Annotated in this window: 59 protein-coding genes and 1 tRNA gene (2 of these 60 only partly in view); 21 read left to right on the plus strand and 39 right to left on the minus strand. The window is 59.5% G+C overall.

Annotation, left to right across the window (positions count from 1 at the left end):
• Both sctT and sctU read left to right on the plus strand, forming a co-directional pair.
• Positions 1-483, plus strand: partial view of a type III secretion system export apparatus subunit SctT gene (sctT, locus tag ACTD9P_RS01130; protein ID WP_438866362.1) — the 3' portion only. It extends 306 nt beyond the left edge of the window; 483 of the gene's 789 nt are visible here — the last part of the coding sequence; its start codon lies beyond the left edge, outside the window; its stop codon occupies positions 481-483.
• Complete coding sequence (gene sctU, locus ACTD9P_RS01135) at positions 480-1,577, plus strand: type III secretion system export apparatus subunit SctU (protein ID WP_438866363.1); 1,098 nt, start codon at positions 480-482, stop codon at positions 1,575-1,577. The genes sctT and sctU overlap by 4 nt, the downstream gene beginning before the upstream one ends.
• On the opposite strand, the gene ACTD9P_RS01140 is transcribed toward sctU, so the two are convergent.
• The 19 genes from ACTD9P_RS01140 to ACTD9P_RS01230 form a co-directional block, all read right to left on the minus strand.
• Entirely contained in the window at positions 1,578-1,949 is a 372-nt protein-coding gene (locus ACTD9P_RS01140; RefSeq protein WP_438866364.1) for a transcriptional regulator, read from the minus strand.
• Complete coding sequence (gene hrpT, locus ACTD9P_RS01145) at positions 1,946-2,149, minus strand: HrpT family type III secretion system protein (RefSeq protein WP_438866365.1); 204 nt, start codon at positions 2,147-2,149, stop codon at positions 1,946-1,948. Before hrpT ends, ACTD9P_RS01140 begins: the two co-directional genes overlap by 4 nt.
• Positions 2,146-4,287 (minus strand): type III secretion system outer membrane ring subunit SctC, encoded by a 2,142-nt coding sequence (gene sctC, locus ACTD9P_RS01150; RefSeq protein ID WP_438866366.1) that lies wholly within the window; start codon positions 4,285-4,287, stop codon positions 2,146-2,148. Before sctC ends, hrpT begins: the two co-directional genes overlap by 4 nt.
• A 14-nt stretch (positions 4,288-4,301) precedes the next feature.
• A complete protein-coding gene (locus ACTD9P_RS01155; protein ID WP_438866367.1) occupies positions 4,302-4,712 on the minus strand; it encodes a type III secretion protein in 411 nt (136 codons plus the stop codon).
• A complete protein-coding gene (locus ACTD9P_RS01160) occupies positions 4,702-4,935 on the minus strand; it encodes a hypothetical protein (protein WP_438866368.1) in 234 nt (77 codons plus the stop codon). The genes ACTD9P_RS01155 and ACTD9P_RS01160 overlap by 11 nt, the downstream gene beginning before the upstream one ends.
• A 105-nt stretch (positions 4,936-5,040) precedes the next feature.
• Positions 5,041-5,634, minus strand: a complete 594-nt coding sequence (gene sctL, locus ACTD9P_RS01165; RefSeq protein WP_438866369.1) for a type III secretion system stator protein SctL — start codon at positions 5,632-5,634, stop codon at positions 5,041-5,043.
• Positions 5,612-6,199 carry a type III secretion protein gene (locus ACTD9P_RS01170; RefSeq protein WP_438866371.1) on the minus strand — a complete coding sequence of 196 codons (588 nt, stop codon included), beginning with the start codon at positions 6,197-6,199 and terminating at the stop codon, positions 5,612-5,614. Before ACTD9P_RS01170 ends, sctL begins: the two co-directional genes overlap by 23 nt.
• Positions 6,189-6,968, minus strand: a complete 780-nt coding sequence (gene sctJ / locus ACTD9P_RS01175; RefSeq protein ID WP_438866372.1) for a type III secretion system inner membrane ring lipoprotein SctJ — start codon at positions 6,966-6,968, stop codon at positions 6,189-6,191. Before sctJ ends, ACTD9P_RS01170 begins: the two co-directional genes overlap by 11 nt.
• A gap of 7 nt (positions 6,969-6,975) precedes the next feature.
• Complete coding sequence (locus ACTD9P_RS01180; protein WP_438866373.1) at positions 6,976-7,341, minus strand: hypothetical protein; 366 nt, start codon at positions 7,339-7,341, stop codon at positions 6,976-6,978.
• 66 nt (positions 7,342-7,407) lie between these two features.
• Positions 7,408-7,575, minus strand: a complete 168-nt coding sequence (locus ACTD9P_RS01185; RefSeq protein WP_438866374.1) for a hypothetical protein — start codon at positions 7,573-7,575, stop codon at positions 7,408-7,410.
• A 161-nt stretch (positions 7,576-7,736) separates the two neighbouring features.
• Positions 7,737-8,681: a sigma 54-interacting transcriptional regulator gene (locus tag ACTD9P_RS01190; protein ID WP_438866375.1), complete on the minus strand. Its 945-nt coding sequence runs from the start codon at positions 8,679-8,681 to the stop codon at positions 7,737-7,739.
• Positions 8,682-8,997: 316 nt separating this feature from the next.
• The gene (ychF, locus tag ACTD9P_RS01195) at positions 8,998-10,098 is read right to left on the minus strand and encodes a redox-regulated ATPase YchF (RefSeq protein ID WP_138816938.1); all 1,101 of its coding nucleotides are present in this window, start codon (positions 10,096-10,098) and stop codon (positions 8,998-9,000) included.
• 21 nt (positions 10,099-10,119) lie between these two features.
• Positions 10,120-10,704 carry an aminoacyl-tRNA hydrolase gene (pth, locus tag ACTD9P_RS01200; RefSeq protein ID WP_010213318.1) on the minus strand — a complete coding sequence of 195 codons (585 nt, stop codon included), beginning with the start codon at positions 10,702-10,704 and terminating at the stop codon, positions 10,120-10,122.
• Positions 10,705-10,872: 168 nt separating this feature from the next.
• Complete coding sequence (locus ACTD9P_RS01205; protein ID WP_058419246.1) at positions 10,873-11,472, minus strand: 50S ribosomal protein L25/general stress protein Ctc; 600 nt, start codon at positions 11,470-11,472, stop codon at positions 10,873-10,875.
• A 139-nt stretch (positions 11,473-11,611) separates the two neighbouring features.
• Positions 11,612-12,553, minus strand: a complete 942-nt coding sequence (locus ACTD9P_RS01210; RefSeq protein ID WP_003208392.1) for a ribose-phosphate pyrophosphokinase — start codon at positions 12,551-12,553, stop codon at positions 11,612-11,614.
• 46 nt (positions 12,554-12,599) lie between these two features.
• Positions 12,600-12,674, minus strand: a tRNA-Gln gene (locus ACTD9P_RS01215).
• A gap of 37 nt (positions 12,675-12,711) precedes the next feature.
• On the minus strand, positions 12,712-13,515 hold the full coding sequence (ispE, locus tag ACTD9P_RS01220; RefSeq protein ID WP_178110933.1) for a 4-(cytidine 5'-diphospho)-2-C-methyl-D-erythritol kinase: 804 nt from the start codon (positions 13,513-13,515) through the stop codon (positions 12,712-12,714).
• A 49-nt stretch (positions 13,516-13,564) separates the two neighbouring features.
• Positions 13,565-14,182, minus strand: a complete 618-nt coding sequence (gene lolB, locus ACTD9P_RS01225) for a lipoprotein insertase outer membrane protein LolB (protein WP_438866376.1) — start codon at positions 14,180-14,182, stop codon at positions 13,565-13,567.
• A 4-nt stretch (positions 14,183-14,186) separates the two neighbouring features.
• On the minus strand, positions 14,187-15,911 hold the full coding sequence (locus tag ACTD9P_RS01230) for a tetratricopeptide repeat protein (protein ID WP_138816935.1): 1,725 nt from the start codon (positions 15,909-15,911) through the stop codon (positions 14,187-14,189).
• 182 nt (positions 15,912-16,093) lie between these two features.
• Between ACTD9P_RS01230 and hemA the strand changes: the two genes are divergently transcribed.
• The 6 genes from hemA to ACTD9P_RS01260 all read left to right on the plus strand — a co-directional run bounded on the left by hemA (position 16,094) and on the right by ACTD9P_RS01260 (position 21,457).
• Complete coding sequence (gene hemA / locus ACTD9P_RS01235) at positions 16,094-17,383, plus strand: glutamyl-tRNA reductase (protein ID WP_438866377.1); 1,290 nt, start codon at positions 16,094-16,096, stop codon at positions 17,381-17,383.
• Positions 17,380-18,462 (plus strand): peptide chain release factor 1, encoded by a 1,083-nt coding sequence (prfA, locus tag ACTD9P_RS01240; protein ID WP_200432598.1) that lies wholly within the window; start codon positions 17,380-17,382, stop codon positions 18,460-18,462. Before hemA ends, prfA begins: the two co-directional genes overlap by 4 nt.
• Positions 18,463-19,293: a peptide chain release factor N(5)-glutamine methyltransferase gene (gene prmC / locus ACTD9P_RS01245; RefSeq protein ID WP_438866378.1), complete on the plus strand. Its 831-nt coding sequence runs from the start codon at positions 18,463-18,465 to the stop codon at positions 19,291-19,293. It begins immediately after the preceding gene.
• Positions 19,287-20,042, plus strand: coding sequence for a molybdopterin-synthase adenylyltransferase MoeB (locus tag ACTD9P_RS01250; RefSeq protein ID WP_438866379.1), 756 nt, complete (start codon positions 19,287-19,289; stop codon positions 20,040-20,042). Before prmC ends, ACTD9P_RS01250 begins: the two co-directional genes overlap by 7 nt.
• Positions 20,035-20,829, plus strand: a complete 795-nt coding sequence (gene murI / locus ACTD9P_RS01255; protein ID WP_438866380.1) for a glutamate racemase — start codon at positions 20,035-20,037, stop codon at positions 20,827-20,829. The genes ACTD9P_RS01250 and murI overlap by 8 nt, the downstream gene beginning before the upstream one ends.
• Before the next feature lie 109 nt (positions 20,830-20,938).
• Positions 20,939-21,457 (plus strand): acyloxyacyl hydrolase, encoded by a 519-nt coding sequence (locus ACTD9P_RS01260; RefSeq protein WP_438866381.1) that lies wholly within the window; start codon positions 20,939-20,941, stop codon positions 21,455-21,457.
• A gap of 121 nt (positions 21,458-21,578) precedes the next feature.
• On the opposite strand, the gene ACTD9P_RS01265 is transcribed toward ACTD9P_RS01260, so the two are convergent.
• The 12 genes from ACTD9P_RS01265 to ACTD9P_RS01320 all read right to left on the minus strand — a co-directional run bounded on the left by ACTD9P_RS01265 (position 21,579) and on the right by ACTD9P_RS01320 (position 31,572).
• Complete coding sequence (locus tag ACTD9P_RS01265; protein WP_219266869.1) at positions 21,579-21,884, minus strand: YkgJ family cysteine cluster protein; 306 nt, start codon at positions 21,882-21,884, stop codon at positions 21,579-21,581.
• 54 nt (positions 21,885-21,938) lie between these two features.
• Positions 21,939-22,430, minus strand: coding sequence for a DUF2878 domain-containing protein (locus tag ACTD9P_RS01270; RefSeq protein ID WP_438866382.1), 492 nt, complete (start codon positions 22,428-22,430; stop codon positions 21,939-21,941).
• Positions 22,423-23,694, minus strand: a complete 1,272-nt coding sequence (locus ACTD9P_RS01275) for a class I SAM-dependent methyltransferase (RefSeq protein ID WP_438866383.1) — start codon at positions 23,692-23,694, stop codon at positions 22,423-22,425. Before ACTD9P_RS01275 ends, ACTD9P_RS01270 begins: the two co-directional genes overlap by 8 nt.
• A complete protein-coding gene (locus ACTD9P_RS01280; protein ID WP_438866384.1) occupies positions 23,681-24,490 on the minus strand; it encodes a DUF1365 domain-containing protein in 810 nt (269 codons plus the stop codon). The genes ACTD9P_RS01275 and ACTD9P_RS01280 overlap by 14 nt, the downstream gene beginning before the upstream one ends.
• A complete protein-coding gene (locus ACTD9P_RS01285; protein ID WP_438866385.1) occupies positions 24,487-25,734 on the minus strand; it encodes an NAD(P)/FAD-dependent oxidoreductase in 1,248 nt (415 codons plus the stop codon). The genes ACTD9P_RS01280 and ACTD9P_RS01285 overlap by 4 nt, the downstream gene beginning before the upstream one ends.
• Positions 25,731-26,513: an SDR family NAD(P)-dependent oxidoreductase gene (locus ACTD9P_RS01290; protein WP_438866386.1), complete on the minus strand. Its 783-nt coding sequence runs from the start codon at positions 26,511-26,513 to the stop codon at positions 25,731-25,733. The genes ACTD9P_RS01285 and ACTD9P_RS01290 overlap by 4 nt, the downstream gene beginning before the upstream one ends.
• The gene (locus ACTD9P_RS01295) at positions 26,510-26,932 is read right to left on the minus strand and encodes a nuclear transport factor 2 family protein (RefSeq protein ID WP_438866387.1); all 423 of its coding nucleotides are present in this window, start codon (positions 26,930-26,932) and stop codon (positions 26,510-26,512) included. The genes ACTD9P_RS01290 and ACTD9P_RS01295 overlap by 4 nt, the downstream gene beginning before the upstream one ends.
• A complete protein-coding gene (gene phrB, locus ACTD9P_RS01300) occupies positions 26,925-28,367 on the minus strand; it encodes a deoxyribodipyrimidine photo-lyase (protein ID WP_438866388.1) in 1,443 nt (480 codons plus the stop codon). The genes ACTD9P_RS01295 and phrB overlap by 8 nt, the downstream gene beginning before the upstream one ends.
• A complete protein-coding gene (locus ACTD9P_RS01305; RefSeq protein WP_438866389.1) occupies positions 28,368-29,297 on the minus strand; it encodes a MerR family transcriptional regulator in 930 nt (309 codons plus the stop codon).
• A 3-nt stretch (positions 29,298-29,300) separates the two neighbouring features.
• Positions 29,301-30,260 carry a YbgA family protein gene (locus tag ACTD9P_RS01310; RefSeq protein WP_138816919.1) on the minus strand — a complete coding sequence of 320 codons (960 nt, stop codon included), beginning with the start codon at positions 30,258-30,260 and terminating at the stop codon, positions 29,301-29,303.
• Between the two features lie 113 nt (positions 30,261-30,373).
• Positions 30,374-30,589: a TIGR02450 family Trp-rich protein gene (locus ACTD9P_RS01315; protein ID WP_438866390.1), complete on the minus strand. Its 216-nt coding sequence runs from the start codon at positions 30,587-30,589 to the stop codon at positions 30,374-30,376.
• Complete coding sequence (locus ACTD9P_RS01320; protein WP_438866391.1) at positions 30,586-31,572, minus strand: NAD(P)/FAD-dependent oxidoreductase; 987 nt, start codon at positions 31,570-31,572, stop codon at positions 30,586-30,588. Before ACTD9P_RS01320 ends, ACTD9P_RS01315 begins: the two co-directional genes overlap by 4 nt.
• A gap of 237 nt (positions 31,573-31,809) precedes the next feature.
• Between ACTD9P_RS01320 and ACTD9P_RS01325 the strand changes: the two genes are divergently transcribed.
• Positions 31,810-32,709: a TIGR01777 family oxidoreductase gene (locus ACTD9P_RS01325; RefSeq protein WP_438866392.1), complete on the plus strand. Its 900-nt coding sequence runs from the start codon at positions 31,810-31,812 to the stop codon at positions 32,707-32,709.
• Positions 32,710-32,723: 14 nt separating this feature from the next.
• Positions 32,724-33,749: a ferrochelatase gene (gene hemH, locus ACTD9P_RS01330; protein ID WP_438866393.1), complete on the plus strand. Its 1,026-nt coding sequence runs from the start codon at positions 32,724-32,726 to the stop codon at positions 33,747-33,749.
• Between the two features lie 141 nt (positions 33,750-33,890).
• On the opposite strand, the gene ACTD9P_RS01335 is transcribed toward hemH, so the two are convergent.
• The 3 genes from ACTD9P_RS01335 to algW form a co-directional block, all read right to left on the minus strand.
• Entirely contained in the window at positions 33,891-34,610 is a 720-nt protein-coding gene (locus ACTD9P_RS01335) for a DUF4198 domain-containing protein (RefSeq protein WP_438866394.1), read from the minus strand.
• A 12-nt stretch (positions 34,611-34,622) separates the two neighbouring features.
• Positions 34,623-36,719 (minus strand): TonB-dependent siderophore receptor, encoded by a 2,097-nt coding sequence (locus ACTD9P_RS01340; protein WP_438866395.1) that lies wholly within the window; start codon positions 36,717-36,719, stop codon positions 34,623-34,625.
• Positions 36,720-36,827: 108 nt separating this feature from the next.
• Positions 36,828-37,982 carry a Do family serine endopeptidase AlgW gene (gene algW / locus ACTD9P_RS01345; protein ID WP_438866396.1) on the minus strand — a complete coding sequence of 385 codons (1,155 nt, stop codon included), beginning with the start codon at positions 37,980-37,982 and terminating at the stop codon, positions 36,828-36,830.
• Between the two features lie 102 nt (positions 37,983-38,084).
• Here algW and ACTD9P_RS01350 point away from each other — a divergent pair, with 102 nt between their 5' ends.
• The 4 genes from ACTD9P_RS01350 to cysN all read left to right on the plus strand — a co-directional run bounded on the left by ACTD9P_RS01350 (position 38,085) and on the right by cysN (position 42,321).
• A complete protein-coding gene (locus ACTD9P_RS01350) occupies positions 38,085-38,843 on the plus strand; it encodes a Nif3-like dinuclear metal center hexameric protein (protein WP_200432619.1) in 759 nt (252 codons plus the stop codon).
• Between the two features lie 162 nt (positions 38,844-39,005).
• The gene (gene cysD / locus ACTD9P_RS01355; RefSeq protein WP_003171640.1) at positions 39,006-39,923 is read left to right on the plus strand and encodes a sulfate adenylyltransferase subunit CysD; all 918 of its coding nucleotides are present in this window, start codon (positions 39,006-39,008) and stop codon (positions 39,921-39,923) included.
• Between the two features lie 104 nt (positions 39,924-40,027).
• The gene (locus ACTD9P_RS01360) at positions 40,028-40,369 is read left to right on the plus strand and encodes a four helix bundle protein (RefSeq protein WP_338479546.1); all 342 of its coding nucleotides are present in this window, start codon (positions 40,028-40,030) and stop codon (positions 40,367-40,369) included.
• Positions 40,370-40,422: 53 nt separating this feature from the next.
• Positions 40,423-42,321: a sulfate adenylyltransferase subunit CysN gene (gene cysN / locus ACTD9P_RS01365; protein WP_438866397.1), complete on the plus strand. Its 1,899-nt coding sequence runs from the start codon at positions 40,423-40,425 to the stop codon at positions 42,319-42,321.
• A 176-nt stretch (positions 42,322-42,497) separates the two neighbouring features.
• Here cysN and yihG read toward each other — a convergent pair whose 3' ends face one another.
• The 3 genes from yihG to ACTD9P_RS01380 all read right to left on the minus strand — a co-directional run bounded on the left by yihG (position 42,498) and on the right by ACTD9P_RS01380 (position 45,867).
• Entirely contained in the window at positions 42,498-43,397 is a 900-nt protein-coding gene (yihG, locus tag ACTD9P_RS01370; RefSeq protein WP_438866398.1) for a 1-acylglycerol-3-phosphate O-acyltransferase, YihG family, read from the minus strand.
• Positions 43,398-45,497: a phosphate acetyltransferase gene (pta, locus tag ACTD9P_RS01375; RefSeq protein ID WP_056859109.1), complete on the minus strand. Its 2,100-nt coding sequence runs from the start codon at positions 45,495-45,497 to the stop codon at positions 43,398-43,400.
• Positions 45,498-45,576: 79 nt separating this feature from the next.
• Complete coding sequence (locus tag ACTD9P_RS01380) at positions 45,577-45,867, minus strand: DUF3565 domain-containing protein (protein WP_438866442.1); 291 nt, start codon at positions 45,865-45,867, stop codon at positions 45,577-45,579.
• Here ACTD9P_RS01380 and ACTD9P_RS01385 point away from each other — a divergent pair.
• On the plus strand, positions 45,866-46,351 hold the full coding sequence (locus ACTD9P_RS01385; protein ID WP_003188398.1) for an FKBP-type peptidyl-prolyl cis-trans isomerase: 486 nt from the start codon (positions 45,866-45,868) through the stop codon (positions 46,349-46,351). The two genes, ACTD9P_RS01380 and ACTD9P_RS01385, sit on opposite strands and share 2 nt — an antisense overlap.
• Positions 46,352-46,661: 310 nt before the next feature.
• On the opposite strand, the gene rpsT is transcribed toward ACTD9P_RS01385, so the two are convergent.
• Positions 46,662-46,940 (minus strand): 30S ribosomal protein S20, encoded by a 279-nt coding sequence (gene rpsT, locus ACTD9P_RS01390; protein ID WP_003171647.1) that lies wholly within the window; start codon positions 46,938-46,940, stop codon positions 46,662-46,664.
• Between the two features lie 253 nt (positions 46,941-47,193).
• Here rpsT and murJ point away from each other — a divergent pair, with 253 nt between their 5' ends.
• The 6 genes from murJ (at position 47,194) to ispH (ending at position 54,738) form a co-directional block, all read left to right on the plus strand.
• Positions 47,194-48,732, plus strand: a complete 1,539-nt coding sequence (gene murJ / locus ACTD9P_RS01395) for a murein biosynthesis integral membrane protein MurJ (protein ID WP_438866399.1) — start codon at positions 47,194-47,196, stop codon at positions 48,730-48,732.
• Positions 48,733-48,851: 119 nt separating this feature from the next.
• Positions 48,852-49,790, plus strand: a complete 939-nt coding sequence (ribF, locus tag ACTD9P_RS01400) for a bifunctional riboflavin kinase/FAD synthetase (RefSeq protein ID WP_016971190.1) — start codon at positions 48,852-48,854, stop codon at positions 49,788-49,790.
• A 14-nt stretch (positions 49,791-49,804) separates the two neighbouring features.
• The gene (gene ileS / locus ACTD9P_RS01405; RefSeq protein WP_438866400.1) at positions 49,805-52,636 is read left to right on the plus strand and encodes an isoleucine--tRNA ligase; all 2,832 of its coding nucleotides are present in this window, start codon (positions 49,805-49,807) and stop codon (positions 52,634-52,636) included.
• Positions 52,629-53,141, plus strand: coding sequence for a signal peptidase II (gene lspA, locus ACTD9P_RS01410; protein WP_138816904.1), 513 nt, complete (start codon positions 52,629-52,631; stop codon positions 53,139-53,141). The genes ileS and lspA overlap by 8 nt, the downstream gene beginning before the upstream one ends.
• A 7-nt stretch (positions 53,142-53,148) precedes the next feature.
• Positions 53,149-53,586, plus strand: coding sequence for an FKBP-type peptidyl-prolyl cis-trans isomerase (gene fkpB / locus ACTD9P_RS01415; RefSeq protein ID WP_010213263.1), 438 nt, complete (start codon positions 53,149-53,151; stop codon positions 53,584-53,586).
• 204 nt (positions 53,587-53,790) lie between these two features.
• Positions 53,791-54,738 carry a 4-hydroxy-3-methylbut-2-enyl diphosphate reductase gene (gene ispH / locus ACTD9P_RS01420; protein ID WP_138816903.1) on the plus strand — a complete coding sequence of 316 codons (948 nt, stop codon included), beginning with the start codon at positions 53,791-53,793 and terminating at the stop codon, positions 54,736-54,738.
• On the opposite strand, the gene ACTD9P_RS01425 is transcribed toward ispH, so the two are convergent.
• On the minus strand, positions 54,692-54,818 hold the 3' end of the coding sequence (locus ACTD9P_RS01425; RefSeq protein WP_438866443.1) for a GspH/FimT family pseudopilin. The gene runs 455 nt beyond the window's last position; the window shows 127 of its 582 coding nt (coding positions 456-582); the start codon falls outside the window, past its right edge — the gene reads right to left on this strand; it ends in the stop codon at positions 54,692-54,694. The genes ispH and ACTD9P_RS01425 overlap by 47 nt on opposite strands.

Raw genomic sequence — 54,818 nt, forward strand, 5'->3', positions numbered from 1 at the left:
CGGGGAGCCTTGGCCGGTGGCCAGCTCAACCCTTCGCTTGGCCCGGATGCGACACCCATCGGGCATCTGTTCAAGGAGCTGACGATTTTTTTGTTGATGGCCACCCTGGGGCTTGGGGCGCTGACGCAAGTGATCTGGGACAGTTACTCGATCTGGCCGCCAACCGTATGGTTTCCACTTCCGCACGCCAATGGGTTTGGCGTGTTTCTCAGCCTGCTCGGCGACACGTTCACCCACATGATGCTCTACGCCGCACCTTTTATCGCGGTGCTGCTGTTGTTGGAGTTTGGCATTGCACTGCTGGGGCTTTATAGCCCGCAGTTGCAGGTGAGCACGCTGGCCCCACCGGTCAAATGCCTGGCGGGTATTGGTATTTTGCTGTTGTATTTTGAACTGTTGCAGGACCTGATCGTCGGCCGCTTAAGCCTGCTGACTGAACTCAGGCACGCCCTTGGGCTGATGTTCAAGGTGGGAATGCCATGAGTGATTCCGGTGAGAAAAAACACCCGGCCAGTGCCAAGAAACTGCGTGATCAACGCAAGAAAGGCCAGGTTGCCCAAAGCCAGGATGTCGGCAAGCTTATGGTGCTGACAGCCATCAGCGAGATCGCGCTATGGACCGCTGACCGTAGCCTTCAGCGGTTTCAGGAAATGCTGCTGCTGCCGATATCCCGCCTCGGCCGACCCTTTGTGTCAGCCCTGGAAGAGGTGTTGCTCGACGCCATGGTGGTGTTTTTTTCCTTTGCATTGCTGATGGCTTCAGTGGCGATCGCCGTCAAGCTGCTCAGTAGCTGGATGCAGTTCGGCTTGCTGTTCGCGCCAGAAATCCTCAAGTTGGATTTCAAACGTCTCAACCCCCTTAATCAGCTCAAACAGATGTTCTCCGCGCAGTCGCTGATGAACCTGCTGATGGGGGTCGCCAAGGCCGTGCTGTTAGGTGTGGTGTTGTATGCGGTGATCGGTCCCTCCCTTGGCGCCTTGATCAATTTGGCCAACAGCGACCTGCCCTCTTATATCCTGGCGCTGATCGAGCTGTTTCGCTACCTGCTGCATGCGTGCCTGGGCCTGTTGCTGGTGCTGGCACTTATCGACCTGACGCTGCAGAAGCACTTCTTTGCCAAGCGCATGCGCATGACCCAGGTCGAAGTCGTCAAGGAGTACAAGGACATGGAGGGCGACCCCCATGTGAAGGGCCAGCGCCGTTCGCTGGCGCAGCAATTGGCTCAGGAAGAGCCGAAGGTCAAGCTGCCCAAGCTGGAAGAGTCCGACATGTTGGTCGTCAACCCAACGCACTTTGCCGTCGCGTTGTATTACCGCCCCGGCAAGACACCGCTGCCGTTGCTGGTGGACAAAGGCACGGATGCCGACGCGCGTGAACTGATCAAAAGGGCTAAAGCGGCTGACGTGCCGGTCATTCAGTGTGTATGGCTGGCCCGCACGCTCTACACCCATAAGCTTGGCGCCAGTATCCCCCGAGAAACCCTGCAGGCCGTCGCGCTGATCTACCGCACCTTGCGTGAACTGGATGATGAAGCCAAGCGTGAGACCCTGGAATTGCCTGAGCTGGAACGGCGCTGATCAACGCGTGGCGTGAGCATCCAATGCATCAAGGTTGGCCAGTGACAACAGGCGGCTGATGGCACTCTCAAGCGCATCGTGTTGAGCCGGCAGCGAGCGCCAGATGACCAAATTGCCCTGCGCGTCGAGATAGACAAAACAATCGTCATACGTCAGTGCTTGCTCAAAACGTCGTTCCAGTGCCTGTTGCACCTGCCCGGCTTGCAGCGCTTCGCGCGCAACGTGCAAGGCCAGCCCCTGGCGGGTGCCGGCTTGCAGCGTGCACAGTTGGATACCGCGCAGGAGTTGCAGGTGAGCGGCAACGCCACTGCGCACGTCGGCCAAAAAAACCTGACGATGCAGCGCATCGTCAGGCCGTGTTATGAGGCTCATCGTTCCAGGGAAATGGTCTGGTAGTCTGCCCGTTCCCCAGAGGGGCCGGCGTCTACGCGCATCTCTGGCGGCCACCAGACCACCATTTTGTCACTGCTCGATTGCGGACGCGTGCAGGAGTCGCCTTTGCAGGTTGGCGTACAGCCCGCGGCGATGATTGCTGCGCCGATCATGATAATGCTCAAGAGTGCGTGTTTCATGGCGTGGTCTTCAAGGGGGCGGTGAGGAGGGAAGGGCGGGGGGTGCCGATATGTTCATCTTTCACGACGGGCCGCATGGCGATAAACACTTCAGCTTCTTCACCTGGCTTGAGCCAGGCGCGTGGCCAGACACTCACCGCCAGCGTTTGTGAGTTGCTGCATTCTTTTTCATCGATACGCACGTTGCGTTTGATCTGGTTGCGCACGACCACCACCGCTACGTTGAATTGTGGGCCGGTGTACCACTGGCTGCGCTCGCTGTTGAGTGCCAACAGGTCGCGCGTGGCGCACAGGGTGTCCAACTGCAGGGGCATTGGCCCCGCCTTGAAACCGTCTGGCACTTCGCCGCTGACCAGGTGCGCCAGGGCGTTGGTGATATCGCTGCGATTTATAGGCGGTTGATGGGCGGCTTGCCGGCGCGCCAGGGGCTTGAGGGCTGCCTGCAACTGAGCCTGATCCTCCTGAGGCAAGTAACGCGAAGGGTCAGCCTGGTCACCGATGACCCGTGGGGTGAGGATGAACAAGCGCTCGCGTCGACTGTTCTGTCGTTCAGTGGAGGAGAACAATGCCTTGCCCAGCAACGGAATATCGCCCAGCAGCGGCACCTTGCTGTGTTTGTCCTTGTTGTCTGTGACATGGAAACCACCGACCACCAATGAACGTTTTTCCGCCATCACTGCCTGGGTGCTGACCTTGCCGCGACGAACATCAAGGTCATCCGGCTGCAGGCTGAGTTCGTCGAAATTGCCGTCTTCAATATCCACCACCAAATGGATCTGGTGGCCACCACGGCTGGTGATCACCCTTGGTACCACCTGAAAGCTGGTCCCGACGGTCACGGGTAAAACGGTTGCGTAGTCTCTGCCTGCCTTCAGGTACCGCGTGCGGTTGAAATCGATGACCGCTGGTTGGTTTTCCAGGGTGAGCACGGAAGGGTTAGAGACCAGGGTTGCCAGCCCTTGGGCTTCCAGGGCACGTATGTGAGCGTAGAAGCGCCCGGGGTTGCCAATCGACAACTGCGAGGTCGTGCCCGGTGCCACATTGACCCCGCCGCGCCAGCGGCTGTTTTGAAAGCCCCATTCAACCCCGAACTCTTGCAACTTTGTGCGTTCGATGTCGAGGATGATGGCGTCGATCTCCACCAGCTTGCGCGCAACGTCGAGTTGGGTGATCAACTCGCGGTACATCGTTTGGCGCTCAGGCAGGTCGTAGATCAGAATCGCGTTATTGCGCACGTCGGCTTCGACCCGGATTCGGCTGGTAGCGCGTGGGGCGCGAGGGCCGAGTGAGGCGCCCGTCGACAGCCCTCCCGCGTTCGTGGGGTTGGCGAGCATCTGCTCCAGCAGTGGGTTGTTCAGTCGCGGGACGTTGGGTGTAATCAAGCCCGGCGGTGAAGAAGCGCCGGAAGATTGGGTGGCGTTGGCGACTGCGGAGTTGGAGCGCGGCTCCAGCAACCCACGCAGCACGCTGGCCACACCTGCGATGGTCAGCTTCTCGCCGCGATAATCAATGGTGCGATCGGCCGCGTTGGCGTACTTGAGCGGGTAAGTCAGCACGCTCTGTTTTTCATCCGGGGATCTGCGCTGGCTGCTGAACTGTTTGATCTGCTCGATATAGCGTTTGGGACCGGAGACGAGTACCACACCATCGTCCGGCAATTCACCCCAGCCAAATCGGCTGTCGAGCAGGCCAATATCGGTCAGGGCCTTTTTAAGGTCTGCGATCGTTTCCGACGAAACCTCCAGCCGCGCAGACTCTTGCTGATCCAGCGTGCTGATGTACAGGGTGTTGTTGTACAGGTACCACTGGAAGCGGTGCTCGACCCCGAGCCTGTCGAGCATGGACTGGGGCGTGTTAGCGCGTATTTTGCCGTTGACGACGCCCTCCAGCAGGCCTTCGATTTGCAGTTGGGTGCCGAAGGTTTGGGCGAAGTCCTCGAGCACTTCGCGTACAGGCTTGTACTGGGTTTCGTAGGCATATGCCGTGTTTTTCCATTCCGAGGGAACCGCGGCAAGGGCGCTTTGCAGAGGCATCAGCAGGCACGTCAGAACCACTGGTATACGCCAGCCGGCGTGTTTCAATCGCGCACAGGGCGAGCTGATAGACAAGCGTAAACGCTTGTAAATGGGGTTACTCATATAGGGCTCTCTAGTTAATAAAACTGCGCACGCAGCGGAGTGGGCCCAAGGCTTTTGGGCGTTCTGGCCAACCGCTTGACGGTGGAGCGCCAGGTGTCGCGCTGATTGAGAAGGGATTCAAGTTGGTTAAAAAGAGCGGCCGGATTGGCTTCTTGCGAGACGCATTGAAGTAGCCAGAGTTGCCCGGTGGAGGACTCGACCGAGAGCGCTCCCTGAAAATACGCCAGGCTTGCCCCACCCAGTCGTAGCCATGTTTCCATGGCTGTTTGTGTGGGCGGTGGCTGATGGGTAAGTTGGACGCTGAGCAAAAAACACTGCGGGTAGCGACGCAGTTTTATGGCGTCGCTGCCCTCGTACAGCGTGATTTCTTGCTCTGTCCCCACCCGCCACTGAGTGAGCCGTTCGCTGAAACTCTCAGGTCCCATTGAAGATGATTTTTCCCATCTCGGCCCGATGGCTGAGAACTGCGCCGGCGGCAGTCGTCTGTAGCATCAAGTCTTGTTTGAGCCTGAGGTGTTCACCCATCAGTGATGAAAACTCTCTCGAAGATATTTCGTCAGGGACGCCCTGGCCGAGCTGTTCGAACTGCCGGTTGTTTTTGCTTAAATCCCTGAAGATTTGCCCGCCCTCGCGTGCGTCGAGTTTCATATGCTGATCTCCGTTGAACGTGTATTTTTTATGTGGTTTGCGTTTGGGATCCGTTCCACGATTTTTTAAATATCCGGTAAAAAAAGCAGCAGGTCGGTTGAGAGGTTATTCCTCTGAAACAAAGTCTGAGTGAGGCACCAACAGCGCATTGATCGAAGAGGCCCAGTCGATACGAAAGCTGCCTTCCTCCGCCTCCAGGATCAGCACTTGTGGCTCAACGGACTCGTCACACTGCAGGCGCCAGGGCGCTTCGGTATGTTGATTCAACCAGTGCTCTACATCCGCTTGATCCTGTGGGTTGCAGACCAACTTTGCGCGGATCGCAGGAGCCTGGGCTACGAGCATTTGCTTGAGCATGGCCGACACCCGCTGAGTCGTCGTTGTGTCCTCGAGCAAGCTGCGAATCGCGTTGTGGGTGACCGATGTGGCGATGCGTTCGATGTTGTCGAGGATCGCCTGCTGTTGCGTGTGCCACAGGTGCAATTGGCGATTGGCGCGTTGCCAGAACTCATGCTGTGCCTGCAGCAGCAACTGATCGCGTTGCACATGGGCCTGGCGCAGAATTTCATCGGCCTGATCCTGGGCACTGTTTAACAATTCGGTGTCGCGAGCGCAGTCCGCCAACGTTTCCAAAGGAATCAACGAGCCCGTGCGTGAAGGAAGCGGCTTGCTAAGCTCAATCGTGCGTTTGCACAGCATCGTCCTGAGACTCCTCGGCGAAGGAAAACACCGGCTCGTTGTTTGACGCACCGGTGCGCCATATAGCGGCCTTCCAAATTGTTTCGAGCTTGTCGTGGGGTTCACTCAGTCGAGGGGTCTGCTCAAGTGCGAGCACCCGGTGGCGGTCAAAGCTCAACCGCAGCCGCTGCCATACAGAGGGTTCTACCCAGGCGCGTAAATAGTGCAGGGGGTCTTCAGTGCTGATTTTCAGGGTGTTGGGCATCAGTGCCTTGGAAAGGCGTACGCACCAGAGTTGCAGTTCCTGGCTCAACGGTGTGTGAGTCTTGATCTGGTAAACACCACCGACCAGCGCGAGGATGAGGTCTCTGCGTTGCGCAGGTTCAAGGACCAACTGCAGCAGGGCTGGCGACGGTTCGACAGGCAGGCATGGGACAATTCCCAACGCCGTTGCCATTGCCGCGTGCTGGCTCTGGCAGAGTGTTTTCGAATAGGGCAATGAAGGGGTGAAAGGCGGCCAGTCGTGGGGTGAATCGAGCCAGGGGCAGGCCCACCACTTGGCCCAGGTGAGGTTGTCATGCGTCATTCGCGTTCGGCTCGGCTTGTTGAGCGCCGCGCGCCTTTTTCAGCCAGAACCCCGCTGCTGCGCAACCGGCTACCAGGACGACAAAGAACAATGTAAGCATGGTCTGCCAAAAAGTGAGGTCACCCGGCTTAATCAGAAACGGCCCGAAGTAGGCGAGTTGCTGCTTTTGTTTGTAGGCGGTAGCCGGTACGAAGATCACGGTCAGTTTTTGCGGGTTCGCAACGGCCGTGGTCATGCCCGGTATGCTACTGGCCACCATCCGCCGAATGCGCGGCAGCAGGCTGTCAGGTTCCAGCCGTGGATCATGCTTGATGAAGACCGATGCCGAGGCCGGTTGTACCGGCTCTCCCGGTGCGACTCGCTCGGGCAGTACCACATGCACCCTGGCGACTAGAACCCCATCGATATTGGACAAGGTCGCTTCCAGCTCCTGAGACAACGCATAGATATAGCGGGCACGTTCCTCAAGCGGTGTAGAAATCACACCTTCCTTGCGAAAGACGTCGCCCAGCGTGGACCGCGCAGTCTTTGGCAACCCGGCGGCGGCAAGCGTGTGGACGGCGGCAGCAATATCGTCTGTACGCACGCGAACGACCACGCCGTCTTTTTCCAGCTGTTTTTGTGCCCGAATCTGCTTGTCTGCCAATTCAGCGATCACCTCATTGGCTTCCTGCTCGGATAACTTTCGGTGCAGTTCGACGCTTTCACCGCATCCGCTGAGCACCGATAAGAGGGTCAGCCACAAGAGAATAAAGCGGCAGCGGCGCATGGTTCACCTATTGCAGGTTAGTGGCTTTCTCAACGAACGAAGCGCAGTGTTTTATGACCTTGACGCCGATGTTGAGGATTTCTTTTGATTCAATAATGGTCTGTGTGGCGTCCGCCATTTTCAGCTCGTTGTGGGTCTTGGAGTATTCACGCAGCAGCTTGGGGATTTTTTCGTTGTTGGATTTCAACCGCTCGGATTGGTCCATCAGCGACCGGCTGTTTCCTGGGGCAGGGGGCGCCTGCGGGTAAATGTTGTGCTGCTCCAGTGCCGCACTGAAGAAATGCGCGTCGTGGGTGCTATCGCTGCTTTTTTCAACGGAAAACCCAGGTGCACCTGAATAGGTTTCCCGCTGTTTATCAAGTGTTGTGCGCATATATATTTCCCTCAGGAAAATAGTGAGGCTTTCTCTATTTATTAAACTAGAGAAAGCCTGTGCTACTTATTGTACTTTGTTAATTATTTGACCCCATTTACTGGCAATCGAAGCATCTTTGTCCAGCTTTGCCATTTCGAGAGTTTCTTTGTTTTTTTCCTCAGTCAGCGCTTTCATTTGTTCAAAAAGCTGTTTGCTGGTAAGGCTGTCGCCGCCGCCGATTGGAGAGCTCATGATTTCACCTGTGGTTTGATTGGTTTGTAGGTTTTTTCTATAAGCCTTCGATTAATCGCGCTACATCGTTATTCGATAATCGACGCTCGTACAGTGAGTGGCGAAGCCTCTGGAAACAGTTCCATCGGCTGATGGTTACTTGTTTCTATGTATTTCATAGCTTATTGCGTGCCGGCAAACGGTGCGCAGGCGTTAAGTGCAACACCCAGCTGCTTCATTCGATAATAGAGGGTGCGCTTGGCGACACCCAGTTCCAACGCCACACAATCCACGCTGTAAGTGTGACGCTGTAGAGACTCTTCGATGAGTGTTTTCTCAATACGCTGCAGACGGTCTTTCAGGCCCAGTTCCAAAGGTTCAGCAGTGGATACCGATAAGGGCGGCAGCCCAAGGACAAAACGCTTGGCCGTGGAGCGTAGTTCGCGGACATTGCCCGGCCACGGATGACACAGCAACTGCTGGAGCAGTTCGGTTGTGGGGTGAGGGGCTGTGCAGTTGAAGTGCTCTGCCTCGTGTTTAATCATCTCCAGAAACAACGGTACGATACGCTCACGTCGGTCACGCAGCGGCGGCAGCTTGATATTAATGACGTTCAGGCGAAAATACAGGTCCCGCCTGAAGCTGCCTTGCTCGACCATGTCATGCAGTGATTGTTGAGCGGACGCAATGACGCGCATGTCGACCGGGATGAAACGTGTTGAGCCGAGCCGTTCAACACCGCGTGATTCGAGCATTCGCAATAGCTTGGCTTGAAGCGAAAGCGGCATGCTATCGATTTCATCCAAATACAACGTACCCAGGTGAGCCGCTTCGATAAACCCTGCGCGTGACTGCACAGCCCCGGTATAAGCACCACTGTTGACACCGAACAATTGGCTTTCGGCGAGGCTCTCCGGAATGGCTGCGCAATTGACCGCAACAAAGTTGCCTCGTCGGCCTGACAGGCGGTGTACTCGTTGTGCCAAGGTATCTTTACCCGTACCGGTTTCCCCCAGCAACAAGATGTCAACATTAAGTGTCGCAGTGCTATTGATCGTACTCTCAATATCCGAGCCATCAATGAGTGGCGTATCGGTTTCGCGTTCTTTTTGATCGGCGGCCGACATCGGATGGGTGCTCCACTCTCGTGATTGTTTGCGATTAAAAGGCTGTTATTCAAAACGTGCTTGGACTGCGCGTAAAGTATAAGATTTCTCGTCGAGTATGCAGGTAAGAGTAAGCCAGGCTTGCGTAGGAAAAGTCATTAACTTGTCGCTTAACATCATTAAAAGTGATTGAGCTGTTGTTTGCGTAATAAATAGGAAATATCTTAAGCTTTCAAATAAACAACAAGATGGCGATTACCGATAGACAAACAATCGCCCACAAAAAAGCCGATGCAGTGCATCGGCTTTTTGTTTGCGGCAAAGCCGCTGGTGGCGCTTATACGTTGAAACGGAAGTGCATCACGTCGCCATCCTTGACGATGTACTCTTTGCCTTCCAGGCGCCATTTACCGGCTTCCTTGGTACCGGCTTCACCCTTGTACTGGATAAAGTCGTTGTAGGCGATGACTTCGGCGCGAATAAAGCCTTTTTCGAAGTCGGTGTGGATCACGCCGGCGGCCTGTGGTGCGGTGGCACCGACCTTCACGGTCCAGGCGCGGACTTCTTCGACACCGGCGGTGAAGTAGGTCTGCAGGTTAAGCATTTCGTAACCGGCGCGGATCACGCGGTTCAGGCCAGGCTCTTCCAGGCCCAGGGCCTCGAGGAACATGTCCTTTTCTTCGCCGTCATCGAGCTCGGCGATTTCTGCTTCGATCTTGTTGCACACCGGAACCACGATAGCGCCTTCTTCGTCGGCGATGGCCTTGACCACATCCAGCAAAGGGTTGTTCTCGAAGCCGTCTTCGGCGACGTTGGCGATGTACATCACAGGCTTGGTGGTCAGCAGGTGGAAGCCTTTGATCACAGCTTTCTCGTCGACGCCCATGGACTTCATCAGGCTGCGTGCCGGCTTGCCTTCGGTGAAGTGTGCGATCAGCTGCTCCAGCAGGCCTTTCTGGACCACTGCGTCCTTGTCACCGCCCTTGGCATTACGCGCGACTTTCTGCAGTTGCTTCTCGCAGCTGTCGAGGTCGGCGAAGATCAGCTCCAGGTCGATGATCTCGATGTCGCGTTTCGGGTCGACGCTGTTGGAGACGTGAATCACGTTCTCGTCTTCAAAGCAGCGGACCACGTGGGCGATGGCATCGGTTTCACGGATGTTGGCCAAAAACTTGTTACCCAGGCCTTCACCTTTCGACGCACCAGCCACCAGGCCTGCGATGTCGACGAACTCCATGGTAGTCGGCAGGATACGCTTGGGATTGACGATAGCTGCCAACGCGTCCAGGCGCGGGTCTGGCATCGGCACGATACCGCTGTTGGGTTCGATGGTGCAGAAGGGGAAGTTCTCCGCCGCAATACCGGACTTGGTCAGGGCGTTGAACAGGGTGGATTTGCCGACGTTGGGCAGGCCGACGATGCCGCAATTGAATCCCATGGTGTTTCCCCTCGGTAAGAGTCAGGCCTTCTGGCTGTGCAGGTTTTTCATCGCGCGGTTCCATTCACCGGCGAAGATATCCGGCAGCACGCCGAGGGCAAAGTCGATGCTGGCATCGAGTTTTTCCTGTTCGGCGCGTGGCGCACGACCCAGGACGAAATTTGAAACCATACTGGCAACGCCTGGGTGGCCAATGCCGAGCCGCAGACGGTAAAAATTATTCTGATTACCCAACTGCGCAATGATGTCGCGCAGGCCATTGTGGCCGCCATGCCCGCCGCCTAACTTGAGTTTGGCAACGCCGGGTGGCAGGTCCAGTTCGTCATGGGCCACCAGGATTTCTTCGGGTTTGATCCGGAAGAAGCCCGCAAGCGCCGCGACAGCCTGGCCGCTGCGGTTCATGTAGGTGGTGGGAATCAGCAGACGAACATCCTGACCCTGATGCGAGAAGCGCCCGGTCAGGCCAAAATACTTGCGATCGGCCACAAGGTTTACACCTTGCGCGTGGGCGATACGCTCAACAAAAAGGGCCCCCGCGTTATGCCGGGTCTGTTCGTATTCGGCGCCTGGATTTCCCAGGCCAACGATCAGTTTAATGGCAGTCACGACAGGGGCCCTTCCTTTGGAGTTGTGGATAACATCGCCGACACCTGCGTGCGGCGAAAGTGGACAACAAAAGATCATTTACTCAAGAGTAAACGCCGCGTTATCGCCCGCTTTCTCGCTACGTTCCGGTCCGCGATGTTTCCTCAAGCTCCGGCAATACAGAGTGAATTACTCTGCAGCGCCTTCTTCAGCTTCTGGTGCAACGCGTGGAGCGTGAACGTTTGCAACAGCTTTGTCATCACCGTGAGCCAGTGCAACAAACTCAACGCCTTTAGGGGCTTTGAGGTCGGACAGGTGGATGATGGCGCCGATTTCCAGAGCCGACAGGTCGACTTCGATGAACTCAGGCAGGTCTTTCGGCAGGCAGGTCACTTCGATTTCGTTCAGGACGTGCGAGATTTCGCCGCCTTTCTTGACCGGAGCTTCTTCGCCAACGAAGTGAACTGGAACGATAGCGGTCAGTTTCTGACCGGCAATAACGCGTACAAAGTCAGCGTGCAGCACGTGGCCTTTGGCCGGGTGACGTTGCAGGGCCTTGATGATTACGTTTTGCTTTTTGCCGCCAACGTTCAGTTCGATAACGTGGCTGTAAGCAGCATCGTTTTCGAGCAGTTTGGCGATTTCTTTGGCCAGCATGCTGATGGATTCAGGGGCTTTGTCGCCACCGTAAACTACAGCTGGAACCAGGCTTGCGAGACGACGCAGGCGGCGGCTCGCACCTTTCCCCAGGTCGGAACGCGCTTCAGCATTCAGAGTAAAATCGTTCATGTTGTATCTCCAAAATAACCACATTCGCCCCAGCGTTTGCGACCAGCGCTAAAGGCGATATGGGCAAAAAAGCCCCGCCCCAACAGAATGCTGGGGCGGGGCGCTTTTCGTCAGTGGGATGTTTCGTAAGGTTTGACCCTTATCGGAACATCGCGCTGATCGATTCTTCGTTGCTGATGCGGCGAACCGCTTCGGCAACTACCGGTGCGATATCCAGTTGACGGATACGCGAACAGGCTTGAGCTGCTGCGGACAACGGGATGGTGTTAGTCACCACCAGTTCGTCCAGCATGGAGTTCTCGATGTTCTCGATCGCTCGGCCCGACAGCACAGGGTGTGTGCAGTAGGCGAAGACTTTTGCTGCACCGTGCTCTTTCAAGGCTTTCGCCGCGTGGCACAGGGTGCCGGCGGTGTCGACCATGTCATCAACCAGAATACAGGTACGCCCTTCGACATCACCGATGATATGCATCACTTCAGAGTGATTGGCTTTCTCACGGCGTTTGTCGATGATCCCGAGGTCCACGCCCAGGGATTTGGCAACAGCCCGTGCACGCACGACGCCACCAATGTCCGGGGACACGATCATCAGGTTTTCAAAGCGCTGGTCTTCAATGTCATCCACCAATACTGGGGAGCCGTAGATGTTATCTACCGGAATATCGAAGAACCCCTGGATTTGGTCAGCGTGCAGGTCAACCGTGAGAACACGGTCGATGCCTACCACGGTCAGCATGTCAGCAACGACTTTCGCGCTGATAGCCACACGTGCGGAACGCGGACGGCGATCCTGACGGGCATAACCAAAGTAAGGGATTACAGCTGTGATTCGAGTCGCTGAGGAGCGGCGGAAGGCATCAGCCATCACGACGAGTTCCATCAGGTTATCGTTGGTCGGAGCGCAGGTCGGCTGAATAATGAAAACATCTTTACCGCGGACGTTTTCATTGATCTCGGCTGTAATTTCGCCGTCGGAGAATTTACCGACAGAGATGTCACCGAGAGGGATATGCAGCTGACGTACGACACGTCGAGCCAGATCGGGGTTGGCGTTCCCCGTAAAGACCATCATCTTGGACACGCGCAGTACCTAGAGGCTGAGGGTAACCTGGATGAGTATTAGAAAATGGCAGGGGCGGCTGGATTCGAACCAACGCATGGCAGGATCAAAACCTGCTGCCTTACCGCTTGGCGACGCCCCTGTATCTGTTGCAACGAGTACCCAGTACTCGGTTCCTTTTAGAGCAGACTTTGCAGCTTGCGATGCAACATCGAAACGTTGCTTCCCTTTGCTACAAACCCTGTAAGGGTCTCTGTAAGAAGGGCCGAGACTTTATCAGCTTCAGCTTTGCTTGGGAAGCCCCCAAACACACAACTTCCAGTTCCGGTTAATTTTGCTTCGGTAAATTTACCTAACAAATTCAAAGCGTTACGTACCTCTGGATAACGCCTTGCTACAACCGGTAAGCAGTCATTTCGACTGTTTCCCTTGGGAACGGGGCGCACTTTAATGGGAGGAGAGTTACGTGTCAACAGTGGATCTGAAAAAATTTCTGCTGTACTTACAGATACTTGCGGAACAAGCACGACATACCAAGGCTCTTCGGGGTATTCCGGGGTGAGTTTCTCCCCAACGCCTTCGGCAAAAGCCGCGTGCCCACGCACGAAAACCGGTACGTCGGCGCCCAGTGTCAGGCCCAGCGTGGCCAGCCGATCGTGGTCCCAGCCCAGTTGCCACAAGTGATTCAAACCGAGCAGCGTGGTCGCGGCATTTGAGCTGCCGCCACCGATGCCGCCGCCCATGGGCAGAATTTTATCGATCCAGATGTCGATACCGAGCGAGCAACCAGATTGCGCCTGAAGTTTTTTTGCGGCCCTGACAATCAGATTGCTGTCGTGGGGCACGCCTTCGAATTCGGTGTGCAACTGGATCACGCCATCGTCGCGCACGGCGAAAGTCAGTTCATCGCCGTAATCGAGAAATTGAAACAATGTCTGTAGCTCGTGGTAGCCGTCTTCGCGGCGACCAAGAATATGCAGCATCAGGTTGAGTTTGGCGGGAGAGGGCAGCGTCAAGCGTTCTGAGGTCACGTTATTGCCCCAGCTTGCGCGGTTGCCATTCCTTGATCACCAGCGTGACGTCAAGGTCGGTGCCATGCAACTTGATGCGCTCAGGCAGCCAGTAACCGCTCTGTTCTACATAGCTCAGATACTCGACCTGCCAGCCATCCTGCTCAAGCGTGGCCAGGCGGCTATCGCCGTTGAGGCTCAGGCGGCTCTTGCTGTCCGGCGCAGGCAAGCCGCGTACCCACCACACCAGGTGCGAAACCGGCAGCTTCCAGCCGATCTGCTGTTCCAGCAATTCTTCCGGCGTAGTTGCCTCATAGCGGCCCTGGTTGGCCACTTCCAGGCTCACTTGCCCCGGTCGGCCGGTCAGGCGTGCTGCGCCACGGCCCAGCGGTCCGGACAGACGAATATCGTAATAGTCCTGGCGTTGCAGCCAGAACAAAGTACCGCTGCCGGAATCTTTCGGTGCGCGCACCCCGACTTTGCCGTCGATCTGCCAGCCGTCAATGCTGCTGAGTTGATCCTTGTGCTGCTTCCATTGTGCCTGGTTGCCCTGGCCCTCAACGGATTCACGGCTGCCGATGCCCGCGCAACCGGCGAGCAGGGCGATAAAACTGAAAACAATAACGTGGCGCAAGAACATAAGCTTAAAGGGTCTCGGATCCGGTCAGGCGCTTGATGGTGCTGCGCAGGATGGGGCTTTCGGGTTGTTCCTTGAGGAATTTCTCCCAGATCTGGCGTGCTTCGCGCTGTTTGCCGTTGGCCCACAGCACTTCACCCAGGTGGGCTGCCACTTCCTGGTCCGGGAAGCGTTCGAGTGCCTGACGCAGCAAGCGTTCGGCCTCGTCAAGGTTGCCCAGGCGGTAATTCACCCAACCCAGGCTGTCGAGTACGGCCGGGTCTTCCGGGTTGAGCTTGTGGGCTTGTTCGATCAGCACCTTGGCTTCGGCGTAACGCGTGGTGCGGTCCGACAGGGTGTAGCCCAGGGCATTGAGCGCCATGGCGTTGTCCGGGTCGCGCTTGATGATCAGGCGCAGGTCTTTTTCCATCTGCGCCAAGTCATTGCGTTTTTCCGCCTGCATGGCACGGGTGTACAGCAGGTTCAAGTCGTCGGGGTATTGCAGCAAGGCTTGTTGCAGCAATTTCCAGGCGCGTTCGCCCTGCTTGTTGGCCGACAGCGTTTCGGCCTGGATCAGGTACAGCTGGATCGCATAGTCCGGTTCGGCATCGCGTGCCGCCGCCAGGCGTTTTTCGGCTTCGTCGGTGCGGCCGTTGCTCATCAGGATATCGGCCTGACGCAACTGGGCTGGCAGGTAGTCATTGCCAGGGCCGACCTGGGCATATTCAAGCAGTGCGGCCTGCGGGTCATTGCGTTCTTCAGCGATGCGGCCGAGGTTCAGGTGCGCCGAATCCACGTGGCTTTCGCGCTCGATCAACTCTTCGAGATATCCCTTGGCCTCGTCCCAGGCCTTGGCTTCCAGGCACACCAGCGCCAGGGAGTAACGCAACTCGTCGTCGTCAGGGTATTGCTGGACCAGGTTGGCGAACTGCACTTTGGCGTCTTCCATGCGGTCTTGCTCAACCAGCATGCGCGCATAGGTCAGCAGCAAACGCTTGTCGCCTGGGTACTTCTTGATGCTTTTTTCCAGCAGTGGAATCGCTTCCTTGCCGCGATTAAGGTTCTGCAGCAGGCGAGCGCGCAGCAGAATCGGGGCGATCTCGCCGTCTTCCGGCGGGTTCTGCTCCAGCAACTTGAGCGCAGCATCGGCTTCATCATCCTGTTGCAGCAGCAAAGCCTTGCCGAAAATCAGCTGGCTGTTCTTCGGATGCTTTTGCAGCAGGCGGTCAAAACTCTTCATCAGGCCATTGCGCGTGTCTTGGTCGGTGTCGGCCGCCGATAGCGCGAGGAAGTCGAAATGTGTGTCGCCCTTGCCCTGCAGGACTTTCTCCATATACACCATGGAGTCGTCATAACGCCCGGCGCGTGCCAGTTGCACAGCCGCCGCGCGTTGCGCTTCGAGGTCGTCCGGGGCGTTTTTCGCCCAGATCAGCGAAGTATCCAGCGCGGCCTGGTCAGCGCCCAGGTATTCGGCGATGCGAAACGCACGCTCCGAAATGCCCGGGTCCTGGGTATTGATGGCCTGGGTCACGTAATTATCCAAGGCAATATCGAAACGATTGCGCTGGCCGGCGAGTTCGGCGGTCAGCAGGCTATAGATCGTTTCTTCATTGAACGAGGAGTAAACCTTGGGCTTTTCAGGGGCTGGGGTGCTGTCTTCGACCGGCGGCGTACCGTCCGGCGACACGGGTGCCAAAGCCTGGCAGCCGCTGAGGAAGACAAAAGCAAGGAGCAACGCGGAAGATCTATTCATATAGGAAGAGGACGACTAACCTGCGGTCGGATCATCATGACACAAGCCTTCGGCCAAACATAACCGAGTCTCAGTGGGCGCCTTTATAGGCACAAGCTACTAGGACAATAGACGACGGTGGTTGTTCTGGATCTTTCGAAGTAGGACAATTGTCGGCTTCCCGACATCATCAGCGATATTGAATGGCCTTCCTCGCACTCGGTATTAACCACAAGACTGCAACCGTAGACGTGCGCGAGCGCGTGGCGTTTACGCCAGAGCAGTTGGTTGAGGCCTTGCAGCAGCTCTGCCGGCTCACCGACAGCCGCGAAGCTGCGATCCTTTCGACCTGCAATCGCAGCGAGCTTTATATAGAGCAGGAACATCTTTCGGCGGATGTGGTGCTGCGCTGGCTGGCCGATTACCACCATTTGGACCTCGACGACCTGCGCGCCAGTGCCTATGTGCACGAAGAGGATGCGGCAGTTCGTCACATGATGCGCGTCGCCGCAGGGCTCGACTCGCTGGTGTTGGGCGAGCCGCAGATCCTCGGGCAGATGAAATCCGCCTACGCCGTGGCCCGCGAGGCCGGCACCGTCGGCCCGTTGCTCGGCCGATTGTTCCAGGCTACGTTCAATTCGGCCAAGCAGGTGCGCACCGACACGGCCATCGGTGAAAACCCGGTGTCCGTCGCGTTCGCCGCCGTCAGCCTGGCCAAACAGATTTTCAGTGACTTGCAGCGCAGCCAGGCGCTGTTGATCGGCGCCGGTGAAACCATCACCCTGGTCGCCCGCCACCTGCATGACCTGGGCGTGAAGCGTATTGTGGTCGCCAACCGCACCCTGGAGCGCGCAAGCATCCTGGCCGAGCAGTTTGGCGCCCACGCCGTGTTGCTGTCGGATATCCCGGCCGAGCTGGTGCGCAGCGATATCGTCATCAGCTCCACCGCCAGCCAGTTGCCGATCCTTGGCAAAGGCGCGGTCGAGAGCGCGCTGAAGCTGCGCAAGCACAAACCGATTTTCATGGTGGATATCGCCGTTCCCCGTGATATCGAGCCTGAAGTCGGCGAGTTGGACGACGTTTACCTCTATAGCGTCGACGATCTGCACGAAGTGGTCGCCGAAAACCTCAAGAGTCGCCAGGGCGCAGCCCAGGCCGCCGAGGAAATGGTCAGCACCGGCGCCGAAGACTTTATGGTGCGCCTGCGTGAGCTGGCGGCGGTCGATGTGCTCAAGGCGTATCGTCAGCAGGGCGAACGCCTGCGTGATGAAGAATTGATCAAGGCCCAGCGTTTGTTGGCCAACGGCAGCAGTGCCGAAGACGTGCTGATGCAACTGGCACGCGGCCTGACCAACAAATTGCTCCACGCCCCCAGCGTTCAGTTGAAAAAGCTTACCGCCGAAGGCCGCCTCGATGCGCTGGCCATGGCCCAGGAACTCTTTGCCCTCGGTGAGGGCGCGTCAGATAGCTCTTCGGATAAAAAATCGCAATGAAAGCGTCACTGCTCAATAAACTGGACGTGCTCCAGGACCGTTTCGAAGAACTGACCGCCCTGCTCGGCGATGGCGAGGTCATCTCCGATCAGACCAAGTTCCGTGCCTATTCCAAGGAATACGCCGAAGTTGAGCCGATTGTGGCCACCTACAAAAGCCTGATGAAAGTGCAGGCCGACCTCGAGGGCGCCCAGGCACTGCTCAAGGACAGCGACCCGGACATGCGTGAAATGGCCGTGGAAGAAGTCCGCGAAGCCAAAGACAAGCTGGTCGAGCTCGAAGGCGACCTGCAACGCATGCTGCTGCCCAAAGACCCGAACGACGGGCGCAACGTGTTCCTCGAAATCCGCGCCGGTACCGGTGGCGACGAGGCGGCGATCTTTTCCGGCGACCTGTTCCGTATGTACTCGCGTTACGCCGAGCGACGTGGCTGGCGGGTCGAGATTTTGTCCGAGAACATCGGTGAGCACGGCGGCTATAAAGAAGTCATCGCGCGGGTCGAAGGTGACAACGTCTACGGCAAGCTCAAATTCGAGTCCGGCGCGCACCGCGTGCAGCGGGTTCCGGCAACCGAATCCCAGGGCCGTATCCACACCTCGGCGTGCACCGTGGCTGTGTTGCCTGAGCCGGACGAGCAGGAAGCCATTGAAATCAACCCGGCAGACTTGCGTGTCGACACCTACCGCTCGTCGGGCGCTGGTGGTCAGCACGTGAACAAGACCGACTCGGCGATCCGTATTACCCACTTGCCGTCGGGCATTGTGGTCGAGTGCCAGGAAGAACGTTCCCAGCACAAAAACCGTGCGCGGGCCATGTCCTGGCTGTCGGCCAAGCTCAACGACCAGCAGACCAGCGCCGCCGCCAACGCGATTGCCAGCGAGCGCAAGTTGCTGGTGGGCTCGGGCGACCGCTCCGAACGCATCCGCACCTACAACTTCGCCCAGGGCCGGGTCACCGACCATCGGGTCAACCTCACGCTTTATTCCCTCGACGAAATTCTCGCCGGTGGCGTAGACGCGGTGATTGAGCCTTTGCTGGCCGAATACCAGGCCGATCAATTGGCGGCGATAGGTGAATAAATGACCATTATTGCCAGCCTCCTGCGCGCCGCTGACCTGCCAGACTCGCCCACCGCGCGTCTGGATGTGGAACTGTTACTGGCCGCTGCCTTGGGCAAATCGCGCGGCTACCTGCACACCTGGCCGGAAAAAATCGTCAGCAGCGAACACGCGCTGACCTTTGCCGATTACCTGCAGCGTCGTCGCGCGGGTGAGCCGGTGGCCTACATCCTCGGCCAGCAGGGTTTCTGGAAGCTCGACCTGGAGGTCGCGCCGCACACGCTGATCCCGCGTCCGGAAACCGAGCTGCTTGTGGAAGCTGCCCTTGAATTGTTGCCGGCCACGCCTGCCAAGGTCCTCGACCTGGGTACCGGCAGCGGCGCGATCGCCCTGGCCCTGGCCAGCGAGCGCCCGGCCTGGCAGGTCAGCGCCGTCGACCGTGTGCTCGAAGCCGTGGCCCTGGCCGAACGCAACCGCCAGCGCCTGCACCTGAAGAACGCCACGGTGTTGAACAGCCATTGGTTCAGCGCGCTGCAAGGCCAGCGCTTTGACCTGATCATCAGCAACCCGCCTTACATTGCCGATAACGATCCACACCTGGTGGCAGGCGATGTGCGCTTTGAGCCCGCCAGCGCCTTGGTGGCGGGCCATGATGGGCTGGACGATTTACGGTTGATCATCGCCCAGGCCCCAGCCCACTTGAATGCCGGTGGCTGGCTGCTGCTCGAACACGGTTACGACCAAGCTGCGGCGGTACGTGATTTGTTGTCGGGTGAGGGCTTTGAAGAGGTCCACAGCCGCATCGACCTCGGCGGCCACGAACGCATCACGTTGGGGCACCGCCCGTGCTGACCGACCAGGAGCTGTTGCGCTATAGCCGACAGATTCTGTTGCAACATGTCGACATCGACGGCCAATTGCGCCTGAAAAACGCGCGTGCGCTGATCGTCGGCCTCGGTGGGCTCGGCGCGCCGGTGGCGCTGTACCTGGCCGCCGCCGGTGTGGGTGAGCTGCACCTGGCAGACTTCGACACCGTCGACCTGACCAACCTGCAACGCCAGATCATCCATGACACCGCCAGCGTCGGACAGGCCAAGGTCGATTCGGCCATGCGTCGCCTGGCCGCCATTAACCCGGACATTACGTTGGTCGCCCATCGCACTGCGCTGGATGCCGATTCACTCGCCGCCGCAGTGGCTGCGGTAGACGTGGTGCTCGATTGCAGCGACAACTTCTCCACCCGTGAAGCCGTCAACGCCGCTTGCGTTGCAGCTGGCAAGCCTTTGGTCAGCGGCGCGGCCATTCGCCTGGAAGGCCAATTGTCAGTGTTCGACCCGCGCCGCGACGAAAGCCCGTGCTACCACTGTTTATATGGGCACGGCAGCGACACCGAGCTGACCTGCAGCGAAGCCGGTGTGGTCGGTCCGTTGGTCGGGCTGGTCGGTAGCCTGCAAGCACTGGAAGCGCTGAAGTTGCTGGCAGGTTTTGGGGAACCCTTGGTGGGGCGCTTGCTACTGATCAATGCCTTGACCACGCGTTTTCGCGAACTGCGCGTCAAGCGCGATCCCGGCTGCAGCGTGTGCGGGACGGCCCATGGTTAAGGACGCGCCCATCGGTGTGTTCGATTCCGGCGTTGGCGGCCTGTCGGTGCTGGATGAAATCCAGCAGTTGTTGCCCCATGAGTCACTGCTGTACGTGGCTGATGGCGGGCATATCCCCTACGGTGAAAAATCCCCGGCGTTCATTCTTGAGCGTAGCCGTTTGGTCGCCCAGTTTTTCCGCGAACAAGGCGCCAAAGCCTTTGTGATTGCCTGTAACACCGCAACCGTCGCCGCCGTGGCCGATTTGCGCCAGAACTATCCTGACTGGCCTTTGGTGGGCATGGAGCCGGCGGTCAAACCAGCCGCGGCCGCCACCCGCAGTGGCGTGGTCGGCGTGCTCGCCACCACCGGCACATTGCAAAGTGCCAAGTTCGCAGCGTTACTCGACCGCTTTGCCACCGATGTGCGGGTGATTACCCAGCCGTGCCCGGGCCTGGTGGAGTTGATCGAAACCGGTGACCTCAACAGTCCGGCGCTACGCCAGCTGTTGCAGGGCTATGTCGAGCCGCTGCTCAACGCGGGTTGCGACACGATTATTCTCGGCTGTACCCATTACCCCTTCCTCAAGCCGCTTCTGGCACAGATGCTTCCCCCCAGCATCATCCTGATCGACACCGGCGCCGCCGTGGCGCGTCAGCTCAAGCGTCTGCTGGGCGAGCGTGACCTGTTGGCGCCCGGCAATCCCGAGCCGGCGCAGTTCTGGACCAGCGGCGACGTCGATCACCTAAGAAATATCCTACCGACACTCTGGAAATTTCCTGGCGTTGTGCGTAATTTTGGCTTGTGAAAAATTCGTGAAACATCGCGGTTAGAAGCTGAACTTCTGGCATCGCGCAAGCTTCTATAGCGTTAGCCTGTACAAACCATACAACTTCGATCTCAAAGGATGTGCTCTTATGAAGCGCTTGTTCTGTTTGGCTGCGATTGCGGCCGCCGTGGTGGGACACTCGGTTTCGGCTCAGGCCGCAGGCCTGGAGTTTGGGGTGGGGGGCACCAGCGATTCGACCATGACCTATCGCCTTGGGCTGACGTCGGATTGGGATAAAAGCTGGTGGCAGAGCGATACCGGGCGACTGACCGGCTACTGGAGCGGCGCTTACACCTACTGGGATGGCGACAAACGCGCGAGTGTCAGCAGCCTGTCGTTCTCGCCAGTGTTCGTTTATGAGTTTGCGGGAGAGAAGGTCAAGCCTTACATCGAAGCGGGTATCGGTGTAGCGGTGTTCTCACGCACGCGGGTTGAAGACAACAACATCGGCCAGGCTTTCCAGTTCGAAGACCGCCTGGGCTTAGGTTTGCGCTTTGCCGGCGGGCATGAAGTGGGCATTCGCGCCACGCACTATTCCAACGCCGGCATCAGCAGCAATAACGACGGGGTAGAGAGCTACTCGTTGCACTACACCTACCCGTTGTAATTCTGAAGCCTTATGCAAAACCAATGTGGAATCGGGCGGGCTCGCGAACACGGTGTGTCAGACATCTGATGCATCGCCTGACACGGCGCTTTCGCGAGCAAGCCCGCTCCCACATTTTGGATCAGCGATAAGCCGTCGCAATGCCTTGGCGCTCTTCAAGGCACTCCGGTGCACCCATCTCGAACTCCCTACAGATAAGCGGCCGCCGCTCGTAGATCGTGCACATCATCGTGTCCCGATCCAGTGCCGCGCACCAGCCGTCGTCCAGACGCAACATCACTTCACCGCCCCAGTCGTCGGTATCGATAAAGCGTTCCGGCACACCCGTGTCGGTAATCAGCATGACTTCCAGCTGGCAGCAGCAGGCCGCGCACGTCGAGCAGGTGACGGCGGGTTCGGTGATTTGAGTGTGGGGGATGTTGGTCATAGGCGCGCAGTGTAAGGCAAGCGAGTTGCGTGCGCATGAATGCTCTGACGGACGTCAGTGCCCAAGCTGCCGCGCCACCCAGTGCATGACGGGGAACAGGACCGCCCAGAGCAGCGCCAGGCCGATCAGCGTCAGCGTTGTGTCGTAGCCGAAGCGCACACCGGCCAATTGGCTACCGGCATAGTAAGACATCGGCCCGCCCACCGCGCCCAGCAGGCTGGCGCGCCACCAGGGTTGTGCACTCCAGGCCAGGCAATGGCGCAGCGTGGTGGCAAGCAGTGCCCAAAGCATGATCAGCCAGAAGGGAATCAGCGGCCCAGGAAAACCAAAGTGAAACACGCCAAAGGTGCGCAACGAGGTATCGACCACGGTGCCCAACAGGGTCACGGCCAGAATCACTTGGCCTTCTGCAGACCATGAGCTTGTCCACAGCAGGTGGATGGCCAGCACGCCAGCGCCCACCCATAACCAGCGGCTGTCACCGCCAAGCACACAGGCAAACCAGCCGCACTGGAACAGCGCGGCATTGGCCAGCGGTTTAAGCACTGAAACGCCCGAGCAACGGTGGGTTGATCGCCGCAGGCTTGGCCAGCAGCAACTGCGCGGTACCGATTGTTCGCTCCATAAACCCGCCTTCGCAGTAGCACAAGTAGAATTCCCACAGGCGCAGGAAGTACTCATCGTAGCCCAGCTCGGCAAGACGGCCATGGGCGCGACGGAAGTTCTCATGCCACAGGCGCAATGTGCGCGCGTAGTGCAAGCCGAAGTCTTCCATGTGCAGCAGGTTCATGTCGGTGTCGCGGCTGACGATTTGCAGCATGTTCTGCACAGAGGGCAGGGCACCGCCGGGGAAAATATAACGCTGGATAAAGTCGACACTGTTTTTGGCCTGCTCAAAACGCTGCTCACGAATGGTGATGGCTTGCAGCAGCATCAGGCCGTCGCTTTTGAGCAGGTGCGCGCATTGCTTGAAGTAGGTCGGCAGGAAGCGATGGCCGACCGCCTCGATCATCTCGATGGACACCAGCTTGTCGTACTGGCCGGTCAGGTCGCGGTAGTCCTGCAACAACAGCGTCACTTGGTCCTTGAGGCCCAAGCTCTCGATGCGTTTTTCGGTGTAGGCAAACTGCTCTTTGGACAAGGTCGTGGTGGTGACCTTGCAGCCATAGTGCTGCGCCGCATACAGCGCCATGCTGCCCCAACCGGTGCCGATTTCGAGCAAATGGTCGGTGGTTTTGAGTGCGAGCTTCTGGCAGATGCGTTCCAGCTTGTTCAACTGTGCCTGTTCCAGGCTGTCGTCGGGCGTCAGAAACTGCGCCGCCGAATACATCATGGTCGGGTCGAGGAATTCCTCGAACAGGTCGTTGCCCAGGTCATAGTGGGCGGCGATGTTTTTCTGCGAGCCCTTGCGGGTGTTGCGGTTAAGCCAGTGCAGGCCTTGGGTGAACGGCCGCGCCAAGCGCGCCAGGCCGCCTTCCATTGCGTCAAGCACATCAAGGTTGCTGACCATCACGCGTACCACGGCGGTAAGGTCCGGGCTGCTCCAGTAACCGTGGATAAACGCCTCGCCGGCGCCGATCGAGCCATTGGCTGCCACCAAGCCCCAGACCGCCGAATCGTGAATCTGGATTTCGCCCAACAGGTGCGCTTCGCGGGCGCCGAACACCTGGCGCTCGCCGTCCTCGATCACCACCAATTGGCCGTGGCGCAGTTGGCTGAGTTGGCGCAGCACACCTTTGCGCAACAGCGCACTGGTCACGCCGTTGATGTTCAGGCGGTTGGTCTTGACCGATAAGCTAGGGGATTTCATGGCGGCGATCCTTGGTATACCCGACTGCGGTGCGAGAGGCGCCATCGGCGGCCTGATGGGAAAAAATCGGTGTGCGTTTGAGCAACAGGCGCATGGCTTGCCAGTAAATCGCCAGGCAGGTCTTGGCGGTCATCCACGGGAAGCGCCACAGGTAGCGATGCAGGCTGGCGCGGGTCAGCGCTTCCTTTTGCAGGCTCAAGGTGGCGTCGAAGACTTTTTGCGTGCCCTGCCAATCGGCCATGTGCACACCCAGCCTGTCGGCCGGCGGGCTGAAACTCATGCGGTATTCCAGGTCGCGGGGTAAAAACGGCGACACATGGAACGCCTTGGCCACGGCGAAGTGCTGGTGTTCCTCGGCGCCGAGCGCCTGGGCCGGCAGCACATAGTGGTAGCGCTCGCGCCACGGGGTGTTGGTCACTTCACACAGGATCGCGGCCAGTTGCCCATCGGCCTCGAAGCAGTAGAAGAAACTCACCGGATTAAAAGCCAGGCCCCAACTGCGGGCCTGGGTCAGTAGGCAGATAACGCCCTGGGGCTCGCGCCCCAGTGCCTTGCCGACTTCCTGGCGCACGGCATCGCTCAAGCTGATGCCGTGACGCGTAAATTCACGCAGGTAGTCCTGCTGGCGAAAGCCGAAGGGCGCCAGGCGGCTGTTGCCGGCCAGGGGCGATAGGCCGAGCACTTCGTCTTGTTCGCTCAAGTCCAGGTACAGCAGGCCGATGCGGTAGCGAAAGGCGTGGGCCTTGGGCGCAAACCGGCGATGGGCGATCCAGCCGCTGTACAGGGCGCTGTTCATAGGGTTTCGCCAAACGCCTGGGCCACGCGCAATGCGCTGGTCACGCCGTCTTCATGAAAGCCGTTGGCCCAATAGGCGCCGCAATAAAAAGTGTTACGTGCGCCGTGCAATTCTTCCCAGCGGTTTTGTGCGGCCACTGCCGCCAGGCTGTATTGCGGATGCGCATAGGTGTAGCGCGCTAGAATCTTCAGCGGGTTGATCATCGGCGTCTGGTTGAGGCTGACGCAAAAGGTGGTGTCGCTGTGGATGCCTTGCAGGATGTTCATGTCGTAGGTGACGGCCGCCTGGGTTTGCGCGGTGCCGGTCAGACGATAATTCCAGCTGGCCCAGGCCAGTTTGCGATCGGGCAGCAGCCGCGTGTCGGTGTGCAGCACCACGTCATTGTCGGCGTAGGGCAGGGCACCAAGAATATCCTGCTCAGCCTGGCTCGGGTCGGCCAGCAACGCCAAGGCTTGGTCGCTGTGACAGGCAAACACCACGCGGTCAAAGGTCTCGCTGCCGGCGGGGCTGTGGATAACCACGCCATCGCCTGTGCGTTCGACTTTATCCACAGGGCAATTGAGGCGGATCTGCTCGCGAAAGCTGCGGGTCAGCGGTTCGATGTAACGGCTGGAGCCGCCTTCGATCACGCACCACTGCGGCCGGTTGTTCACCGACAACAAGCCGTGGTTCTTGAAAAACCGCACAAAGAACTGCAACGGGAAACCGAGCATGTCCGCCAGCGACATCGACCAGATCGCCGCGCCCATCGGCACGATGTAATGGCGAATAAAGCGTGGGCCATAACCCCCGGCTTCGAGGTAGTCGCCCAGGGTCATGTCGGCGCTGATGCGTTGCTCTTGCAGGTCCAGCGGTGCCTGGCGGTTGAAGCGCAGAATGTCGCGCAACATGCCCCAGAACCCCGGCGACAGAATGTTGCTGCGCTGGGCAAACAGGCTATTGAGGTTATTGCCGTTGTACTCGAAGCCGGCGTGCTGGTCGCACACCGAAAAGCTCATTTCGGTGGGCTTGAAGGTCACGCCGATCTGCCCGAGCAGACGGATGAAATTGGGGTAGGTCCAGTCGTTGAACACGATGAAACCGGTGTCCACGGCATAGCTTTGACCTTCGACCGTGACATTGACGGTGTGGGTATGCCCGCCAATGCGCTCGCCCGCCTCAAACAGCGTGATGTCGTGGCGGCGGCTGAGCAGGTAAGCGCTGGTCAGCCCGGCGATACCGCTGCCGATGATGGCGATCTTCACAGGTCGTCCTTCTTCGGTGGCGGGCTACGCAGCATGCGTTTGCCGATAATCAGCTGCGCGCGGTTGGGCAGCTTCGACAGTGGCCACAGGGTGGCGATAAACATCGCCGGGAAAGCGATTTCCAGCGGGCGCTTTTCCAGCTTGGCGAAGATATGCCTGGCAGCCTTTTCGGCGGACCAGCTCAGCGGCATCGGGAAATCATTGCGTTCGGTCAGTGGCGTGTCGACAAAGCCTGGGCTGATCACCGTGACGTCGATGTTCTCTGGCGACAGGCTGATGCGCAGCGATTCAAACAGGTAACGCAGCCCCGCCTTGGACGCGCCATAGGCTTCGGCGCGTGGCATAGGCAGGTAGGTCACGGCGCTGGCAACCCCGACCAGGTGTGGAGTAAGGCCTTTGCGCAACAGCGGCAATGCAGCTTCGATGCAATAGCTGCTGGCCAATAAGTTGGTACGCACCACGTGCTCGACGATGGAGGAATCGAATTGCCGGGCGTCGACATACTCACAGGTGCCGGCGTTAAGGATCACCGTATCCAATGAGCCCCAGACCGCGTCGATGTGTTCGCCGATCTCGCGCACGGTCTGGCTGTTGGTCAGGTCGCCGGCTACCACCAGCACTTGGCCTGGATAACGCAGGGCGAACGCTTCGAGCGGGCCTTTGCTGCGCGAACTGAGCGCCACGTGCGCGCCACTCTCGAGCAATTCGACGGCCAGGGCGGCACCGATACCACTGCTGGCACCGGTCAACCAATAACGGCGGGGCGGTACAAGGCTCATCCGATTCTCCTTTTCAGCCAACTGACCACACGGCCGACTACCGGTAAGTGTTCATAGAGCAACGCGCCGGCATCGAAATAATCGCGATGGCGGTAGACCTTGTCGCGCCACATCAGGTGCGAGCAACCTTCCACCCGAATCACCTTGCCACTGGCCAGGCGCGGGTGGCAAAAACTCATTTTCCAGCGCAGGTAGCCTTCACCTTCGGCGACTTGGTCGAAGCCATGGAAGTCAAAACGCAACTGGCTGACATTGCTGTACATCTCGGCGAAGTAACCGCGCAAAGCGGGCAGCCCATGCACTTCGTGCAGCGGATCGGTGAAGGCGATGTCCTGGCTGTACAAGCTGTCGAGCAGGTGCAGGTTGTGCTTGTCCAGCGTGGTAAAGGCCTGGGCGAACCGCTGCAGGAAGTCACTCATGTTCGGCGACCTCCTGGCGTGAAGGCAGGTTGCGAAAGGCGGCGAGCGCGCGCTCGCGGGATTTTTTCAGGTCGACAATCGAGCGTGGGTAATCCGCCACGCCGAACAGGCCACCGGCGGCTTCGGGGTTGTGCACTTCTTTCTTGTTCAGCGCCGCCAGCTCTGGCAGCCAGTGCTTGATGAACACCCCTTCGCTGTCGAACTTTTCCGACTGGCTCAACGGGCTGAAAATCCGGAAATACGGCGCCGAGTCGGTGCCGGTGGACGAACTCCACTGCCAGCCGCCGTTGTTGGCGGCCAGGTCGCCGTCGATCAAGTGGCGCATAAAGAAGCGCTCGCCTTCACGCCAGTCGATCAGCAGGTTCTTGGTCAAAAACATTGCCACCACCATGCGCAGGCGATTGTGCATCCAACCGGTTTCCAGCAGTTGGCGCATGGCCGCATCAATAATCGGCAGGCCAGTACGCGCTTGCTGCCAGGCGGCCAAGTCCTTGGGCGCATCACGCCAGGCCAGTGCCTCGGTTTCGGGGCGGAACGCACGGTGGCGCGAGACCCTTGGGTAACCGACCAGAATGTGCTTATAGAACTCGCGCCACAGCAATTCGTTGATCCAGGTGATGGCGCCGATATCGCCGCTTTCGAATTCGCCTTGGTTGGTTTGCAGGGCGGCGTGCAGGCACTGGCGCGGTGAAACCACTCCGGCGGCGAGGTAGGCCGAGAGCTGGCTGGTGCCGGGTTTGGCCGGGAAGTCGCGTTCGTCTTTGTAGTAGCTGATCTGTTGGTCGGCGAAGGCGTCGAGGCGACGGCGGGCTTCTTCTTCACCGGCGGGCCAGAGGGCGCGCAGGGTGTCGCTGGGTGTTGCGAAACCTTCGACCTGATCCGGGATGGTGTCGCTGTTCACCTTCAGCGGTGCCTGTTGTTGCGGCGTGGCCACCAGGCGCGGCAAGGCGCTGTGCAGGCGGCTGTAGCAGACCTTGCGGAACTGACTGAACACCTGGAAGTAAGTACCGGTTTTGGTCAGCACGCTGCCGGGTTGGAAAAGCAATTGGTCAAGGTAGCTGTGAAACGTCACGCCGTCAGCTTCCAGGGCCTTGGCCACGGCCTCATCACGACGGCTTTCATGAATGCCGTATTCCTCGTTGACGTGCACCGAGTCCACCGACAGTTCCCGGCACAGTTTGCCCAGCACGGCGGGTGCCTCGTCCCAGGTGTCGGCGGTGCGAATCCGCAAGGGAATGTTCAGTTCGCCAAGGGCCCGGCTCAAGTGCTTGAGGTTGCGCAGCCAGAAATCGACTTTGCACGGCGCGTCATCATGCGCCAGCCATTGCTGCGGGGTGATCAGGTACACGGCGACAACCGGGCCGCGCTGGCAGGCGGCGGCGAGGGCGGTGTTGTCGTGCAGGCGCAAGTCGGTGCGCAGCCAGATCAAATGCATTTAGACAATTCCACGCTGGATCAATAACTGGTGAGCCGACAACGGGTCTTCGGCCACGAACAAATCAGGAGTGTCACGGGTTAATACGGCTAACTCATCCTGGTGGATGCATACCGTTGGTCCGGCAATCAAAATTGGGCAATTGATACCACCCAACAGTTTGCTGAGTGCCGACAGGTGGAGGGCTTTGCTTGAATACAGCAGCACCGCGCGCGGTTGCAGGTGTTCCACCGCCAGAGCCAGTTCGCCGGTCGGCAAAGGCCAATCAAAAACCTCCACAGGGCAGTCGGCGCTGCTGGCCAACCAGGCGCTGAGCCACAGGTGTGGCTCCAGCGGCACGTCGGACTGGTTGACCAGCAGCAGCGGTGCGCCCTGGAGCTGGCGGTTGTTGTGGTAAATGCGCGCGCCGAACTTGCTGCGCAGCCAGGACAGAAAAAACACCCGTTCCATTTGTGCGCCGAACTGGCCTTGCCAGCGTTGTTCCAGCGCGGTGAGCAGCGGCAGCATCAATTGCTCACACAAGGTGCGCGGCGGGTACAGCGCCATGGCCTGGTTGAACAGGTCGTCGACCCGGCGTTCGGCCAATTCGCTGATTGCGGTGATCAGGTTATGGCGCAGCGCATGCCATTCATTTTCGACGCTGTCGGGGCTGGCCTGGGCCGAATCGATCAGGCCTTTGACCTGGCTGACCGGCACGCCACGGTTGAGCCAGGTCAAAATGGTCTGGATGCGTTGCACATGTTCGGCGCTGAACAGCCGATGGCCCTTGGGTGTGCGCTGGGGCACGATCAAGCCATAACGGCGCTCCCAGGCGCGCAGGGTGACGGCGTTGACGCCGGTCTGGCGCGCCACTTCGCGAATCGGCAACCAGCCGTCTTCGATGGCTTGGGCGATGTCTTCGACAGGGTCGTCTTGCAGGGCAGGTGTCATGGTCTAGATCGCATTACGCAGGCTGAGGTTTTCCGGGTGCGGCTGCAGGTAAGCCTGCTGCGCGATGTAGCGGTCCGGGTGTTGGCGAAAGTGATGTTTGAGCAAGGTCAGCGGCACCACCAGCGGCACGATGCCGGTGCGGTATTGGCCGATGACGGTTTGCATTTCCTGCTTGTCATCGGCGCTGATGGCCTGCTTGAGGTAGCCGCTGATGTGTTGCAGCACATTGGTGTGGGTGCCGCGGGTGGCGCACTTTTTCAGGCCGCTCATCAACTCGCTGAAATAGCCGGCGGCCAGTTCATCCAGGTTGATGCCCTTGCCCATGCTGCCCAGCAGGTGGCCAAGGCTTTTGTAATGCACGGGGCTGTGGGCCATCAGCAAGTATTTGTAGCGCGCGTGGAACGCCAGCAGGCGGTGACGGGTGAGGCCTTCGGCCAGCAATTGTTGCCAGCTGGCGTATACGAATACACGGGTGAGGAAGTTCTCGCGCAGCACCGGGTCATTCAATCGGCCGTCTTCTTCCACCGGCAGGTTGGGGTGGCGTGCGCAAAATGCCTGGGCATAAATGCCGCGACCGCCGCCATCGACGGGCGTGCCGTTGTCGCGATAGACCTTGACCCGCTCCAGCCCGCACGACGGCGACTTCTGCATGAAGATGTAGCCGCACAGGTCAGTGTGCTCGGCAGCCATCTGCTGGCCGTAATCATCCAATGGCTGCGTCACATTGAGTTCACGATGCACGGTGCCGACGGCCTGCGGGTGGGCAGGGTCACCTACCAGGCGAATCGGTTCGCGCGGAATGCCCAGGCCGATCGCCACTTCGGGGCACAACGGCACGAAGTCGAAATAGTCGGCGAGGGTTTGGCTGCACAGCAGGGATTGTTTGTGGCCGCCGTTGAAGCGCACGTTCTCGCCCAACAGGCAGGCGCTGATAGCGATCTTCGGTTTTGCGATGCTGGACATGGCCGAACCTCTGCAAGATTCCTGTACAACTTTTAAAGTTTGTACAACTAAACCTCATCATAGGTTTGATGCTGTACAAGTCAAATGTTTTGTACAAGTATTTGCGGCGGAAGCTATTTCCAGCCGATGCGCCAGTCTTCGGCGTTTTGCAAGGTTTGCCAGGCGAAGCGTTCGGCGCGGCGGGTCATGACCGCTTGCAGCTCGATTTCGAGCACGGTGCCTTCATCATCACGGAACAGTTCGGTGACGAGGAAGTGTTTTTCCTTGTTGCGCGGGCGTGCTGCTGTCCACTTCGACAGCAGCAATTTCGTCGGGTTGATACGGTTCATTGCAGGTGCTCTATCAGGCGGCGTGCGGCTTCCTGGCCGCTGAGCCACGCGCCTTCGACTCGCCCGGACAGGCACCAGTCACCACACACATACAAGCCCAGGTCGGCGTCGGCCAGCACGCCGAATTCATGCCGCTCCGATGGCCTGGCGTAGAGCCAACGGTGGGCAAGGCTGAAGGACGGCGCGGGCATGGCGCTGTGCAGCAGTTCGGCGAAGGCACCATGCAGGTGTTCGATCACCGCTTCTCTGGGCAGGTCCAGGTTGGCCTTGCTCCAGGCGCTGGTGGCGTGCAACACCCAGGTGTCGAGGGTGGCGTCACGCCCAGGTTTGCTGCGGTTGCGCGCCAGCCAGTCGAGCGGGCTGTCTTGCACAAAACAGCCTTGCATCGGCGTATCCAGCGGCGTGTCGAAGGCGAGTGCGACGGCCCAGGTCGGGTCCATCTTCACTCCGGCGGCGGCACTTGCCAGCTTGGGCGCGGCAGCCAGCAGGGCAGTGGCCTGGGGCGCCGGCGTGGCAATCACCACGTGGCTGAACGGGCCATGATTGCCGCCGTCGGCGTCCAGCAGGTTCCAGTGCTGTTTGCCTTGGAACACTTCGGTGATGCGGCAACCGAATTCCACCGGCAAGTCGTCAAGCAATGCGCGGGTAATGGCGCTCATGCGCGGCGTGCCGACCCAGCGTATCTGCTCGTCGGGGGAGGGCGTGAGCTGGCCGGACTTGAAGTTGTAGAGCTGCGGTTTCCACTGTTCGGCCCAGCCATTGCTCTGCCAGCGTTGTACTTCGTTGACGAAGCGCCGGTCGCGGGCTGTGAAGTATTGCGCGCCCATGTCCAGGGCGCCGGCATCGCTGCGCTTGCTGGACATGCGGCCACCACTGCCATGGCTTTTATCGAAAAGTTGTACAACGTGCCCCGCGTCTCGTAACGCTCGGGCGGCGGAGAGACCGGCGATGCCGGTGCCGATGATCGCGATGGGAACAGTCATGGGGGGCCTCGTTTTACCTTTGAGTACAGACTACGCCGACACCCATAGCTGTACAATATTGTTTTTTGGTATAAGTTTTGGCGTACCTGTTCTAACGGCGTGACCTATGGTTAAGGGTGCGGGTTAAGAAGGAGGCTTGAATTGGCCTCTGCAACCAACGTAACGCCCACTTACAAAAGATCCCTGCTTATAAAATAGACTAGCGATGGGCGGCAAACGTTACATGAGGAGAAACCCATGCATATTTTGCTGACCGGCGGTACGGGTTTGATTGGTCGTCAACTCTGCCTGCACTGGCTTGCCCAAGGGCATCGCCTGACGGTGTGGAGTCGCGAGCCGGATACTGTGGCCAAATGGTGCGGTGCCGAGGTACTCGGTGTCGGCCGTTTGCAAGACGTGATCGGCACTGTGGATGCGGTGGTCAACCTGGCTGGCGCGCCGATTGCCGATCGCCCGTGGACCAAAAAGCGCAAGGCATTGCTGTGGAGCAGCCGCATCAGCCACACCGAAACCTTGCTGGCTTGGATGGAAGGCCTGGCGCAAAAGCCGGCCGTGCTGATTTCGGGCTCTGCCGTGGGTTGGTACGGCGACGGCGGCGAGCGCGAACTGACCGAAGCCAGTGGCCCGGTGCAGGATGATTTCCCCAGCCAATTGTGCATCGCCTGGGAAGAAACCGCGTTGCGTGCCGAAGCCTTCGGCACCCGCGTGGTGCTGGTGCGCACCGGCCTGGTGTTGGCGGCCAAGGGCGGCTTTTTGTCGCGGCTGCTGCTGCCGTTCAAACTGGGGCTGGGCGGGCCTATCGGCAATGGTCGGCAGTGGATGCCGTGGGTCCATATCAAAGATCAAATTGCCCTGATTGATTTTCTTCTGCACAACGCTGACGCCAGCGGTCCTTATAATGCCTGCGCGCCACGCCCGGTACGTAACAGCGAGTTCGCCAAGACCTTGGGGCAGGTGCTGCACCGCCCAGCGTTCATGCCGATGCCGGCGTTTGCCTTGAAGGTCGGCCTGGGCGAGTTGTCCGGGTTGCTGCTGGGCGGGCAGAAGGCCGTGCCCGAACGGTTGCTGGCCGCCGGTTTCACTTTTCAGTTCACTGAGTTGCACGCGGCCCTGGAAGACTTGTCCAGCCGCCTCTAGCCATAGGATGTTGCATGACGGATCACGCGTTGTTACTGGTCAATCTGGGTTCACCGGCATCCACTTCGGTGACCGATGTGCGCAGCTACCTTAATCAGTTCCTGATGGACCCTTATGTGATCGACCTGCCGTGGCCGGTGCGGCGCTTGCTGGTGTCGCTGATCCTGATCAAGCGCCCTGAGCAGTCGGCGCATGCCTACGCCTCGATCTGGTGGGAAGAGGGTTCGCCGCTTGTGGTCCTGAGCCGTCGCTTGCAAGCGCAAATGACCCAGCAGTGGACCCACGGCCCGGTGGAATTGGCAATGCGCTACGGCGAGCCGTCGCTTGAAACCACCCTTACGCGCCTTGGGGCTCAAGGCATTCAAAAAGTCACCCTGGCGCCGCTGTATCCGCAGTTCGCTGACAGCACCGTGACCACGGTGATTGAAGAAGCCAAGCGTGTGGTCCGCGACAAGCAGCTCAACGTGCAGTTTTCTATCTTGCAGCCGTTCTACGATCAGCCGGAATACCTCGATGCCTTGGTCGCCAGCGCCCGGCCGTACGTGGCGCAGGCATTCGATCACTTGTTGCTGAGCTTCCATGGGTTGCCTGAGCGCCATCTGAAAAAACTCGACCCCACAGGCCAGCATTGCTTCAAGGATGCTGACTGCTGCAAGAACGCTTCGCCCGAGGTGCTTGCCACCTGCTACCGCGCCCAGTGCTTCAGCGTGGCGCGCGACTTTGCCGCGCGCATGGGCTTGCCGGAGGGCAAGTGGTCGGTGGCGTTCCAGTCGCGGTTGGGCCGCGCCAAGTGGATCGAACCCTACACCGAAGCTCGCCTGGAGACTTTGGCCCAGCAAGGCGTGAAAAAGCTGCTGGTGATGTGCCCGGCGTTTGTCGCCGATTGCATCGAGACCCTCGAGGAGATTGGCGATCGCGGGCTGGAACAGTTCCGCGAGGCAGGGGGCGAGGAGTTGGTGTTGGTGCCGTGCTTGAACGATGACCCGCAGTGGGCGGCGGCGCTCAATACGCTGTGCGAGCGGGCGCCGTTGTCACTCTAATCAAGCCAAACACACACTAAATGTGGGAGCGGGCTTGCTCGCGAATGCGGTGGATCAGTCAATACATCCGGTGACTGACACTCCGCCTTCGCGAGCAAGCCCGCTCCCACATTGATGGTGCCCACTTTGAGTTTTGGGTGTTTATTCGTGGTGCGGCTCACCAAGGAAGGTCAGCGAAGTGAACAGCCCACGGGTGGCCGCGTCGGCGTTGTCTTTCAGCGGCACTTCAACCTGCGCAGCAATCACATTCAGCCCTTCATTACGCACCAGCACCTGAGCGCGGCCGTCCTTGTCGGTCTCGGTGCTCACGGTGTTCGGCGCATTGCGATAATCACCCACCAGTTTGATCCCCGCCGCAGGTTTGCCGTCCAGCAACACCCGCACCGGCAGTGACTTGCCGGGCCCTACGGTCAGCGGGTCGACTTCCGGCAGAATCACGAGCTTGAGCTGATCCAGCTTGGGCAGCTTCGCCCCCGGCTGGTAAATCGCCAGGCTGTACTTGAAGGTCTGGGTCGACTCAATCGCCCCCGGCACCTTACTGCGGCCCTGGTTGATCCACTTTTTGTCCGCCGTCTGCGACCACATGCCGTTGTCCAGGGCCACCGCCAGCACGGCCGGTGATTTGAGCGGCTTCAGGCGTGCATGGTCGGGCAGGCGCTCCACGGTCACCGGGATCATCTTGCCGCCGGCGTCATACGCCCAGGCACCGCTGATTTTCTGTGCCTTGAAGGCATTGTCCTCGGCGCCGTGGCCGTAGATCACTTCGATATTGCCGCGCCGCTGTTCGGTCCACAGGCCGTGGGCCGAGACTTGGGTGGCAAACAGCAGGCCGATGACGGCCAGGGATTTGAAAGCATGCATGGTGGCGTCCTGTTACAGGTTGAGGGTCAGGCTGACGGTGAAGTTGCGCGGCTCACCGGGCATAACCCAGTAATTGCTGTAGGAGCGCTCGTAGTACTTTTCGTCGAATAAGTTATTGAGGTTCAAGCCCACGGTGACCTTGTCACTGGCCTTGTAGTGGGCCAGCAGGTCGACGGTGTGATACGCCGGCAGCTCGAAGCTACCGCCGGCCTCGCCGGAGCGATCGCCGACGTAGGTAAATGCCGCGCCCAGGTCTGAGCCGCGCAGTGCGCCGTCCTGAAACTCATACACGCCCAGCAGGCTGCCGCTGCGCTTGGCCACGCCGAGAATCCGGCTGCCGGTGGGAATGGTTTTGTCGCCTTTGGTCACTTCGGCGTCGATGTAGGCAAAGGCGCCGATCACGCGTACCGCGTCCGTCACTTGCCCGCTCAGTTGCAGGTCAAAACCCTGGCTGCGCGCCTTGCCCATGGCGCGGTTGGTGTCGGTGGCCGGGTCCAGCGCCAGCACGTTTTGTTTGTCGATATGAAAGGCGGCCAGGGTGGTGCTCAAGCGGTCGTCAAACAGCTCACTCTTGATGCCCACTTCATAGCCCACGCCTTCTTCCGGTTTGAAGGATTTACCGCCGGCGTCCAGGCCATTGTTGGGTTTGAACGAGGTGGAGGCGTTGGCAAACACGCCGACTTGCGGCGTGAGTTGGTAGAGCAAACCGGCGCGCTGGGTGAGGGCGTCGTGGGTCTGACGGCTCTTGGCGTGGTTGCGGGTGAAGTCATCGGTGCTTTGCTCGAAATGCTCAAAGCGTGCGCCGACCATGCCGCGCAGGCGGTCGGTGAAGATGATCTGGTCTTGCAGGTTCAACGCCTGGCTTTTCACCTGCTCGTAGAAGTCAGTACCGGAACGTGCGCCGTTGGGTTTGGGCTGGCCGTAGACGGGTTTGTAGATGTCGATGGGGTAGAGGCTGCCGCCGATCGCGGTGACGCGTTCCTTCTTGCGGTAGTCCTCGTATTCGGTGCCGATCAGCAACTCATGCTGCCAACTGCCGATATCGAACATGCCGCGCAATTCAAGCTGGGTGATGCTGTCGTGCCAACCCGTCGAGCGTTCGCGGTAACGACGATTGACGGTGTGGCCGCCTGCATTCAGTGCGCGGCTTTCCGAGGCGTCGCCCCACAGGCTGCCCTGTTTGTAATGGCTGGCCAGGCGCAGTTGCCAGGCGTCGTTGAGGTGATGTTCCAACGCGGCCTGGATGCGGTTGTTGTGGTTGCGGATATTGCCGTCATTGGGTTCGCCGAGGAAGGTGGAGCGCGACATGCCCTGCGGCGCGACGATGCCACGGTCGAAGGTGGAGCTGTGGCGCACAAATTCGCTTTCCACCAGCAGGCGGGTGTCCGGGTCCAATTGCCAGCTGAAAGACGGTGCGACGAACACGCGCTGGGCGTCGACGTGATCACGGAAGCTGTGGTTGTCCTCCACCGCCAGGTTGACCCGCGACAGCACGCGGCCTTCGTCATCCAGCGGGGTGTTCACATCCAGCGCAGTGCGGTAGCGGTCCCAACTGCCGGCGCTGGTTTGCAGGGTGGTGAAGGCTTCGGGCTGCGGCTTCTTGGTGACAATGTTCACCGTGCCGCCCGGATCGCCACGCCCATACAGGCTGGCGGCGGGGCCTTTGAGCACTTCGATGCGCTCGATATTGGCCGCGTCCGGTGTGCTCGGGTAGCCACGGTTGGCGCTGAAACCGTCCTGGTAAAACTCCGATGTGGTGAAGCCGCGCACGCTGTATTCGTAAAGCGTGAGGCCGCCGAAGTTGTTCTGCTTGGACACGCCGCCAGCAAATTCCAGGGCACGTTCCACGTTGGTACTGCCCAGGTCCTTGAGCACCGTGGCCGGAATTACGCTGATTGATTGTGGGATGTCACGCAGGGCCGTGTCGGTCTTGGTCGCGCTGGCGGAACGGGTGGCGCGGTAGCCTGTAACCGGGCCGGTGGCGGATTCATAGGCGTCGCTGGTGACGCTGATGGTGTCCAGTTCAACGCTGTTGTCTTCGGCGTAGACGGGGTCGAGCAACAAGCCCAGGGCCAGGCCAGCCAGGGGGGCAAATCTTCGAGACGGCATGATAGAGCGTTCCAATAGCGATATTGAAACAATATAACATGACCAATGAGAATGAATTCCTTTAGAAATATTAGGTTACAGGAGCCCGCGCACGGGCTCCCACAGCCGTTATTCCTCTTCTTTGACCGGTGCCGGCGGTGGCCGCAGGCCGATTTCCGCCACCAGCTTGATCTCTTTGCCGTTGCGCATCACCTGGATGACCACCTTGTCGGTCGGTTTGATCCGTGCGACCTGGTTCATCGACTTGCGGCCGTCGCCGGCTGGTTCGCCGTCGATGCTGAGGATCACATCACCCAATTGCAGGCCGGCTTTTTGCGCCGGGCCATCGCGGAAAATCCCGGCGACCACGATGCCTGGGCGACCGGTCAGGCCGAACGACTCGGCCAGTTCCTTGGTCAAGGGCTGAACTTCAATGCCCATCCAGCCGCGAATCACCTGGCCGTGTTCAATGATCGCCTTCATCACCTCCATCGCCAGCTTCACCGGGATCGCAAAGCCGATGCCCTGGGAGCCGCCGGACTTGGAGAAGATCGCGGTGTTGATGCCGGTCAGGTTGCCATTGGCATCCACCAGCGCGCCGCCGGAGTTGCCGGGGTTGATGGCCGCGTCGGTCTGGATAAAGTCTTCGTAGCTGTTAAGCCCCAACTGGTTGCGCCCGGTGGCGCTGATAATGCCCATGGTCACGGTCTGGCCAACCCCGAACGGGTTGCCGATGGCCAGTGCCACGTCACCCACGCGCAGCCCTTCGGAGCGGCCGATGGTGATGGAGGGCAGGCTTTTCAAATCGATCTTGAGTACGGCGAGGTCGGTTTCCGGGTCGCTGCCGACCACACGGGCCAGGGTCTCACGGCCGTCGCGCAGGGCCACCACAATCTGGTCGGCGCCGCTGGTCACGTGGTTGTTGGTGAGGATGTAGCCTTCCGGGCTCATGATCACGCCCGAACCCAGGCTCGATTCCATGCGGCGCTGCTTGGGGCCGTTGTCGCCGAAATAGCGGCGAAATTGCGGGTCTTCAAACAACGGGTGCGCCGGTTTGTTGATGACTTTGGTGGTGTACAGGTTGACCACGGCGGGCGCGGCGATAACCACGGCGTCTGCGTAGGTGACCGGGCCTTGCACCACGGAGCTGGTTTGCGGGGCCTGTTGCAGGTTCACATCCAGGCTGGGTAAGCCCACCCATTGGGGATAACGCTGAATAATCAGCATCGCGATCAGCACGCCAGCCAACAATGGCCATCCAAAAAAACGCAGTGCCTTGAGCATCAAGTAAGTCCTGACAGGTTGCAGGGGGCGGGAGAGCGCCCATAATGTTGCGCATTATACGAGGCTGCGAGCGCCTCGGAACGGGATATTTAGGAGTCTTTTATGGCTGTCCCCCTTAGCACCCTGGTCGAGGAAGCGGACCGCTACCTTGGCAGCGCAAAAATTGCCGATTATTGCCCCAATGGCCTGCAGGTCGAGGGGCGCCCGCAGGTGATGCGCATCGTCAGCGGCGTCACGGCCAGCCAGGCGTTGCTGGATGCAGCGGTTGAAGCCCAGGCCGACCTGGTGCTGGTGCACCACGGTTATTTCTGGAAAGGCGAAAACCCGTGTATCACCGGCATGAAGCAGCGCCGCCTGAAAACCCTGCTCAAGCACGACATCAGCCTGCTGGCCTACCACCTGCCGCTGGACCTGCACCCGGAAGTGGGCAACAACGTGCAACTCGCCCGTCAGTTGGACATCACCGTCGAAGGCCCGCTGGATCCGAACAACCCGAAAATCGTCGGCCTGGTCGGCTCCCTGGCCGAACCCTTGTCACCGCGTGATTTTGCCCGCCGTGTGCAGGATGTAATGGGCCGCGAGCCACTCTTGATCGAAGGCAGCGAGATGATCCGCCGTGTGGGTTGGTGCACCGGCGGCGGGCAAGGCTACATCGACGATGCGATTGCTGCCGGCGTCGACCTGTACTTGAGCGGCGAAGCGTCAGAGCAAACCTTCCACAGCGCGCGGGAAAACGACATCAGCTTTATTGCTGCGGGCCATCACGCCACTGAGCGTTATGGTGTGCAGGCATTGGGTGACTATTTGGCGCGGCGTTTCGCGCTGGAGCATTTGTTCATCGATTGCCCTAACCCAATCTAATGTGGGAGCTGGCCTGAACCAGTTCCACCCCAAACTGTGGGGCATATTCATATACCGTTTCGATCTAGCTGGCTCCCTGAATAGAAGAAGGTGCTGTGCTAGCATGCCCCGCTCGAACACGGCCCGCTGGCCGTCCATAAGATCGTTTTTCCGTGAGTAGCCATGGTCGACAAACTGACGCATCTGAAACAGCTGGAGGCGGAAAGCATCCACATCATCCGCGAGGTCGCCGCCGAGTTCGACAACCCGGTGATGCTCTACTCGATCGGTAAAGACTCCGCCGTGATGCTGCACCTGGCGCGCAAGGCCTTCTTCCCGGGCAAATTGCCGTTCCCGGTGATGCACGTCGACACCCGCTGGAAATTCCAGGAGATGTACAAGTTCCGCGACAAAATGGTCGAAGAGCTGGGCCTGGACCTGATCACCCATATCAACCCCGATGGCGTGGCGCAGAACATCAACCCGTTCACCCACGGCAGCGCCAAGCACACCGACATCATGAAGACCGAAGGACTCAAGCAGGCCTTGGACAAGCATGGTTTCGACGCAGCCTTCGGCGGTGCCCGTCGCGATGAAGAGAAGTCCCGCGCCAAAGAGCGCGTGTACTCGTTCCGCGATAGCAAACACCGTTGGGACCCGAAGAACCAGCGCCCCGAGCTGTGGAACGTCTACAACGGCAACGTCAACAAGGGTGAGTCGATCCGTGTGTTCCCGCTGTCCAACTGGACCGAGCTGGACATCTGGCAGTACATCTACCTAGAAGGCATCCCGATTGTGCCGCTGTACTTCGCCGCCGAGCGCGACGTGATCGAGAAGAACGGCACGTTGATCATGATCGACGACGACCGCATCCTCGAGCACTTGTCCGACGAAGACAAAGCCCGAATCGTCAAAAAGAAAGTACGTTTCCGTACCCTTGGCTGCTACCCGTTGACGGGCGCGGTGGAGTCCGAAGCCGAGACGCTGACGGACATCATTCAGGAAATGCTCCTGACGCGAACTTCCGAGCGCCAGGGCCGGGTCATCGACCACGATGGCGCAGGCTCCATGGAAGATAAAAAACGTCAAGGGTACTTTTAAGCTTCGAGTTACAAGCGGCAAGCTGCAAGTTAAAGGCGGTACGCGTAATTTTGCAGCTTGGTGCTTGCAGCCGGCTGTTGCGAGCCGCTATTGAGTGACTCGTAATGGATTTCGAGAAATTGGTTGTCTGGCAGAGAAGCAAGTGTTTGGCGGTGGGGATCTATAGAGCGTTTGCGCAGTGCGGGGATTTTGGCTTCAAGGATCAAATCACCCGGTCTGCACTTTCGGTGCCTTCCAATATTGCTGAAGGCATGGAACGTCGTGGCAGCAAAGAGAAAGCTCACTTTCTTTGGATTGCGAAAGCTTCTTGTGGAGAGCTACGGACTCAGATTCTCATCGGTCGTGACATCGCTTACATCGCCCGCCCGCTGGCTGAAAACTGGATTACAGAAACTCGCGAGCTCTCAAAAATGCTCTGCGGCTTGATCAACAAAATTTCTGACTAGCTGTACGCCGACAAGCTTGCCGCTTGAAGCTTACAGCTTGGAGCTTGAACGCAATGAGCCATCAATCTGATTTGATCAGCGAGGACATCCTCGCGTACCTGGGCCAGCACGAGCGCAAAGAGATGTTGCGCTTCCTGACCTGCGGCAACGTCGACGACGGCAAGAGCACCCTGATCGGGCGCCTGCTGCACGACTCCAAGATGATCTACGAAGATCACCTGGAAGCCATCACCCGTGATTCGAAAAAATCCGGCACCACCGGCGATGACATCGACCTGGCCTTGCTGGTCGACGGCCTGCAGGCCGAGCGTGAGCAGGGCATCACCATCGATGTTGCCTACCGCTACTTCTCCACCGCCAAGCGCAAATTCATCATCGCCGACACCCCCGGCCATGAGCAGTACACCCGCAACATGGCCACCGGTGCGTCCACCTGTGACCTGGCGATCATCCTGATCGACGCCCGCTATGGCGTGCAGACCCAGACCCGTCGCCACAGCTATATCGCCTCGTTGCTGGGCATCAAGCACATCGTGATTGCCGTCAACAAGATGGACATCAATGGCTTCGACCAAAGCGTGTTCGAGTCGATCAAGGCCGATTACCTGAAGTTCGCCGAAGGCATCGCCTTTAAGCCGAGCACCATGGCGTTCGTGCCGATGTCGGCGCTCAAGGGTGACAACGTGGTGAACAAGAGCGAGCGTTCGCCCTGGTACACCGGCCAGTCGCTGATGGAGATCCTTGAAACCGTCGAGATCGCCAATGACCGCAACTACACCGACCTGCGTTTCCCGGTGCAGTACGTCAACCGTCCGAACCTGAACTTCCGTGGTTTCGCCGGCACCCTGGCCAGCGGCATCGTGCACAAGGGCGACGAAGTGGTGGTGTTGCCGTCGGGCAAGAGCAGCCGCGTCAAATCCATCGTTACCTTCGAAGGTGAGTTGGAGCACGCAGGCCCAGGCCAGGCCGTGACCCTGACCATGGAAGACGAGATCGACATCTCCCGTGGCGACCTGCTGGTGCATGCCGACAACGTGCCGCAAGTCACCGACGCTTTCGACGCCATGCTGGTGTGGATGGCCGAAGAGCCGATGCTGCCGGGCAAGAAATACGACATCAAGCGCGCCACCAGCTACGTGCCGGGTTCGATCACCAGCATCGTGCACCGCGTGGACGTGAACACCCTGGCCGAAGGCCCGGCAAGTTCGCTGCAATTGAACGAGATTGGCAGGGTCAAGGTCAGCCTCGACGCCGCCATTGCGTTGGATGGCTATGACAGCAACCGCACCACCGGTGCGTTTATCGTCATCGACCGTTTGACCAACGGCACCGTGGCTGCGGGCATGATCATCGCGCCGCCGGTGGGCCATGGTGGCACTGCGCAACACGGCAACCTCGCCCATGTAGCCACCGAAGAACGCGCCCTGCGCTTCGGCCAGCAACCGGCCACCGTGTTGTTCAGCGGCCTGTCCGGCGCCGGCAAAAGCACTTTGGCTTATGCGGTTGAGCGCAAGCTGTTCGACATGGGCCGTGCGGTATTCGTACTGGATGGCCAGAACCTGCGTCACGACCTGAACAAGGGCTTGCCGCAGGACCGCGCCGGGCGTACCGAGAACTGGCGCCGTGCTGCTCACGTGGCGCGTCAGTTCAACGAAGCCGGCTTGCTGACTCTGGCGGCCTTCGTTGCTCCGGATGCCGAAGGCCGTGAACAGGCCAAGGCGCTGATCGGCAGCGACCGCTTGCTGACGGTCTACGTGCAGGCATCGCCGCTGGTGTGCGCCGAGCGTGATCCGCAAGGCCTGTACGCTGCGGGTGGGGATAACATCCCAGGCGAGTCCTTCCCGTACGACGTGCCGTTGAATGCCGACCTGGTAATCGACACCCAGGCCACGTCGCTGGAAGACAGCGTCAAGCAAGTGCTGGAGCTGTTGCGCCAGCGCGGCGCGATCTAACCCTCGCTGCCACAAAAAAGCCCGCCACCGATGACTCGGTGGCGGGCTTTTTCATGGACTCTTGAAAACAACTCGGTCAAATGTGGGAGCGGGCTTGCTCGCGAAAGCGGAGTGTCAGTCAATACATGTGTGGCTGACCCACCGTATTCGCGAGCAAGCCCGCTCCCACATTTTGATCACTTGTTATCCGGGAAGTCTGTGTGCAGTTTGGCCAGCAGTTGGTCTTTGTCTTCCCACAACTGGTTAATCCACCCCTGGAACGCCAGCCGATACTCCCCATCCTGCTCATAATTCTTGCCGATAAACCCGGCCGGAATCTGCACTTCCTCAAACTGCACCACCACGTCCTGCACATTCCCGCACAACAAATCCCAATAACCTGGGCGCCCGGCTGGGTAGTGGATGGTCACGTTCACCAATGACTTGAGCTGCTCGCCCATGGCATCCAGCACAAACGCAATTCCGCCCGCCTTGGGCTTGAGCAGGTAACGGAACGGCGACTTCTGCTGCGCATGCTTACCCGGCGTAAACCGCGTGCCTTCGGCAAAGTTGAAAATACCCACCGGGTTGTCGCGAAATTTCGCACAGGTCTTGCGCGTGGTTTCCAGGTCTTTGCCTTTCTTTTCCGGGTGTTTTTCCAGATATGCCTTGGTGTAGCGCTTCATAAACGGAAAGCCCAGCGCCCACCATGCCAGGCCAATCACCGGCACCCAGATCAGCTCTTGCTTGAGGAAGAACTTCAGTGGGCGAATCCGCCGATTGAGCACGTATTGCAACACCATGATGTCGACCCAGCTCTGGTGGTTGCTGGTCACCAGATACGAGTGCTGATAGTCCAGGCCTTCAAGGCCCGTCAGGTGCCAGCGCGTGCGCCGCACCAGGTTCATCCAGCCCTTGTTATTGGTCACCCAGGCTTCGTGCGTATGGTTCATCAGCCATTCGCTGAAGCGTTTGGCAAATGGCAGCGCCTTGAACAGCGCGACGATAAACAGGAACGAACACAGCAGGATCGTGTTCAGCGCCAACAACAAGGACGCGATAACCCCGCGCACGGCGGCAGGTAGAAAATCCAGCATTTAGATATCCATAGGTCGGTTGGCGGCTTGGATCGCCGTCAGGGCGATGGTGTACACGATGTCGTCCACTTGTGCGCCGCGCGGCAGGTCGTTCACCGGTTTGCGCAGGCCTTGCAGCATTGGCCCCAGGCTCACGCAATCGGCGCTGCGTTGCACCGCTTTATGGGTGGTGTTGCCGGTGTTCAGGTCCGGGAACACAAATACGGTGGCTTTGCCGGCGACCTGGCTATTGGGCGCCAACTGCCTTGCGACAGTTTCATTGGCGGCGGCATCGTACTGCAACGGCCCGTCGATCAGCAGCGAGCTTTGCTGTTCGTGGGCGAGCAGGGTGGCTTCGCGGACTTTTTCGACTTCTTCGCCGCTGGCGGAGTCACCGCTGGAATAGCTGATCATCGCCACCCGTGGGGTGATGCCGAAGGCGGCGGCCGAGTCGGCGCTTTGCAGGGCGATTTCCGCCAGTTCCACGGCGCTTGGGTGCGGGTTCATCACGCAGTCGCCGTACACCAGCACCTGCTCGGGGAACAGCATAAAGAACACCGACGACACCAGGGTGCAGCCCGGCGCCGTTTTGATCAATTGCAGGGCAGGGCGGATCGTGTTGGCGGTGGAGTGAATAACCCCGGAGACCAGGCCGTCCACTTCATCCAGCGCGAGCATCATGGTGGCGATCACCACCGTATCTTCCAATTGTTGCTCGGCCATCGGCGCGTTGAGGCTCTTGCTTTTGCGCAGTGCGACCATCGGCTCGACGTAGCGCTGGCGAATCAGGTCCGGGTCGAGAATCTCCAGGCCTTCGGGCAATTCGATGCCGTGGGCGCGGGCGACGGCTTCCACGTCGGCAGGTTTGGCCAGCAGCACGCAGCGCGCAATGCCCCGAGCCTGGCAGATGGCGGCGGCCTGCACGGTCAACGGCTCGCTGCCTTCGGGCAACACGATGCGTTTGTTGGCGGCCTGGGCGCGCTGGATCAACTGATAGCGGAACACCGCCGGCGACAGGCGCATTTCCCGTGGCGTGCCGCAGCGTTGGTGCAGCCAGCGTGCATCGAGGTGGCTGGCGACGAAATCGGTGATGATCTCCGCACGCTCGCGGTCATCAATCGGGATTTCTTTATTGAGGCTGTTGAGCTGGTTCGCCGTGTCGTAGGAACCGGTGCTTACCGACAACACCGGCAGCCCGGCCTGGAAAGCGCCACGGCACAGATCCATGATGCGCGGGTCGGGCAGGGTGTCGCTGGTCAACAGCAGGCCTGCCAGGGGTACGCCGTTGATCGCGGCAAGGCTGACGGCCAGGATGATGTCGTCACGGTCGCCCGGCGTTACCACCAGCACGCCCGGTTTCAGCAGCTCTACGGTGTTACGCATGGTGCGCGCGCAGATGATGATCTTGGTCATGCGCCGGGTTTCGTAGTCGCCGGCGTTGAGGATCTGCGCGCCCATCAGGTCGGCCACGTCGCGGGTGCGCGGGGCGTTGAGTTCGGGCTGGTAAGGGATGCAACCGAGCAGGCGGAAATCGCCGCTGCGCAACAGGGGCGAATGCTCCTTGAGGCGCGCCGAGAAGGCTTCCATGCTTTCGTCGGTGCGCACCTTGTTGAGGATCACACCCAGCACTTTCGGGTCTTTGGGGCCGCCAAACAGCTGGGCCTGCAATTCCACGCGGCCCGATAGCTCGGTGAGCACTTCGTTCTCCGGCGCCGACACCAGGATCACTTCGGCGTCGAGGCTCTTGGCCAAGTGCAGGTTGACCCGCGCCGCATAGCTGGCGCTGCGGGTCGGCACCATGCCTTCGACGATCAGCACGTCCTTGCCCACGGCGGCCTGCTGGTACAGGGTGATGATTTCTTCGAGCAACTCGTCGAGCTGGCCGTCGCCGAGCATGCGTTCCACATGGGCCAGGCCCAAGGGTTGTGGTGGCTTCAGGCCGTGGGTGCGCGCCACCAGTTCGGTGGAGCGCTCGGGGCCGGTGTCGCCCGGATGTGGCTGGGCAATCGGTTTAAAGAAGCCGACTTTCAGCCCGGCCCGCTCAAGGGTGCGCACCAGCCCAAGGCTGATGGAGGTCAGACCCACACCAAAATCGGTGGGCGCGATAAAAAAAGTCTGCATGCGAATTCTCTGGAGGTGCATGGCTTCGGTGGCGCTCTATGGCTGAGCGCCTACCGGGAATCAGGCACCAAGGTTATCGTTATTCAGGCGCTTGCGCACACCAGCCGCACGTAAAGGGTTGGCCTATTTTTTCAAGGCGTTGCGCAGCATCGAGTACCCAGGCGCGCGACTGCCATGGCGGCTGGTGGCGCAGGTGCTGGGTGTGGCCGCAAGACAGTTCGGCCACCCAGTGGCCGTCGCCATCCTGGTGGAAGCCAAGGATGAAGGTTGCCGTTGATCGGCTCCGTCTGTCCGGGTTCTGTTCGCTTTCGGGCAAATCCTTGTTTAGACTTGTCCGTTCTTCATTCTTATGCAAAAGGTCTCGCCCCATGACGATCGCCGCCAACAAGGCTGTCTCCATCGACTATACCCTGACCAACGACGCTGGTGAGGTCATCGACAGCTCCGCCGGCGGCGCGCCGCTGGTCTACCTGCAAGGCGCAGGTAACATCATCCCGGGCCTGGAGAAGGCTCTGGAAGGCAAGAACGTCGGTGACGAACTGACTGTCGCCGTAGAACCTGAAGATGCTTACGGCGAATACTCCGCCGAACTGGTCAGCACCCTGAGCCGCAGCATGTTCGAAGGTGTTGATGAGCTGGAAGTGGGCATGCAGTTCCACGCATCCGCCCCGGACGGCCAAATGCAGATCGTCACCATCCGCGATCTGGACGGCGACGACGTGACTGTCGACGGTAACCACCCTCTGGCTGGCCAGCGTCTGAACTTCCAAGTGAAGATCGTTGCCATCCGCGACGCTTCCCAGGAAGAAGTGGCTCACGGCCACGTCCACGGTGAAGGCGGTCATCACCATTGATTGTGGTTTGATCAATAGGTAGCAAAAACGCCCCGACTGGTTCGGGGCGTTTTTTTTTGCGCCTGAAAATGTGTCCCGCCGAATTGCCGGGTTTCCTGTGGCGAGGGAGCTTGCTCCCGTTGGACTGCGTAGCAGTCCCATGCTTTTAAAGCTAAGAGCAGGGGCCGCTACGCGACCCAGCGGGAGCAAGCTCCCTCGCCACATAAGGCTTCCATTGTGATTGGAGCACAAACAAAAATGCCCCGGACCTTTCGGTCCGGGGCATTTCTTAACTGTTACGCAACCTGAGTTACGTGGCAGTTGTTACCACTTAGGCTGCTGCAGCGACGTTCAGAGCCTTGATGTGGCCATTCAGGCGGCTCTTATGACGAGCGGCTTTGTTCTTGTGGATGATGCCTTTATCGGCCATACGGTCGATAACAGGCACAGCCAGAACGTAAGCAGCTTGAGCTTTTTCAGCGTCTTTGGTGTCGATGGCTTTAACTACATTCTTGATGTAGGTACGAACCATGGAACGCAGGCTGGCGTTGTGGCTGCGACGCTTCTCAGCCTGTTTTGCACGTTTTTTGGCGGAAGGTGTGTTGGCCACCGTCGAGCTCCTCGAAAGACTTTTTAGGAAATAGCAAACAAAATAGGCCGCGAATCATGCCGATGACTTGATGGGTTGTCAAGGGCGGCTGATGCGAACTGCTGAGTGGTCGATCTGAAGAGGCGGGTGATTTATTTCCGGCGCTTGACCTGTAAACTCGCGAGCTTTGGCTCTGTGCTGTTGCAGGCGCGCAGTATCGCATAAGTGGGCGCTTTGTTCGCCTGCTCTTTATCTAAAGGCGCAAACTCTTTCAATGAATCTGCTCAAATCGTTGGCTGCCGTCAGCTCTATCACGATGATCTCCCGGGTTTTGGGGTTTGTGCGTGACACCCTGCTGGCGCGCATTTTCGGCGCCAGCATGGCCACGGATGCGTTCTTTATTGCCTTTAAACTGCCTAACCTGCTGCGGCGGATCTTCGCCGAGGGCGCATTTTCCCAGGCGTTTGTGCCGATCCTGGCCGAATACAAAACCCAGCAGGGTGAAGAAGCGACCCGTACCTTTATTGCCTATGTCTCAGGCCTGCTGACCCTGGTCTTGATGCTGGTAACCCTCGTCGGCATGCTCGCCGCGCCCTGGGTGATCTGGGCCACGGCCCCCGGTTTTGCCAATACCCCGGAAAAATTCGCGCTGACCACTGACCTGTTGCGCGTGACCTTTCCTTATATATTGCTGATCTCGCTGTCATCCCTGGCCGGGGCGATTCTCAATACCTGGAACCGCTTCTCGGTGCCGGCCTTCGTGCCGACGTTGCTGAACGTCAGCATGATTATTTTCGCGCTGTTCCTGACGCCGTACTTCGACCCGCCGGTCATGGCCCTGGGCTGGGCCGTCCTGGCCGGCGGCCTGGCGCAGTTGCTGTATCAACTGCCGCACCTGAAAAAAATCGGCATGCTCGTGCTGCCGCGTCTTAACCTCAAGGACACCGGCGTGTGGCGTGTGATGCGCAATATGCTGCCGGCGATCCTGGGTGTGTCGGTGAGTCAGATTTCCCTGATCATCAACACCGCGTTCGCCTCCTTGCTGGTTTCCGGTTCGGTCTCCTGGATGTACTACGCCGATCGCTTGATGGAGCTGCCGTCGGGCGTACTCGGTGTGGCCTTGGGCACCATCTTGCTGCCGACGCTGTCGCGCACCTATGCCAGCAAGGACCGCCAGGAATACTCGCGCATCCTCGACTGGGGCTTGCGCCTGTGCTTTATGCTGGTATTGCCGTGTTCCCTGGCCTTGGGCATTTTGGCTGAGCCGTTGACCGTGTCGCTGTTCCAATACGGCCAATTCAGCGCGTTTGATGCGTCAATGACCCAGCGTGCGCTGGTCGCTTACTCCGTCGGCCTGCTCGGCATTATCGTGATCAAAGTGCTGGCGCCGGGCTTCTACGCCCAGCAAAACATCCGCACGCCGGTCAAGATCGCAATTTTCACCCTGATCGTCACACAGCTGCTCAACCTGGTGTTTATCGGCCCGTTAGCGCATGCCGGCCTGGCCCTGGCCATCAGCGCGGGTGCCTGCATCAACGCAGGGCTGCTGTTTTATCAACTGCGCAAGCAGCAGATGTATCAGCCGCAGCCGGGCTGGGGCCTGTTTGCCCTCAGGCTGTTGGTGGCGGTGGCGATGATGTCGGCAGTGTTGCTTGGCCTGATGCACTTCATGCCCGCCTGGGATCAAGGCCATATGCTTGAGCGCTTCATGCGCCTGGGTGTTCTGGTGGTGGCGGGTGTAGTGGTGTACTTCGGGATGTTGCTGCTGCAAGGCTTCCGTCTGCGTGATTTCAATCGAAAGTCGCTTGGCTAGAGACTTTGCCGTGATAAAACGGTTGTTTTATCGATTCGATCCATTTGGCCTGCGCTGTTGCCTGTCGTCCGGGGCCGGGTGTGGTTATAATCGACCACTTTATGAGCAAGAAGCGCGTTATGCAGCTGGTTCGAGGTCTCCACAACCTGCGCCCCGAGCATCGGGGCTGCGTCGCCACTATTGGCAACTTTGACGGTGTTCACCGTGGCCACCAGGCTATCCTGGGCCGGCTGCGTGAACGTGCGGTCGAGTTGGGCGTGCCCAGCTGCGTGGTGATTTTTGAGCCACAGCCGCGGGAATACTTTACCCCCGAGACGGCTCCGGCCCGCTTGGCCCGCCTGCGCGACAAGCTGCAACTGCTGGCTGAAGAGGGCGTGGACCGTGTGCTGTGCCTGGCCTTCAATCAGCGTTTGCAAAGCCTAAGCGCCGCCGAGTTCGTCGACCGCATCCTGGTGGACGGCCTGGGCGTGCAGCACCTGGAGGTCGGCGACGACTTCCGTTTCGGCTGCGACCGCGTCGGCGATTTCGACTTTCTGCAACACGCCGGTGTGAATCAAGGTTTTACCGTCGAAGCCGCGCAAACCGTCGAACTGGACGGCCTGCGCGTGAGCAGTACCCAGGTGCGTAATGCCCTGGCGGCTGCCGACTTCGCCTTGGCCGAGCGTTTGCTCGGTCGCCCGTTCCGCATTGCCGGGCGGGTCTTGCACGGCCAGAAACTGGCGCGCCAACTGGGCACGCCAACCGCCAACGTGCAGCTTAAACGTCGTCGTGTGCCACTTACCGGGGTTTACCTGGTGAGTGTCGACATCGACGGCCAATCGTGGCCGGGAGTCGCCAACATAGGCGTCAGGCCCACGGTTGCAGGTGATGGCAAGGCCCACCTGGAAGTTCACCTTTTGGATTTTGCCGGTGATTTGTATGACCGGCGTTTAACGGTGGTTTTCCACCAGAAGCTGCGTGAAGAGCAGCGTTTCGCCTCCCTTGAGGCGTTGAAAACGGCGATCAATGCGGATGTCGCCGCCGCCCGTGCACTAGCCGCACCTAGCGCCCATCGCTAACCGAAGAGCCTTAAATGACCGACTATAAAGCCACGCTAAACCTTCCGGACACCGCCTTCCCAATGAAGGCCGGCCTGCCACAGCGCGAACCGCAGATCCTGCAGCGCTGGGACAGTATTGGCCTGTACGGAAAGTTGCGCGAAATTGGCAAGGATCGTCCGAAGTTCGTCCTGCACGACGGCCCTCCTTATGCCAACGGCACGATTCACATCGGTCATGCGCTGAACAAAATTCTCAAGGACATGATCCTGCGTTCGAAAACCCTGTCGGGCTTCGACGCACCTTATGTTCCGGGCTGGGATTGCCACGGCCTGCCGATCGAGCACAAAGTCGAAGTGACCTACGGCAAGAACCTGGGCGCGGATAAAACCCGCGAACTGTGCCGTGCCTACGCCACCGAGCAGATCGAAGGGCAGAAGTCCGAATTCATCCGCCTGGGCGTGCTGGGCGAGTGGGACAACCCCTACAAGACCATGAATTTCAAGAACGAGGCCGGTGAAATCCGCGCCTTGGCCGAAATCGTCAAAGGCGGTTTCGTGTTCAAGGGCCTCAAGCCCGTGAACTGGTGCTTTGACTGCGGTTCGGCCCTGGCTGAAGCGGAAGTCGAATACGAAGAGAAGAAGTCCTCGACCATCGACGTGGCCTTCCCGATCGCCGACGAAGCCAAGCTGGCCGAGGCCTTTGGCCTGGCAAGCCTGAGCAAACCAGCGGCCATCGTGATCTGGACCACCACGCCGTGGACCATCCCGGCCAACCAGGCACTGAACGTGCACCCGGAATTCACCTACGCCCTGGTGGACGTCGGTGATCGCCTGCTGGTGCTGGCTGAAGAAATGGTCGAGGCCTGCCTGGCGCGCTATGAACTGCAAGGTTCGGTCATCGCCACCACCACCGGCACCGCGCTGGAACTGATCAACTTCCGCCACCCGTTCTACGACCGTCTGTCGCCGGTGTACCTGGCGGACTACGTGGAACTGGGTTCGGGTACTGGCATTGTTCACTGCTCGCCGGCTTATGGCGTGGATGACTTCGTCATCTGCAAGAAGTACGGCATGGTGAATGACGACATCATCAACCCGGTGCAGAGCAATGGCGTGTACGTGCCGTCGCTGGAGTTCTTCGGCGGCCAGTTCATCTTCAAGGCCGACCCAGCGATAATCGACAAGCTGAGTGAAGTCGGCGCGTTGATGAAGGCCGACACCATCAAGCACAGCTACATGCATTGCTGGCGCCACAAATCCCCGCTGATCTACCGCGCGACTGCGCAGTGGTTTATCGGCATGGACAAAGAGCCGACCAGCGGCGACACCCTGCGTGTGCGCTCGCTCAAAGCCATCGAAGAGACCAAGTTCGTCCCGGCCTGGGGCCAGGCGCGCCTGCACTCGATGATCGCCAACCGCCCGGACTGGTGCATCTCCCGCCAGCGCAACTGGGGCGTGCCGATCCCGTTCTTCCTGAACAAGGAAAGCGGCGAGCTGCACCCACGCACCGTCGAGCTGATGGAAGCAGTGGCGCTGCGTGTTGAACAGGAAGGTATCGAAGCCTGGTTCAAGCTGGACGCTGCCGAGCTGTTGGGCGACGAAGCGCCGCTGTACGACAAGATCAGCGACACCCTCGACGTGTGGTTCGACTCGGGCACCACCCACTGGCACGTGCTGCGCGGTTCGCACCCGATGGGTCACGCCACCGGCCCGCGTGCCGACCTGTACCTGGAAGGCTCGGACCAACACCGTGGCTGGTTCCACTCGTCGCTGCTGACTGGTTGCGCCATCGACAACCACGCGCCATACCGCGAACTGCTGACCCATGGCTTCACCGTCGACGAGACGGGCCGCAAGATGTCCAAGTCGCTGAAAAACGTGATCGAGCCGAAAAAGATCAACGACACCCTGGGCGCCGACATCATGCGTCTGTGGGTTGCCTCGACCGATTACTCGGGCGAAATCGCCGTGTCGGACCAGATCCTGGCCCGCAGCGCCGACGCCTACCGCCGTATCCGTAATACCGCACGCTTCCTGCTGTCGAACCTGACCGGTTTCAACCCGGCCACCGACATCCTGCCGGCCGAGGACATGCTCGCCCTGGACCGTTGGGCCGTGGACCGTACTCTGTTGCTGCAGCGCGAATTGCAGGAACACTACGGCGAATACCGCTTCTGGAACGTGTACTCCAAGATCCACAACTTCTGCGTGCAGGAGCTGGGTGGTTTCTACCTCGATATCATCAAGGACCGCCAGTACACCACCGGCGCCAACAGCAAGGCGCGTCGTTCGGCGCAGACCGCGCTGTACCACATCTCTGAAGCGCTGGTGCGCTGGATCGCACCGATCCTGGCCTTCACCGCTGACGAACTGTGGGAATACCTGCCGGGCGAGCGTAACGAATCGGTGATGCTCAACACCTGGTACGAAGGCCTGACCGAATTGCCGGCCAACTTCGAACTGGGCCGCGAGTACTGGGAAGGCGTAATGGCCGTAAAAGTGGCGGTGAACAAGGAGCTGGAAGTTCAGCGTGCGGCCAAGGCCGTCGGTGGCAACCTGCAAGCCGAAGTCACCCTGTTTGCCGAGGAAGGCCTGAGCGCCGACCTGGCCAAGCTGAGCAACGAACTGCGCTTCGTGCTGATCACCTCGACCGCAAGCCTGGCACCGTTTGCCCAGGCTCCAGCGGACGCCGTGGCCACCGAAGTTCCGGGCCTCAAGCTCAAAGTGGTCAAGTCGGCCTTCCCCAAGTGCGCGCGTTGCTGGCACTGCCGTGAAGACGTCGGCGTGAACCCGGAGCATCCGGAAATCTGCGGTCGTTGCGTGGACAACATCAGCGGTGCTGGCGAGGTTCGCCACTATGCCTAATGCTTCCAGTCGTTTCGGACGTCTGGGTTGGCTCGTGCTGAGCGTGCTGGTCCTGGTCATTGACCAGGTCAGCAAGGCTCACTTCGAAGGCTCCCTGCAGATGTTCCAGCAGATCGTGGTCATTCCTGACTACTTCAGCTGGACTCTTGCCTACAACACTGGCGCAGCCTTCAGCTTCCTGGCTGACAGCGGCGGCTGGCAGCGCTGGCTGTTTGCCCTGATCGCCGTGGTGGTCAGTGCGGTGCTGGTGGTGTGGCTCAAACGCCTCGGCCGCGATGACACCTGGCTGGCAATCGCCCTGGCCCTGGTGCTGGGCGGCGCGCTGGGCAACCTGTACGACCGCATTGCCCTGGGCCATGTGATCGACTTTATTCTGGTGCATTGGCAGAACCGCTGGTATTTCCCGGCGTTCAACTTTGCCGACAGCGCCATCACCGTCGGTGCAATCATGCTGGCGTTGGATATGTTCAAAAGCAAGAAAACCGGAGAGACCGTCAATGACTGATCAGGTATTGGCTGAGCAACGCATCGGCCAGAACACGGAAGTCACTTTGCATTTCGCATTGCGCCTGGAGAATGGCGACACGGTCGACAGCACGTTCGACAAAGCCCCGGCGACCTTCAAGGTCGGTGACGGCAACCTGCTGCCGGGTTTTGAAGCGGCACTGTTCGGTTTCAAGGCCGGCGACAAGCGCACCCTGCAGATCCTGCCGGAAAACGCCTTTGGCCAGCCCAACCCGCAAAACGTGCAGATCATCCCTCGCTCGCAGTTCCAGGACATGGACCTGTCTGAAGGCCTGTTGGTGATCTTCAACGATGCGGCGAACACCGAGCTGCCCGGTGTGGTTAAAACCTTCGATGACGCGCAAGTGACCATCGACTTCAACCACCCGTTGGCCGGTAAAACCTTGACGTTTGACGTTGAAATCATCGACGTTAAAGCGCTCTGACTGAAGAATTCGGCCTAATGTAGAGGCGGGCTTGTTGTGGCGAGGGAGCTTGCTCCCGCTGGAGTGCGGAGCACTCCCAAAGGGTTCACCGAGATACACCAGATGTCTCTCGAACACCCAGGTTGGGACTGCTTCGCAGCCCAGAGAGAGCAAGCTCCCTCGCCACACAAGCGCGTTTGCACAGGGCAAGACACGAGGCACAGCATGCAAATCAAACTCGCCAACCCCCGTGGCTTCTGCGCCGGTGTGGACCGGGCGATCGAAATCGTCAATCGCGCCCTGGAAGTGTTCGGGCCGCCGATTTACGTGCGCCATGAAGTCGTCCACAACAAATTCGTGGTTGAAGACTTGCGCGCGCGCGGGGCTATCTTTGTCGAAGAACTCGACCAGGTGCCGGACGACGTTATCGTCATCTTCAGCGCCCACGGCGTGTCCCAGGCAGTCCGTACCGAAGCTGCCGGCCGTGGCCTCAAAGTATTCGACGCCACCTGCCCGCTGGTCACCAAGGTACACATCGAAGTCGCGCGTTACAGCCGCGACGGCCGTGAGTGCATCCTGATCGGCCACGCCGGTCACCCGGAAGTCGAAGGCACCATGGGCCAGTATGACGCCAGCAATGGCGGCGCCATCTACCTGGTGGAGGACGAAAAAGACGTGGCCGAGTTGCAGGTGCGCAACCCTGATCGCCTGGCCTTCGTAACGCAAACCACGCTGTCGATGGACGACACCAGCCGTGTGATCGATGCCCTGCGCACGCGCTTCCCGGCGATTGGCGGCCCACGCAAAGACGACATCTGCTACGCCACGCAAAACCGCCAGGACGCGGTCAAGCAACTGGCCGACGAGTGCGATGTGGTCCTGGTGGTGGGCAGCCCCAACAGCTCCAACTCCAACCGCTTGCGCGAACTGGCTGAACGCATGGCCACGCCGGCCTACCTGATCGATGGCGCTGAAGACATGCAGCGCAGCTGGTTCGATGGCGTTGAGCGCATCGGCATCACCGCCGGGGCTTCGGCTCCAGAAGTGCTGGTGCGTGGTGTGATCCAGCAATTGCAGGCCTGGGGTGCCACCGGCGCGGATGAGTTGGACGGCCGCGCAGAGAACGTTACGTTCTCAATGCCCAAGGAGCTACGCGTTCGTTCGCTGCTCTGAGTGCAACGGTGCCTGTGCCACTGCGGCACAGCGCCTGTTCGGTGGTCTCACTGCGCAGGCTGATGCGCCCGCTGGGTGCC

It is taken from the genome of Pseudomonas onubensis (assembly GCF_965653655.1).
GTDB lineage: Bacteria > Pseudomonadota > Gammaproteobacteria > Pseudomonadales > Pseudomonadaceae > Aquipseudomonas.

Excerpts from the sequence above, each read along its gene's own strand:
- sctU (WP_438866363.1), top strand. The coding sequence starts at position 480 with ATGAGTGATTCCGGTGAGAAAAAACACCCGGCCAGTGCCAAGAAACTG.
- ACTD9P_RS01140 (WP_438866364.1), bottom strand. The coding sequence starts at position 1,949 with ATGAGCCTCATAACACGGCCTGACGATGCGCTGCATCGTCAGGTTTTT.
- hrpT (WP_438866365.1), bottom strand. The coding sequence starts at position 2,149 with ATGAAACACGCACTCTTGAGCATTATCATGATCGGCGCAGCAATCATC.
- sctC (WP_438866366.1), bottom strand. The coding sequence starts at position 4,287 with ATGAGTAACCCCATTTACAAGCGTTTACGCTTGTCTATCAGCTCGCCC.
- ACTD9P_RS01155 (WP_438866367.1), bottom strand. The coding sequence starts at position 4,712 with ATGGGACCTGAGAGTTTCAGCGAACGGCTCACTCAGTGGCGGGTGGGG.
- ACTD9P_RS01160 (WP_438866368.1), bottom strand. The coding sequence starts at position 4,935 with ATGAAACTCGACGCACGCGAGGGCGGGCAAATCTTCAGGGATTTAAGC.
- sctL (WP_438866369.1), bottom strand. The coding sequence starts at position 5,634 with ATGCTGTGCAAACGCACGATTGAGCTTAGCAAGCCGCTTCCTTCACGC.
- ACTD9P_RS01170 (WP_438866371.1), bottom strand. The coding sequence starts at position 6,199 with ATGACGCATGACAACCTCACCTGGGCCAAGTGGTGGGCCTGCCCCTGG.
- sctJ (WP_438866372.1), bottom strand. The coding sequence starts at position 6,968 with ATGCGCCGCTGCCGCTTTATTCTCTTGTGGCTGACCCTCTTATCGGTG.
- ACTD9P_RS01180 (WP_438866373.1), bottom strand. The coding sequence starts at position 7,341 with ATGCGCACAACACTTGATAAACAGCGGGAAACCTATTCAGGTGCACCT.
- ACTD9P_RS01185 (WP_438866374.1), bottom strand. The coding sequence starts at position 7,575 with ATGAGCTCTCCAATCGGCGGCGGCGACAGCCTTACCAGCAAACAGCTT.
- ACTD9P_RS01190 (WP_438866375.1), bottom strand. The coding sequence starts at position 8,681 with ATGTCGGCCGCCGATCAAAAAGAACGCGAAACCGATACGCCACTCATT.
- ychF (WP_138816938.1), bottom strand. The coding sequence starts at position 10,098 with ATGGGATTCAATTGCGGCATCGTCGGCCTGCCCAACGTCGGCAAATCC.
- ACTD9P_RS01205 (WP_058419246.1), bottom strand. The coding sequence starts at position 11,472 with ATGAACGATTTTACTCTGAATGCTGAAGCGCGTTCCGACCTGGGGAAA.
- ispE (WP_178110933.1), bottom strand. The coding sequence starts at position 13,515 with ATGCTGCATATTCTTGGTCGCCGCGAAGACGGCTACCACGAGCTACAG.
- lolB (WP_438866376.1), bottom strand. The coding sequence starts at position 14,182 with ATGTTCTTGCGCCACGTTATTGTTTTCAGTTTTATCGCCCTGCTCGCC.
- ACTD9P_RS01230 (WP_138816935.1), bottom strand. The coding sequence starts at position 15,911 with ATGAATAGATCTTCCGCGTTGCTCCTTGCTTTTGTCTTCCTCAGCGGC.
- hemA (WP_438866377.1), top strand. The coding sequence starts at position 16,094 with ATGGCCTTCCTCGCACTCGGTATTAACCACAAGACTGCAACCGTAGAC.
- prfA (WP_200432598.1), top strand. The coding sequence starts at position 17,380 with ATGAAAGCGTCACTGCTCAATAAACTGGACGTGCTCCAGGACCGTTTC.
- prmC (WP_438866378.1), top strand. The coding sequence starts at position 18,463 with ATGACCATTATTGCCAGCCTCCTGCGCGCCGCTGACCTGCCAGACTCG.
- murI (WP_438866380.1), top strand. The coding sequence starts at position 20,035 with ATGGTTAAGGACGCGCCCATCGGTGTGTTCGATTCCGGCGTTGGCGGC.
- ACTD9P_RS01260 (WP_438866381.1), top strand. The coding sequence starts at position 20,939 with ATGAAGCGCTTGTTCTGTTTGGCTGCGATTGCGGCCGCCGTGGTGGGA.
- ACTD9P_RS01265 (WP_219266869.1), bottom strand. The coding sequence starts at position 21,884 with ATGACCAACATCCCCCACACTCAAATCACCGAACCCGCCGTCACCTGC.
- ACTD9P_RS01275 (WP_438866383.1), bottom strand. The coding sequence starts at position 23,694 with ATGAAATCCCCTAGCTTATCGGTCAAGACCAACCGCCTGAACATCAAC.
- ACTD9P_RS01280 (WP_438866384.1), bottom strand. The coding sequence starts at position 24,490 with ATGAACAGCGCCCTGTACAGCGGCTGGATCGCCCATCGCCGGTTTGCG.
- ACTD9P_RS01290 (WP_438866386.1), bottom strand. The coding sequence starts at position 26,513 with ATGAGCCTTGTACCGCCCCGCCGTTATTGGTTGACCGGTGCCAGCAGT.
- ACTD9P_RS01295 (WP_438866387.1), bottom strand. The coding sequence starts at position 26,932 with ATGAGTGACTTCCTGCAGCGGTTCGCCCAGGCCTTTACCACGCTGGAC.
- phrB (WP_438866388.1), bottom strand. The coding sequence starts at position 28,367 with ATGCATTTGATCTGGCTGCGCACCGACTTGCGCCTGCACGACAACACC.
- ACTD9P_RS01305 (WP_438866389.1), bottom strand. The coding sequence starts at position 29,297 with ATGACACCTGCCCTGCAAGACGACCCTGTCGAAGACATCGCCCAAGCC.
- ACTD9P_RS01310 (WP_138816919.1), bottom strand. The coding sequence starts at position 30,260 with ATGTCCAGCATCGCAAAACCGAAGATCGCTATCAGCGCCTGCCTGTTG.
- ACTD9P_RS01315 (WP_438866390.1), bottom strand. The coding sequence starts at position 30,589 with ATGAACCGTATCAACCCGACGAAATTGCTGCTGTCGAAGTGGACAGCA.
- ACTD9P_RS01320 (WP_438866391.1), bottom strand. The coding sequence starts at position 31,572 with ATGACTGTTCCCATCGCGATCATCGGCACCGGCATCGCCGGTCTCTCC.
- ACTD9P_RS01325 (WP_438866392.1), top strand. The coding sequence starts at position 31,810 with ATGCATATTTTGCTGACCGGCGGTACGGGTTTGATTGGTCGTCAACTC.
- hemH (WP_438866393.1), top strand. The coding sequence starts at position 32,724 with ATGACGGATCACGCGTTGTTACTGGTCAATCTGGGTTCACCGGCATCC.
- ACTD9P_RS01335 (WP_438866394.1), bottom strand. The coding sequence starts at position 34,610 with ATGCATGCTTTCAAATCCCTGGCCGTCATCGGCCTGCTGTTTGCCACC.
- ACTD9P_RS01340 (WP_438866395.1), bottom strand. The coding sequence starts at position 36,719 with ATGCCGTCTCGAAGATTTGCCCCCCTGGCTGGCCTGGCCCTGGGCTTG.
- algW (WP_438866396.1), bottom strand. The coding sequence starts at position 37,982 with ATGCTCAAGGCACTGCGTTTTTTTGGATGGCCATTGTTGGCTGGCGTG.
- ACTD9P_RS01350 (WP_200432619.1), top strand. The coding sequence starts at position 38,085 with ATGGCTGTCCCCCTTAGCACCCTGGTCGAGGAAGCGGACCGCTACCTT.
- cysD (WP_003171640.1), top strand. The coding sequence starts at position 39,006 with ATGGTCGACAAACTGACGCATCTGAAACAGCTGGAGGCGGAAAGCATC.
- ACTD9P_RS01360 (WP_338479546.1), top strand. The coding sequence starts at position 40,028 with ATGGATTTCGAGAAATTGGTTGTCTGGCAGAGAAGCAAGTGTTTGGCG.
- cysN (WP_438866397.1), top strand. The coding sequence starts at position 40,423 with ATGAGCCATCAATCTGATTTGATCAGCGAGGACATCCTCGCGTACCTG.
- yihG (WP_438866398.1), bottom strand. The coding sequence starts at position 43,397 with ATGCTGGATTTTCTACCTGCCGCCGTGCGCGGGGTTATCGCGTCCTTG.
- pta (WP_056859109.1), bottom strand. The coding sequence starts at position 45,497 with ATGCAGACTTTTTTTATCGCGCCCACCGATTTTGGTGTGGGTCTGACC.
- ACTD9P_RS01385 (WP_003188398.1), top strand. The coding sequence starts at position 45,866 with ATGACGATCGCCGCCAACAAGGCTGTCTCCATCGACTATACCCTGACC.
- ACTD9P_RS01380 (WP_438866442.1), bottom strand. The coding sequence starts at position 45,867 with ATGGGGCGAGACCTTTTGCATAAGAATGAAGAACGGACAAGTCTAAAC.
- murJ (WP_438866399.1), top strand. The coding sequence starts at position 47,194 with ATGAATCTGCTCAAATCGTTGGCTGCCGTCAGCTCTATCACGATGATC.
- ribF (WP_016971190.1), top strand. The coding sequence starts at position 48,852 with ATGCAGCTGGTTCGAGGTCTCCACAACCTGCGCCCCGAGCATCGGGGC.
- ileS (WP_438866400.1), top strand. The coding sequence starts at position 49,805 with ATGACCGACTATAAAGCCACGCTAAACCTTCCGGACACCGCCTTCCCA.
- lspA (WP_138816904.1), top strand. The coding sequence starts at position 52,629 with ATGCCTAATGCTTCCAGTCGTTTCGGACGTCTGGGTTGGCTCGTGCTG.
- ispH (WP_138816903.1), top strand. The coding sequence starts at position 53,791 with ATGCAAATCAAACTCGCCAACCCCCGTGGCTTCTGCGCCGGTGTGGAC.